General features: G+C 71.7%; 59 protein-coding genes, 1 pseudogene and 1 riboswitch (2 of these 61 running past the window's edge). Of the genes and pseudogenes, 37 read left to right on the forward strand and 23 right to left on the reverse strand.

The annotated features are described in order from the left end of the window. From ACN263_RS14230 to ACN263_RS14285, 12 genes and pseudogenes are all read left to right on the forward strand, one after another. Positions 1–131, forward strand: partial view of a CDP-alcohol phosphatidyltransferase family protein gene (locus tag ACN263_RS14230; RefSeq protein ID WP_422740283.1) — the end only. Its footprint begins 502 nt before the window's first position; only the last 131 of its 633 coding nucleotides appear in the window; its start codon lies beyond the left edge, outside the window; its stop codon occupies positions 129–131. Next, positions 128–1,063 (forward strand): DUF881 domain-containing protein, encoded by a 936-nt coding sequence (locus ACN263_RS14235; protein ID WP_422740284.1) that lies wholly within the window; start codon positions 128–130, stop codon positions 1,061–1,063. The genes ACN263_RS14230 and ACN263_RS14235 overlap by 4 nt, the downstream gene beginning before the upstream one ends. Continuing rightward, positions 1,060–1,392, forward strand: a complete 333-nt coding sequence (locus ACN263_RS14240) for a small basic family protein (RefSeq protein WP_007460356.1) — start codon at positions 1,060–1,062, stop codon at positions 1,390–1,392. Before ACN263_RS14235 ends, ACN263_RS14240 begins: the two co-directional genes overlap by 4 nt. 11 nt (positions 1,393–1,403) lie before the next feature. Further along, a pseudogene (locus tag ACN263_RS14245) lies at positions 1,404–2,409 on the forward strand (DUF881 domain-containing protein). A 58-nt stretch (positions 2,410–2,467) separates the two neighbouring features. Continuing rightward, positions 2,468–2,848, forward strand: coding sequence for a glycine cleavage system protein GcvH (gcvH, locus tag ACN263_RS14250; RefSeq protein ID WP_422740708.1), 381 nt, complete (start codon positions 2,468–2,470; stop codon positions 2,846–2,848). Positions 2,849–3,065: 217 nt separating this feature from the next. Continuing rightward, positions 3,066–3,518 carry an oxoglutarate dehydrogenase inhibitor Odhl gene (gene odhI / locus ACN263_RS14255; RefSeq protein WP_007071101.1) on the forward strand — a complete coding sequence of 151 codons (453 nt, stop codon included), beginning with the start codon at positions 3,066–3,068 and terminating at the stop codon, positions 3,516–3,518. 50 nt (positions 3,519–3,568) lie between these two features. Continuing rightward, positions 3,569–4,270, forward strand: a complete 702-nt coding sequence (locus tag ACN263_RS14260; RefSeq protein WP_422740709.1) for a MerR family transcriptional regulator — start codon at positions 3,569–3,571, stop codon at positions 4,268–4,270. Between the two features lie 182 nt (positions 4,271–4,452). Next, positions 4,453–4,917, forward strand: coding sequence for a bifunctional nuclease family protein (locus ACN263_RS14265; protein WP_007460347.1), 465 nt, complete (start codon positions 4,453–4,455; stop codon positions 4,915–4,917). 192 nt (positions 4,918–5,109) lie between these two features. Then, positions 5,110–5,706 (forward strand): MerR family transcriptional regulator, encoded by a 597-nt coding sequence (locus tag ACN263_RS14270; protein WP_422740285.1) that lies wholly within the window; start codon positions 5,110–5,112, stop codon positions 5,704–5,706. Positions 5,707–6,070: 364 nt separating this feature from the next. Next, positions 6,071–6,469: a group I truncated hemoglobin gene (locus ACN263_RS14275; protein ID WP_422740286.1), complete on the forward strand. Its 399-nt coding sequence runs from the start codon at positions 6,071–6,073 to the stop codon at positions 6,467–6,469. Between the two features lie 2 nt (positions 6,470–6,471). After that, the gene (locus ACN263_RS14280) at positions 6,472–7,638 is read left to right on the forward strand and encodes a globin domain-containing protein (protein WP_422740287.1); all 1,167 of its coding nucleotides are present in this window, start codon (positions 6,472–6,474) and stop codon (positions 7,636–7,638) included. Beyond that, the gene (locus ACN263_RS14285) at positions 7,635–8,330 is read left to right on the forward strand and encodes a DivIVA domain-containing protein (protein ID WP_422740288.1); all 696 of its coding nucleotides are present in this window, start codon (positions 7,635–7,637) and stop codon (positions 8,328–8,330) included. The genes ACN263_RS14280 and ACN263_RS14285 overlap by 4 nt, the downstream gene beginning before the upstream one ends. Before the next feature lie 51 nt (positions 8,331–8,381). Here the strand turns inward: ACN263_RS14285 and ACN263_RS14290 are convergent, their stop codons facing one another. Next, positions 8,382–9,038, reverse strand: coding sequence for an NAD(P)-binding oxidoreductase (locus ACN263_RS14290; protein ID WP_422740289.1), 657 nt, complete (start codon positions 9,036–9,038; stop codon positions 8,382–8,384). A gap of 554 nt (positions 9,039–9,592) precedes the next feature. Between ACN263_RS14290 and ACN263_RS14295 the strand changes: the two genes are divergently transcribed. Beyond that, positions 9,593–10,438, forward strand: coding sequence for an NAD-dependent protein deacetylase (locus tag ACN263_RS14295; RefSeq protein ID WP_422740290.1), 846 nt, complete (start codon positions 9,593–9,595; stop codon positions 10,436–10,438). A 63-nt stretch (positions 10,439–10,501) separates the two neighbouring features. Beyond that, positions 10,502–10,597: riboswitch (glycine riboswitch) on the forward strand. A 72-nt stretch (positions 10,598–10,669) separates the two neighbouring features. After that, on the forward strand, positions 10,670–13,492 hold the full coding sequence (gene gcvP, locus ACN263_RS14300; protein ID WP_422740291.1) for an aminomethyl-transferring glycine dehydrogenase: 2,823 nt from the start codon (positions 10,670–10,672) through the stop codon (positions 13,490–13,492). A gap of 92 nt (positions 13,493–13,584) precedes the next feature. On the opposite strand, the gene ACN263_RS14305 is transcribed toward gcvP, so the two are convergent. After that, positions 13,585–13,785 (reverse strand): DUF5999 family protein, encoded by a 201-nt coding sequence (locus ACN263_RS14305; protein WP_089000314.1) that lies wholly within the window; start codon positions 13,783–13,785, stop codon positions 13,585–13,587. A 96-nt stretch (positions 13,786–13,881) separates the two neighbouring features. On the opposite strand from ACN263_RS14305, the gene ACN263_RS14310 reads away from it, so the two are divergent. The 5 genes from ACN263_RS14310 (at position 13,882) to ACN263_RS14330 (ending at position 18,105) form a co-directional block, all read left to right on the forward strand. Continuing rightward, positions 13,882–15,102, forward strand: coding sequence for a chorismate-binding protein (locus ACN263_RS14310; protein ID WP_422740292.1), 1,221 nt, complete (start codon positions 13,882–13,884; stop codon positions 15,100–15,102). Between the two features lie 31 nt (positions 15,103–15,133). After that, positions 15,134–15,643: a peptide deformylase gene (gene def / locus ACN263_RS14315; RefSeq protein ID WP_422740293.1), complete on the forward strand. Its 510-nt coding sequence runs from the start codon at positions 15,134–15,136 to the stop codon at positions 15,641–15,643. Positions 15,644–15,905: 262 nt separating this feature from the next. Then, complete coding sequence (locus ACN263_RS14320) at positions 15,906–16,235, forward strand: ArsR/SmtB family transcription factor (RefSeq protein WP_422740294.1); 330 nt, start codon at positions 15,906–15,908, stop codon at positions 16,233–16,235. Positions 16,236–16,238: 3 nt separating this feature from the next. Continuing rightward, positions 16,239–16,514, forward strand: a complete 276-nt coding sequence (locus ACN263_RS14325) for a hypothetical protein (protein ID WP_422740295.1) — start codon at positions 16,239–16,241, stop codon at positions 16,512–16,514. Positions 16,515–16,545: 31 nt separating this feature from the next. Continuing rightward, on the forward strand, positions 16,546–18,105 hold the full coding sequence (locus ACN263_RS14330) for a serine hydrolase domain-containing protein (RefSeq protein ID WP_422740296.1): 1,560 nt from the start codon (positions 16,546–16,548) through the stop codon (positions 18,103–18,105). Here the strand turns inward: ACN263_RS14330 and ACN263_RS14335 are convergent, their stop codons facing one another. Then, positions 18,106–18,879, reverse strand: a complete 774-nt coding sequence (locus ACN263_RS14335; protein ID WP_422740297.1) for a sulfite exporter TauE/SafE family protein — start codon at positions 18,877–18,879, stop codon at positions 18,106–18,108. Positions 18,880–19,062: 183 nt separating this feature from the next. Here ACN263_RS14335 and ACN263_RS14340 point away from each other — a divergent pair, with 183 nt between their 5' ends. Then, the gene (locus tag ACN263_RS14340; RefSeq protein WP_422740298.1) at positions 19,063–19,842 is read left to right on the forward strand and encodes an endonuclease/exonuclease/phosphatase family protein; all 780 of its coding nucleotides are present in this window, start codon (positions 19,063–19,065) and stop codon (positions 19,840–19,842) included. A gap of 15 nt (positions 19,843–19,857) precedes the next feature. After that, a complete protein-coding gene (locus tag ACN263_RS14345; protein ID WP_422740299.1) occupies positions 19,858–20,661 on the forward strand; it encodes an MBL fold metallo-hydrolase in 804 nt (267 codons plus the stop codon). 4 nt (positions 20,662–20,665) lie between these two features. Here the strand turns inward: ACN263_RS14345 and ACN263_RS14350 are convergent, their stop codons facing one another. Continuing rightward, complete coding sequence (locus ACN263_RS14350) at positions 20,666–21,664, reverse strand: tyrosine-type recombinase/integrase (RefSeq protein WP_422740300.1); 999 nt, start codon at positions 21,662–21,664, stop codon at positions 20,666–20,668. 553 nt (positions 21,665–22,217) lie between these two features. Here ACN263_RS14350 and ACN263_RS14355 point away from each other — a divergent pair. Further along, positions 22,218–23,063 carry a hypothetical protein gene (locus ACN263_RS14355; RefSeq protein ID WP_422740301.1) on the forward strand — a complete coding sequence of 282 codons (846 nt, stop codon included), beginning with the start codon at positions 22,218–22,220 and terminating at the stop codon, positions 23,061–23,063. 82 nt (positions 23,064–23,145) lie between these two features. On the opposite strand, the gene ACN263_RS14360 is transcribed toward ACN263_RS14355, so the two are convergent. Beyond that, positions 23,146–23,733: a DinB family protein gene (locus ACN263_RS14360; protein ID WP_422740302.1), complete on the reverse strand. Its 588-nt coding sequence runs from the start codon at positions 23,731–23,733 to the stop codon at positions 23,146–23,148. Positions 23,734–23,738: 5 nt separating this feature from the next. Then, positions 23,739–24,542 (reverse strand): alpha/beta fold hydrolase, encoded by an 804-nt coding sequence (locus ACN263_RS14365; protein WP_422740303.1) that lies wholly within the window; start codon positions 24,540–24,542, stop codon positions 23,739–23,741. A 170-nt stretch (positions 24,543–24,712) separates the two neighbouring features. On the opposite strand from ACN263_RS14365, the gene zwf reads away from it, so the two are divergent. The 3 genes from zwf (at position 24,713) to ACN263_RS14380 (ending at position 27,746) form a co-directional block, all read left to right on the forward strand. Further along, the gene (gene zwf / locus ACN263_RS14370; protein WP_422740304.1) at positions 24,713–26,092 is read left to right on the forward strand and encodes a glucose-6-phosphate dehydrogenase; all 1,380 of its coding nucleotides are present in this window, start codon (positions 24,713–24,715) and stop codon (positions 26,090–26,092) included. Positions 26,093–26,220: 128 nt separating this feature from the next. After that, entirely contained in the window at positions 26,221–27,624 is a 1,404-nt protein-coding gene (locus ACN263_RS14375) for an OFA family MFS transporter (RefSeq protein ID WP_422740305.1), read from the forward strand. Then, positions 27,621–27,746: an MFS transporter small subunit gene (locus ACN263_RS14380; RefSeq protein WP_422740306.1), complete on the forward strand. Its 126-nt coding sequence runs from the start codon at positions 27,621–27,623 to the stop codon at positions 27,744–27,746. The genes ACN263_RS14375 and ACN263_RS14380 overlap by 4 nt, the downstream gene beginning before the upstream one ends. A 42-nt stretch (positions 27,747–27,788) precedes the next feature. Here ACN263_RS14380 and ACN263_RS14385 read toward each other — a convergent pair whose 3' ends face one another. Further along, complete coding sequence (locus tag ACN263_RS14385) at positions 27,789–28,517, reverse strand: SDR family NAD(P)-dependent oxidoreductase (RefSeq protein WP_422740307.1); 729 nt, start codon at positions 28,515–28,517, stop codon at positions 27,789–27,791. A 162-nt stretch (positions 28,518–28,679) separates the two neighbouring features. Here ACN263_RS14385 and ACN263_RS14390 point away from each other — a divergent pair, with 162 nt between their 5' ends. Then, positions 28,680–29,141 carry a peroxiredoxin gene (locus tag ACN263_RS14390; RefSeq protein WP_422740308.1) on the forward strand — a complete coding sequence of 154 codons (462 nt, stop codon included), beginning with the start codon at positions 28,680–28,682 and terminating at the stop codon, positions 29,139–29,141. A 73-nt stretch (positions 29,142–29,214) separates the two neighbouring features. Further along, the gene (locus ACN263_RS14395; protein ID WP_422740309.1) at positions 29,215–29,898 is read left to right on the forward strand and encodes a hypothetical protein; all 684 of its coding nucleotides are present in this window, start codon (positions 29,215–29,217) and stop codon (positions 29,896–29,898) included. 60 nt (positions 29,899–29,958) lie between these two features. Here the strand turns inward: ACN263_RS14395 and ACN263_RS14400 are convergent, their stop codons facing one another. Further along, a complete protein-coding gene (locus ACN263_RS14400; RefSeq protein ID WP_422740310.1) occupies positions 29,959–30,411 on the reverse strand; it encodes a MarR family winged helix-turn-helix transcriptional regulator in 453 nt (150 codons plus the stop codon). 95 nt (positions 30,412–30,506) lie between these two features. Between ACN263_RS14400 and ACN263_RS14405 the strand changes: the two genes are divergently transcribed. Then, complete coding sequence (locus ACN263_RS14405) at positions 30,507–30,938, forward strand: MarR family winged helix-turn-helix transcriptional regulator (RefSeq protein ID WP_422740311.1); 432 nt, start codon at positions 30,507–30,509, stop codon at positions 30,936–30,938. A gap of 13 nt (positions 30,939–30,951) precedes the next feature. On the opposite strand, the gene ACN263_RS14410 is transcribed toward ACN263_RS14405, so the two are convergent. The 4 genes from ACN263_RS14410 to ACN263_RS14425 all read right to left on the reverse strand — a co-directional run bounded on the left by ACN263_RS14410 (position 30,952) and on the right by ACN263_RS14425 (position 35,954). Further along, the gene (locus tag ACN263_RS14410) at positions 30,952–32,139 is read right to left on the reverse strand and encodes a hypothetical protein (protein ID WP_422740312.1); all 1,188 of its coding nucleotides are present in this window, start codon (positions 32,137–32,139) and stop codon (positions 30,952–30,954) included. Between the two features lie 41 nt (positions 32,140–32,180). After that, complete coding sequence (locus ACN263_RS14415; protein ID WP_422740313.1) at positions 32,181–33,359, reverse strand: GNAT family N-acetyltransferase; 1,179 nt, start codon at positions 33,357–33,359, stop codon at positions 32,181–32,183. Between the two features lie 169 nt (positions 33,360–33,528). After that, on the reverse strand, positions 33,529–34,527 hold the full coding sequence (gene cydB, locus ACN263_RS14420; RefSeq protein WP_422740314.1) for a cytochrome d ubiquinol oxidase subunit II: 999 nt from the start codon (positions 34,525–34,527) through the stop codon (positions 33,529–33,531). 14 nt (positions 34,528–34,541) lie between these two features. After that, positions 34,542–35,954: a cytochrome ubiquinol oxidase subunit I gene (locus tag ACN263_RS14425; protein ID WP_422740315.1), complete on the reverse strand. Its 1,413-nt coding sequence runs from the start codon at positions 35,952–35,954 to the stop codon at positions 34,542–34,544. A gap of 164 nt (positions 35,955–36,118) precedes the next feature. Here ACN263_RS14425 and ACN263_RS14430 point away from each other — a divergent pair, with 164 nt between their 5' ends. The 5 genes from ACN263_RS14430 (at position 36,119) to ACN263_RS14450 (ending at position 40,801) form a co-directional block, all read left to right on the forward strand. Then, positions 36,119–36,883 (forward strand): lysophospholipid acyltransferase family protein, encoded by a 765-nt coding sequence (locus tag ACN263_RS14430; protein ID WP_422740316.1) that lies wholly within the window; start codon positions 36,119–36,121, stop codon positions 36,881–36,883. A gap of 290 nt (positions 36,884–37,173) precedes the next feature. Continuing rightward, positions 37,174–37,734, forward strand: coding sequence for a hypothetical protein (locus ACN263_RS14435; RefSeq protein ID WP_422740317.1), 561 nt, complete (start codon positions 37,174–37,176; stop codon positions 37,732–37,734). 113 nt (positions 37,735–37,847) lie between these two features. Next, the gene (locus tag ACN263_RS14440; protein ID WP_422740318.1) at positions 37,848–38,615 is read left to right on the forward strand and encodes a glycerophosphodiester phosphodiesterase; all 768 of its coding nucleotides are present in this window, start codon (positions 37,848–37,850) and stop codon (positions 38,613–38,615) included. A 21-nt stretch (positions 38,616–38,636) separates the two neighbouring features. Further along, positions 38,637–40,028 (forward strand): MFS transporter, encoded by a 1,392-nt coding sequence (locus tag ACN263_RS14445; RefSeq protein ID WP_422740319.1) that lies wholly within the window; start codon positions 38,637–38,639, stop codon positions 40,026–40,028. A gap of 56 nt (positions 40,029–40,084) precedes the next feature. Next, on the forward strand, positions 40,085–40,801 hold the full coding sequence (locus ACN263_RS14450) for a thymidine kinase (RefSeq protein ID WP_422740320.1): 717 nt from the start codon (positions 40,085–40,087) through the stop codon (positions 40,799–40,801). Here ACN263_RS14450 and ACN263_RS14455 read toward each other — a convergent pair. From ACN263_RS14455 to ACN263_RS14465, 3 genes are read right to left on the reverse strand one after another with little or no spacing between them, the layout of a single operon-like run. After that, positions 40,768–41,970: a low temperature requirement protein A gene (locus ACN263_RS14455; RefSeq protein ID WP_422740321.1), complete on the reverse strand. Its 1,203-nt coding sequence runs from the start codon at positions 41,968–41,970 to the stop codon at positions 40,768–40,770. The two genes, ACN263_RS14450 and ACN263_RS14455, sit on opposite strands and share 34 nt — an antisense overlap. Continuing rightward, positions 41,967–43,154 carry a low temperature requirement protein A gene (locus ACN263_RS14460; RefSeq protein WP_422740322.1) on the reverse strand — a complete coding sequence of 396 codons (1,188 nt, stop codon included), beginning with the start codon at positions 43,152–43,154 and terminating at the stop codon, positions 41,967–41,969. The genes ACN263_RS14455 and ACN263_RS14460 overlap by 4 nt, the downstream gene beginning before the upstream one ends. After that, complete coding sequence (locus tag ACN263_RS14465; RefSeq protein ID WP_422740323.1) at positions 43,141–43,599, reverse strand: hypothetical protein; 459 nt, start codon at positions 43,597–43,599, stop codon at positions 43,141–43,143. The genes ACN263_RS14460 and ACN263_RS14465 overlap by 14 nt, the downstream gene beginning before the upstream one ends. Before the next feature lie 125 nt (positions 43,600–43,724). Here ACN263_RS14465 and ACN263_RS14470 point away from each other — a divergent pair, with 125 nt between their 5' ends. Together ACN263_RS14470 and ACN263_RS14475 are read left to right on the forward strand one after the other, a co-directional pair. After that, positions 43,725–45,428, forward strand: a complete 1,704-nt coding sequence (locus tag ACN263_RS14470; protein WP_422740324.1) for an acyl-CoA dehydrogenase family protein — start codon at positions 43,725–43,727, stop codon at positions 45,426–45,428. Positions 45,429–45,472: 44 nt separating this feature from the next. Continuing rightward, the gene (locus ACN263_RS14475; RefSeq protein WP_422740325.1) at positions 45,473–45,841 is read left to right on the forward strand and encodes a VOC family protein; all 369 of its coding nucleotides are present in this window, start codon (positions 45,473–45,475) and stop codon (positions 45,839–45,841) included. Positions 45,842–46,008: 167 nt separating this feature from the next. Here the strand turns inward: ACN263_RS14475 and ACN263_RS14480 are convergent, their stop codons facing one another. The 5 genes from ACN263_RS14480 to ACN263_RS14500 form a co-directional block, all read right to left on the reverse strand. After that, positions 46,009–46,854, reverse strand: coding sequence for an LLM class flavin-dependent oxidoreductase (locus tag ACN263_RS14480; protein WP_422740326.1), 846 nt, complete (start codon positions 46,852–46,854; stop codon positions 46,009–46,011). A gap of 29 nt (positions 46,855–46,883) precedes the next feature. Further along, positions 46,884–47,882: a tyrosine-type recombinase/integrase gene (locus ACN263_RS14485; RefSeq protein ID WP_422740327.1), complete on the reverse strand. Its 999-nt coding sequence runs from the start codon at positions 47,880–47,882 to the stop codon at positions 46,884–46,886. 336 nt (positions 47,883–48,218) lie between these two features. Then, on the reverse strand, positions 48,219–48,644 hold the full coding sequence (locus tag ACN263_RS14490) for an Hsp20/alpha crystallin family protein (RefSeq protein ID WP_422740710.1): 426 nt from the start codon (positions 48,642–48,644) through the stop codon (positions 48,219–48,221). A gap of 67 nt (positions 48,645–48,711) precedes the next feature. Then, positions 48,712–49,227, reverse strand: coding sequence for a GNAT family N-acetyltransferase (locus tag ACN263_RS14495; RefSeq protein ID WP_422740328.1), 516 nt, complete (start codon positions 49,225–49,227; stop codon positions 48,712–48,714). Next, positions 49,224–49,754, reverse strand: a complete 531-nt coding sequence (locus tag ACN263_RS14500) for a DUF2087 domain-containing protein (RefSeq protein WP_422740329.1) — start codon at positions 49,752–49,754, stop codon at positions 49,224–49,226. Before ACN263_RS14500 ends, ACN263_RS14495 begins: the two co-directional genes overlap by 4 nt. Positions 49,755–50,140: 386 nt before the next feature. On the opposite strand from ACN263_RS14500, the gene ACN263_RS14505 reads away from it, so the two are divergent. Then, entirely contained in the window at positions 50,141–52,312 is a 2,172-nt protein-coding gene (locus ACN263_RS14505) for a HelD family protein (protein WP_422740330.1), read from the forward strand. A gap of 21 nt (positions 52,313–52,333) precedes the next feature. Here ACN263_RS14505 and ACN263_RS14510 read toward each other — a convergent pair whose 3' ends face one another. Continuing rightward, on the reverse strand, positions 52,334–52,840 hold the full coding sequence (locus tag ACN263_RS14510) for a MarR family winged helix-turn-helix transcriptional regulator (RefSeq protein ID WP_422740331.1): 507 nt from the start codon (positions 52,838–52,840) through the stop codon (positions 52,334–52,336). A gap of 68 nt (positions 52,841–52,908) precedes the next feature. On the opposite strand from ACN263_RS14510, the gene ACN263_RS14515 reads away from it, so the two are divergent. After that, positions 52,909–54,141, forward strand: a complete 1,233-nt coding sequence (locus ACN263_RS14515; RefSeq protein WP_422740332.1) for an MFS transporter — start codon at positions 52,909–52,911, stop codon at positions 54,139–54,141. A gap of 23 nt (positions 54,142–54,164) precedes the next feature. Here ACN263_RS14515 and ACN263_RS14520 read toward each other — a convergent pair whose 3' ends face one another. Both ACN263_RS14520 and ACN263_RS14525 read right to left on the reverse strand, forming a co-directional pair. Continuing rightward, positions 54,165–54,356, reverse strand: coding sequence for a DUF397 domain-containing protein (locus ACN263_RS14520; RefSeq protein ID WP_422740333.1), 192 nt, complete (start codon positions 54,354–54,356; stop codon positions 54,165–54,167). Continuing rightward, on the reverse strand, positions 54,347–54,792 hold the 3' portion of the coding sequence (locus ACN263_RS14525) for a Scr1 family TA system antitoxin-like transcriptional regulator (RefSeq protein WP_422740334.1). It continues 325 nt past the right edge of the window; only the last 446 of its 771 coding nucleotides appear in the window; its start codon lies off the right edge, out of view; it ends in the stop codon at positions 54,347–54,349. Before ACN263_RS14525 ends, ACN263_RS14520 begins: the two co-directional genes overlap by 10 nt.

The raw sequence follows: 54,792 nt of genomic DNA on the forward strand, positions 1-54,792 counted from the left end.
CGGCGACGGCCGCGATCGGCTGGGGGTTGGCCTGGTGGGGGCTGGTGCTCTACTGGGTGGCCGGTGCGATGTACGTGGTGCAGGCGTCGCGGCTGGTGCGCGCGGCCCGGGGCCGGGGAGCGGCCGCGTGAGCGCGACGCCGCCGCCGCGGCCCCGCTCGGATCGGGTGTACGCGCCGGACTTCCTCACCGAGTTGTTCCGCAACCCGCTGGACCCGGGATACGCGGACGCGGCTGCCGCGCGCCGGCGGGGGACGTCTTCGGACGCGAACCGGAGCTGGGCGGCGCGGTCCGTCGGCCTGGTCGTGGTGGTGGTGCTGGGTTTCCTGTTCGCGGTGGCGTATCGCCAGACGATGGCGGACGAGCCGGGGCGTGCCCAGGCGCGCTCGGGGCTGGTGGCGCAGATCAAGGAGCGGGAGAGCCAGACCGACCGGTTGTCGGCGCGGGCGGACCAGCTGCGCGAGGAGGTCAGCCGGCAGCGGGACGCGGCGTTGAGCGGTTCGGCCGCGGCGCGGCTGCGGGACCTGGAGGCGAGCACCGGGCTGGGTCGGGTGCGGGGCGACGGTGTGGTGGTGCGCCTGGCGGACGCTCCGGGGAACGCGGACGCGGTGACCGGTGCGGGCGCGGGGCCGCCGCGGGTGCTCTACAGCGATCTGCAGGGTGTGGCGAACGCGTTGTGGAGCGCCGGTGCGGAGGCGATCGCGATCAACGGGCAGCGGTTGACCTCGACGTCGACGATCCGTTCGGCGGGTGAGGCGATCCTGGTGGATTTCCGGCCGGTGACGGGGCCGTACGAGGTGTCGGCGACGGGTCCGGGGTCGATGCGGCGCAAGTTCGAGGACAGTCGGAACGCGGCGCTGATGCGGGAGGTCGCGCAGAAGACCGGGTTGTCGTTCGGTGTGCGGGAGGCGGAGGACCTCACCCTGCCGGCGGCTCCGGAGCCGCAGCTACGCTACGCCAGGCCGTCGGTCAGTCCGAGCCCTTCGGGTGCGGTTGGCCGGTCTGGTAGTCCTGGGTCGTCGGGTTCGCCGGGGACCGCTAGTCCTTCCGGAGGTGGCGGATGATCGCGGTGCTGGCGTTGCTCGCCGGTGTGGTGCTCGGGGTGTGGCTTGATCCCACGGTGCCGGCGGCGTTGCAGCCGTACCTGCCGATCGCGGTGGTGGCCGCGTTGGACGCGGTGTTCGGTGGGGTGCGGGCGAAGTTGGACCGCATCTTCGACGACAAGCAGTTCGTGGTGTCGTTCATCTCGAACGTGCTGGTGGCTGGGCTGATCGTGTACCTGGGTGACCAGTTGGGTGTGGGCGGGCAGTTGTCCACGGGTGTGGTGGTCGTGCTGGGTGTGCGCATCTTCGGAAATGTGGCGGCGATCCGTCGGCACCTGTTCCGGGCGTAGGTTTGACAGCGATGAGCGACGAGCAGGCGGAGACGGGGACGGGCTGGCCGCAGCCGGCGGTGCCGGGGCGGTCTGGTGGGCCGGCGGGTGAGCCGGACCCGCGGCCGGACGCGCCGGATCCGGACGAGTTGAGTCCGTTGGCGCCGCACGAGCCGGTTCGGGAGCCGGAGCCGCTCGACGCGGAGCCCGAGGTGTCGCCGTCCGATGACGGGGCGACGGTGGATCTGCGTGCGGTGTCGCGGGCGGGGGAGCCGGCGGCGTCTTCTTCCGAGGCGGCGGATGAGCCCGAGGTGTCGCCGGCCGCGCCCGTGGCGGGTCGGTCGCGGTGGAGCGCGGCGGGCGGGATGATCGCGGTGTTGTTGGCGTTGTTGGGCTTCACGCTGGTCGTGCAGTTGAAGACGACGTCAGCGGATCCGACGTTGGGGGCGACGCGGCAGGAGGACCTGGTGCGGATCCTGTCGGATCTGGATGCCCGGGAGAGTCGCCTGCAGCAGGACATTCGGGCGTTGGAGGACAGTCAGCGGCAGTTGGCCTCGGGTGAGCAGGGTCGGCAGGCGGCGTTGGACGAGGCGACGCGTCGGGCGGACGAGCTGGGGATTCTGGCGGGTACGTTGCCGGCGGTGGGGCCGGGGTTGACGGTGCAGTTCTCCAGTGGGGTCAAGCCGATCACGGCGAACCGGGTGTTGGACGCGGTGCAGGAGTTGCGGGGCGCGGGCGCGGAGGCGATGCAGATCTCCGGTGGTGACCGGGCGACGGTGCGGGTGATCGCGTCGACGTACTTCCTGGACGGGGAGAACGGGTCGTTGGTGGTGGAGGGGCGGCGGTTGACGGGCCCGTACACGATCACGGTGATCGGTGATCCGGCGACGATGCGTACGGCGTTGAACATTCCTGGTGGGGTGGTGGCGTCGGTCCGGGGTGACGGCGGTAACGTGACGTTTGGGGAGCGTGAGGTTGCCGAGGTTTCGGCGCTGCACGCGCCGACCAAGTAGGAAACACGCCCGTCCGGTCTCCTGACCGGCGCGGCCGCGCCGGGCCCGGGTGGTCCGGGGCACGATGGATGAGGACGCGTCTGGTGATTCCCGAGGATCTGCGATACACCGCCGAGCATGAGTGGGTGGCGGGTGACGGTACCGGTTCGGTCCGGGTCGGCATCACGCACTTCGCGCAGGACGCGCTGGGTGACATCGTGTACGTGCAGTTGCCGGAGGCGGGTGCGGTCGTGGCGGCCGGTGACTCGTTGGGTGAGATCGAGTCGACCAAGAGCGTGTCGGAGATCTACGCCCCGGTCGCGGGTACGGTGTCGGCGCGGAATGAGGCGCTGGGTGACACTCCTGAGCTGATCAACACGGATCCGTACGGTGCGGGTTGGTTGGTGGAGATCACGCCGACCGATCCGACGGCGACGGACGGGTTGCTCACGGCGGGCGCGTATCAGAAGATCACCGAAGGCTGAGTGTGCTTGATCCGGCGCGCGGGATGTCTGCGCGCGTCCGGTTGCCCTGCATTTCGGCGCTGGCTAGGCTCGCCCAGTCGACCGAGAAGAACCCATTAGTTGTGCGTTGCGGAATTGCCTTCCCGGGCACGGGGAGCCAGCCGCCGGGTGTTGGAGTGCCCGGCGGCCAGACCCGCCATTACCCGACGCCGACCGAACAGATCCGTGAGGTGGTCCCATGACGCGGCCAGACGACGAGTTCCCCCCGCTCGACGTCACTTCGACGCTCAATCTCGGCTCGCTCGACGAAGTGCTGGAGGGGCCGGACACCGATGTGGTGCCGAGCCGGATGTCCGGTTCGTTGCCGCCGGGTATGGCGCTGCTGGTGGTTCGTCGCGGCCCGAATGCGGGCGCCCGGTTCCTGTTGGACCATGATGTGACGACCAGTGGCCGGCATCCGGACAGTGACATCTTCCTCGATGACGTGACGGTGTCGCGTCGGCACGCGGAGTTCCACCGTGATGGTGGGACGTTCACGGTGCGGGACGTGGGTAGCCTGAATGGCACGTACGTGAATCGTGAGCGGGTCGAGGCGGCCACGTTGAGCAATGGTGACGAGGTTCAGATCGGTAAGTTCCGGGTGGTGTTCATCGCCGGTCCGCGCCCGGAGGAGGAGGCCGGCCGGGGGTGAACGAGCCTGCGGCCTCCACGCCACCCGGGGCGGCCCGGTCCCAGCCGCTGATGAGCATCGGTGAGGTGCTGGGTCAGTTGCGGGTGGATTTCCCGGACACCACCATTTCGAAGTTGCGGTTCCTCGAGGCCGAGGGGCTGGTCGAGCCGCAGCGGACGGCGGCGGGTTACCGGAAGTACAGCTGGGACGATGTGGCGCGGTTGCGGTTCGTGTTGACCGCGCAGCGGGACAGGTACCTGCCGTTGCGGGTGATCCGTGAGCAGTTGGCCGAGTGGGATTCGTCCGGTGAGCAGCCGGAGCGGTCGCGGCCGGCGTTGGTGGCGGTGGGGCCTGATGGTGCGGTGCCGGGTCGGGAGTCGGCGGAGCCGGCCGAGTCGTCGCAGGTGCGGCTCGGCCGGGCTGAGTTGGTGGCCCGGAGTGGGATCGACGAGTCGACGCTCGGGGAGTTGGAGCGGCTCGGTGTGCTGGTGTCGGATCCGCCGGGGTGGTATGACGCGGATGCGTTGATCATCGCGTCGGCGGTGGCGGGTCTGGCGGCGTACGGGTTGGAGCCGCGGCATCTGCGGGGTTATCGGACGGCGGCCGATCGTGAGGTCGGGTTGTTCGCGCAGTTGGTGGCGCCGTTGGCGCGGCAGAGTGATCCGGCGGCGCGGGCGCGGGCGGCGGAGACGGCGCGGGAGTTGGTGGCGTTGTCGGAGCAGTTGCATGCGGCGTTGGTGCGGGTGGGTTTGCGGTCGACGTTGGGTCGGTGAGGTGCCCGGCAGGTGGCGGCGGAGCGGAAAGATCTCTTCTCGGAAGCGTGCCGTAGGCTTGCCGGGGTAACCCCTTTCTGGCGCGGGCGTGGTGCTGTAGCGCATGGGACGGCCGTGTTGCGGTCCGTGTACCGTGCAGGGAAGGGCGCGGTGCGTAGGTTGACGACGACACGGAGGCGGCGGTGCGCGAGCTGAGCGTGGTCGGAGTTCGGGTGGAGCTGCCCAGCAACCAGCCGATCGTCCTGCTCAGGGAGGTCGAGGGCGACCGCTATCTGCCGATCTGGATCGGTGCGGTCGAGGCCACGGCTATCGCTTATGAGCAGCAGGGGGTCAAGCCGGCCCGGCCGTTGACGCATGATCTTTTGCGGGATGTGCTGGCGGCGTTGCAGGCGCCGTTGCAGGCGGTGGAGATCACCGAGCTCAAGGAGAACGTGTTCTACGCCGATTTGTTGATCGGTGACGGGGTGCGGGTGTCGGCGCGGCCGAGCGATTCGATCGCGTTGGCGTTGCGGGTTGGTGCGCCGATTCGTTGTGCCGAGCAGGTCCTCAGCGAGGCGGGGATCGTTATCCCTGACGAGCAGGAGGATGAGGTGGAGAAGTTCCGCGAGTTCCTGGAGCAGGTGCGTCCGGAGGACTTCGCGGGCTGAGTGGTTCGGGTTCCCGGCTGGCGTCACGGTGGGTGACGTCGGTACGTGGTTGGTGATCTTTCTCGGTGGCTGCGCGGCGTGTCGCGTCGGTTCCTCCGCGGTAACCCCTGAGTGTGGCGTTAGGGTTGCCGTGTCGAGGGGTGCGCGTCGGAGGACACGATGCGTCGCCGCACTGACGGGGAGGTTGTCCGGATGCACGAGCCGCAGGATTCCGATCCGGGTACACGGGTGAACGAGCCGGGTGCGTCGTCGCCGGGTGTGGCGACTGACGGTGACGGCTCGGTGGGCTACCGAGGTGTGACGGCGTGCCACGCGGTGGGCATCAGTTATCGGCAGTTGGATTACTGGGCGCGGACGACGTTGGTGGTGCCGAGCGTTCGGGACGCGTCGGGTTCGGGGACGCAGCGGTTGTATTCGTTCCGCGATCTGGTGGTGTTGAAGGTCGTGAAGCGGTTGTTGGATGCGGGGGTGTCCCTGCAGAACATCCGCAAGGCGATCGAGGCGTTGCGGTCGCGTGGTGTGGAGGATCTGGCGGGGATCACGCTGATCTCTGACGGGACGACGGTGTATGAGTGCCGGTCCCCGGAGGAGGTGGTCGACCTGTTGCAGGGTGGGCAGGGCGTGTTCGGGATCGCTATCGGTGGGGCGTTCAAGGAGATTCAGGGGTCGTTGTCGCATCTGCCGGCGGAGCCGGCGGCGAGCGGCCCGGCGGAACCGGTGGTGGATTCCTCGTCGGATCCGGTGGGTGACGAGTTGGCGGCGCGGCGGGCGCGGCGGCGCGCGGGTTGAGTAGCGCTGCGCGTCGGTGGGTGCGCGGTCCGTCGGTGCGGGTGACTTTTTTGGACACGCCCGTTCGGTGACTGTGGGTCAGGGCAATCGAGGTCGGGTGACCGTTCCCCGTTCGATGAATCCATCGTGGGCACGATCTGTGGTGTGCCGGTTGCCGTGGGTGGATTCTGGGATGGGTTCTGGTGACGATCCGTGTCCACCAGTTGTCGGGAATCGGATAGGGGGGCCCTGACCGGACGTCGCGGGCACGCTATGGTCCGTCACGGTCCCCGCCGTGGTGCCCGTGGCACGCGGGTGTCGCGTCGGTGGCCCTAGCCCCTGCGCGTCACCGCGCGCGCGACCTTTCACCCCGGAAGGAACGACCGTGACGGTTACGGAAGAGACCGCTGCCGCCTCGCATTACGACCGCATCGGCGGCGCGAGTTCGGTGAAGGCGGCCGTCGAGCTGTTCTACGACAAGGTCCTCGCCGATCCCGAGTTGGCGGGCTATTTCGCCACTGTGGACATGCCGACCCAGCGTCGGCACCTGGCGTTGATGTTGACGGTGGTGTTGGGCGGCCCGAACGAGTACGCGGGTCGCGGTCTGGCCGAGGCGCACCAGCCGTTGGGCATTCCAGCCGAGCACTACGCGAAGGTGGGCGTGCACCTGGTCACGACGCTGACCGAGTTGGGTGTGCCGGCCGACGTCCTGGAGCACGTGCGCACAGTGCTGGGTCAGGTGCAGGACCAGGTGGTGTCCACCGGAGAGCGTCCGGGCGTCTGAGCGTGGACGCGGCCCGACTCAAGCAGAGCTGGTCCCTCGTCGCCGCGCACGGCGACGAGGTGCCGCTCTACTTCTATTCGACGTTGTTCCTGGCCCATCCCGAGACGCGGCAGATGTTCCCGACGAACATGGCGGGGCAGCGGGATCGTCTGGTCACCGCGTTGGGCCACATCGTGTCGCATGTGGACCAGGTGGATCGGCTGGTGGGTTTCCTCCAGGACCTGGGCGCGGATCACCGTAAGTTCGCGGTGCGCGCCGAGCACTACCCGGCGGTCGGTGAGGCGCTGTTGGCGACGTTGCAGCATTTCCTGGCCGAGCAGTGGACCGACGAGCTGGCCCAGGACTGGGCGGCCGCGTACGGGTTGATCGCGCAGGTGATGACGGAGGCCGCGCAGGCCGCGGAGGCGGTGAACCCGCCGTGGTGGGTGGCGGAGATCGTCGCCCACGAGCGGCGGGCGTTCGACGTGGCGGTGTTGACGGTGCGTCCGCAGTATCTGTTGCCGTTCACCCCGGGTCAGTCGATCGGGGTGTCGCATCCGGCGGTGCGGTCGTGGCGGTACTACTCGCCGGCGAACGCGCCGCGTGCGGACGGCACGTTGGAGTTGCATGTGCGGGCCGCGCCGGGTGGCGCGGTGTCGTCGCGGCTGGTGTACGGCTCGGCGGTGGGGGACCGCATCAACCTGGCCGCGCCGGTCGGGGAGCGGTTGTCGTTGTGGTCGGCGGGCTCCAGTGACCTGTTGGTATTGACGTCGGGCACGGGTTGGGCGCCGATGAAGGCGTTGGTGGAGCAGATCGCCGCGGAGGGTTCCCGTCGTCGGGTGGACCTGTACGTGGGTGCGCGGTCGCGCAGCGAGTTCTACGACAGCGACGCGATCGACAAGATGGCGTCGTCGTTTCCGTGGCTGACGGTGACGTACGTGGTGGGCGCGGACGCGAACCGGCCGGGTGAGTTCGTGCACGCGGTGGACCGGGCGTTGGCCGACGGTGACTGGCGTTCGCGGCACGTGTACGTGTGCGGGTCGGACGAGATGGTGTCGCACGCGGCGCAGACGTTGGCGCGGGCGGGTTTCCACGACGGTCAGGTGCATCACGAGGGTCTGGGCAAGCAGTGGTACGGCCCGGCGTGGCGTACGGCGGTCCAGCAGTCGAGTGCAGGGGGTGACCAGTGAGCGCGAGCCCGATCAGCCGGTACGACGGGATTCAGGTCTCCGGTGGTGTGCAGGTGCGGATGACCTCCGACCGGGTTCGGCGGTGGGAGTTCGGTACGGCGCCGTTCGCGCGGCGGGGCTACGACCACGCGGACGTGGATCGGTTCCGGGTGCAGGTCGCCGACGAGTTGGATCTGTTGGCGACGCAGATCGCGCATCTGCGGGCGGAGAACGAGCGGCTGACCGATCGGGTGGAGTTGCACCGCCACGGGGTGATCCCGAGCGCGGGGGCGGCGGCGAAGGTGCCGGCGGCCAAGGAGGTGAACCTGCTGTCGGCGGCGCAGCGCGAGGCCGAGCAGATCATCGCGCAGGCGCACGACTACGCGCGGCGGGTCGCGGAGTACGCCCGGGTGCAGTACGAGAGCTACATGCGGGCGGCGGCGGAGGAGGCGAAGCAGGAGGCTGAGCGGGCGGTGGCGGAGTACCGCAGTTCGGCCGGGTCGAGCTTCGACGACACGGTGGCGACCCGGGAGGCGTTGCGGATCTTCGGCGAGATGATGGTGTCGCACATGCAGGCGGCGGCGCGGCATCTCGACGACGGCAGTGAGCAGTTGGCGCGCACGATGGACCGGATCGCGCAGGAGACGCCGGGGGCACCGTTCGTGGGCGGTGCGGCGGCGCAGACGGCGTTGCCGCGTCACCACCAGCGCTGAACAGCCACCGGGGTGGGGCCCTCGACGGTGGGGCCGCACCCCGGTGGTGGGTCAGGTGGCGGCGGCGTGGACCGCGGCGGCGATCGGGGTGGGTCCGTCGACGAGTTCCAGGGTCGCGCCGGCGGTGCGGGGTTCGTCCAGGAGCGCAGCGAGGACCAGGGCGACGTCGGCGCGGCTGATGGCACCCCGGCCGGCGTGTGCGGTGAGGGTGACGTGGCCGGTGGGTTCGTCGTCGGTGAGGCGGCCGGGCCGCAGGATCGTCCAGGCCAGGTCGCGGGCGCGCAGGTCGTCTTCGGCGGCGCGTTTGGCGCGCAGGTAGGCGGCCCACACGTCGTCGGTGCCGGCGGCGGGTGGCCGGTCCACGCCCATCGAGGAGACCAGCAGGTAGCGGTGCACGCCGGCGCGGGTGGCGGCGTCGGCGAGCAGCGCGGCGGCGGCCCGGTCGACGGTGTCCTTGCGGGCGGCGCCGCTGCCGGGTCCGGCGCCGGCGGCGAAGATGACCGCGTCGGCGTCGTGCAGGTGCGCGGCGACCTCGTCGACATCGGCGTGTTCCAGGTCGCAGACGACGGCGGTGGCGCCGACGGCACGCAGGTCGTCGACCTGGTCGGGGTTGCGGATCAGGCCGACGGCGGTGTCGCCGCGCTCGGCGAGGTGCCGCTCGACGAGCAGGGCGATCTTGCCGTGGCCTCCGGCGATGACGACACGCATGTGCCCAACCTACCGGCGGCGTCGGCGTGGGTCGCGGTGTAGCTCGCCGCTGTCGGACGGGCGGCCGCGACGGTGGGCCGTGTGCCCCTGGCTTCCTTTGGAGCTGACTCGTCTACGACATCGTCAGCCGTGTCTGGCTGCGCCGCGGCCCATGGCCGACTCGCCAGCGATGTGAGGCTGTACCGCGGGAGCCACGGACCGGGGAGACCAGCAGGCCCGTCGTACCCCGACCTGGGCAGCCGCTGGCGCCTTTGCACCGCTAGCCGCCTCGCCGCCGCCCTCCTGCCCCGCCGATCTTGCACTTTCTGCGGCGACGTATTGGGCATACGACCTATATCGACAACAGAAAGTGCAAGATCGGCGCGGTGGTGTGCGGCGGCGCGGCGCACGCAGCGGGCGCGGGGCGAAGGTCGGTCGTGACCGTCTGATTCGCTGACGACATCAGCTCCACAGAATCCGCGCACCACCCTCGCCGCCGCCGCTGGCACTGTCGGGAGGCATCGCCACCCCGCGGGTGTTCGGCGTCGGGGGGTGGGCTGAGGCAGCATGAAGGGGTGACGACGAGTGTGCAGGAGCTGGCCGAGTTGGTGGCCGGTGGTCAGGTGGTCGTGCTCAGCGGGGCGGGCCTGTCCACCGAGTCGGGCATCCCGGACTATCGGGGGCCCTCCGGGGTGGCCCGGCGGCACACCCCGATGACGTACCAGGCGTTCACCCGTGACCCCGTCGCCCGGCGGCGGTACTGGGCGCGTAGCCACCTGGGGTGGCGGTTGATCGCGCGGGCGACGCCGAACGCGGGGCATCGGGCGGTGGCCCGGTTGCAGGACGCCGGCCTGGTCGACGCGGTGATCACGCAGAACGTGGACGGGTTGCACGGCGCGGCGGGCAGTGACCGGGTGGTGGAGTTGCACGGTCGCCTGGACGAGGTGACCTGCCTGGACTGTGGCAACCTGACCTCCCGCGAGGAGGTGGACCGGCGGCTGCGCGAGGCGAACCCGGACTTCGTGGCCCGGGTGGCCGCGGTCAACCCGGACGGTGATGTTGATCTCCCCGATGAGCAGGTGGCGCAGTTCCGGCCGGTGGACTGCGGGATCTGTGGGACGGGGATGCTGAAACCGGACGTGGTGTTCTTCGGCGAGACGGTGCCGCCGCAGCGGGTGGCGCGGTGTTTCGCGCTGGTGGAGCAGGCCCGGGCGGTGGTGGTGCTCGGGTCGTCGTTGACCGTCATGTCGGGCCGCCGGTTCGTGATCCGGGCCGCGAAGCAGGGCATTGCGGTGGCGATCGTCAACCAGGGGCCGACCCGGGGTGACGGGTACGCCACCGTGCGCGTCGACGCGCCGCTGGGGGAGGTGCTGCCGGCGCTCGCCGAGCGGGTCAGCGGCGCGGCGGCGGTGCCGGTGTGACAGTCGTCCCCGGGTAGGACATCTGCCGGAAACACCGGCGCTGGTAGCGTTGACCATGCCGGTACCACCCACGTGGGAGAGACCGCCCGGCAGTTCGGGCGGCGCCGAAGGGGCAAATCCTCCCCGGAACCTCTCAGGCAAAAGGACCTCGTGGGCAGGCACTGTGGAGCGCCCCGTGGGGTGTGACAGAGGGGGAGGCCGACCCGTCGACCTCGCCCGGGAGCGCCCCTGATGTCCCTAGAGCAGTTCGCCACCCGTCACATCGGCCCCGGCCCCGACGACGAGCGCCGCATGTTGGAGGTCGTCGGCCACGAATGCATCGACGAGCTGATGGATGCCGCGATCCCCGAGGTGATCCGCTGGCACGGCACCCTCGACCTGCCGGCGGCGGCCACCGAGGCCGAGGCCATCGCCGAGCTGCGGGCCCTGGCGGCCCGCAACACCGTCGCCGTGTCCATGATCGGCCTGGGGTACCACGGTACGCACACCCCGGCGGTGATCCGCCGTAACGTCCTGGAGGACCCGGCCTGGTACACGGCGTACACGCCGTACCAGCCGGAGATCAGCCAGGGGCGCCTGGAGGCGCTGCTGAACTTCCAGACCATGGTGACCGACCTGACCGGTTTGGCCACCGCGAACGCCTCGATGCTCGACGAGGGCACCGCCGCGGCGGAGGCGATGACCCTTGCGCGTCGCGCGTCCAAGAGCAAGAGCAGCGTGTACGTCGTCGACGCCGACGCCCTGCCGCAGACCATCGCGGTGATCACCAGCCGGGCGGTGCCGCTCGGCATCGACGTGCGGGTCGTCGACGTCGCGCGCGACGAGTTGCCGGCCGAGTTCTTCGGCCTGCACCTGCAGTACCCGGGGGCGTCCGGTGCGGTTCGTGACCATTCCGCCCTGGTGACGGCGGCACACGCGGCGGGTGCGCTGGTGACCGTCGCGGCGGACCTGCTGGCGTTGACGTTGCTGCGGGCGCCGGGGGAGATCGGCGCGGACATCGCCGCCGGCACCACCCAGCGGTTCGGCGTACCCATGGGCTTCGGTGGGCCGCACGCCGGTTACCTGGCGGTGCGCGCGGGTCTGGAGCGGATGCTGCCCGGGCGCCTGGTCGGGGTGTCCCGTGACGCGGACGGCAACCCGGCGTACCGGCTGGCGTTGCAGACCCGCGAGCAGCACATCCGGCGGGAGAAGGCCACCAGCAACATCTGCACCGCGCAGGTGCTGCTGGCGGTGATGGCCGGCATGTACGCCGTGTACCACGGCCCGGACGGGCTGCGGGACATCGCGGCGCGTACCCACGCCATGGCGGCGCGGCTCGCGGCCGGCCTGCGCGCCGGGGGCGTGGACGTCGCGGACGTCGCGTTCTTCGACACCGTCACCGCGACCGTGCCGGGCGGCGCGGCGCGGGTCGTCGCGGCGGCGGCGCAGCGGGGTGTGAACCTGCGCCTCGTCGACGCCGACCGGGTGGGGATGTCCTGCGACGAGACGACCACCGACGCGCACCTGCGGCAGGTGTGGGCGGCGTTCGGGGTGCCCGCGTTCGACGGTGCCGCCGACGCGGCCCTGCCCGGCGACCTGGCCCGGACGACCGACTTCCTGACCCACCCGGTGTTCCGCAGCCACCACTCGGAGACGGCGATGCTGCGCTACCTGCGGCGGCTGTCGGACTTCGACTACGCCCTGGACCGGGGCATGATCCCCCTCGGTTCGTGCACGATGAAGCTGAACGCGACCACCGAGATGGAGCCGGTCAGCTGGGCGGAGTTCGCAAACCTCCACCCGTTCGCGCCGGACGACCAGACCGTCGGGTACCGGGAGATGATCGGCCAGGTGGAGTCGTGGCTGGCCGAGGTGACCGGCTACGACGCGGTCAGCGTGCAACCGAACGCCGGGTCGCAGGGTGAGCTGGCCGGGCTGCTGGCGATCCGCTCGTACCACGCGTCGCGGGGCGAGTCGCACCGCGACGTGTGCCTGATCCCGTCGTCGGCGCACGGCACGAACGCGGCCAGCGCGGTGATGGCCGGCATGCGGGTCGTCGTGGTGGCCTGCGACGACGACGGCAACGTCGACCTCGTCGACCTCGACGCGAAGATCGACAAGCACCGGGACGCGCTCGCCGCGATCATGGTGACGTACCCGTCGACGCACGGCGTGTACGAGACGGGCATCGCGTCGCTGTGCGCGAAGGTCCACGACGCCGGCGGTCAGGTGTACGTCGACGGGGCGAACCTCAACGCGCTCGTCGGGTACGCCAAGCCCGGCAAGTTCGGCGCGGACGTGTCGCACCTGAACCTGCACAAGACGTTCTGCATCCCGCACGGCGGCGGCGGCCCCGGCGTCGGCCCGGTGGCGGTCCGCGCGCACCTGGCGCCGTTCCTGCCCGGCGACCCTCTCGGCGCGCACGTCGACGCCACGCCGGCGATCTCGGCGGCGAAGTACGGGTCGGCGGGCATCCTGCCGATCCCGTGGGCGTACCTGCGGATGATGGGCGCCGAGGGGCTGACCCGGGCCACCGGCGTGGCGGTCCTCGCGGCGAACTACGTGGCGGCGCGGCTGCGTGAGCACTACCCGGTGCTGTACACGGGCAACAAGGGCCTGGTCGCGCACGAGTGCATCCTCGACCTGCGTCCGTTGACGAAGGCGACCGGCGTGAGCGTGGACGACGTGGCGAAGCGGCTCATCGACTACGGCTTCCACGCGCCGACGATGTCGTTCCCCGTCGCGGGGACGCTGATGGTGGAGCCGACCGAGAGCGAGGACCTGGCCGAGCTGGACCGGTTCTGCGACGCGATGATCGCCATTCGTGCGGAGATCGAGCAGGTCGGCTCGGGGCAGTGGCCGGCGGGGGACAACCCCCTGGCGAACGCGCCGCACACCGCGGCGATGGTCAGCGGTGACGAGTGGCCGCACCCGTACCCGCGGTCGGTGGGCGCGTACCCGGCGGGCGTGGACCGGGCCGGGAAGTACTGGCCGCCGGTGCGGCGGATCGACGGCGCGTACGGCGACCGGAACCTGGTCTGCTCGTGCCCGTCGCCGGAGGCGTTCGAGGACTGACGTGGGGCACGCCGGGGCGGGCGGTTTCGGCCCGTCCCGGCAGCCGCTGCGCGGATGGGCAGCGCCTCGGTGTGGTGACGCTGGGTGGTCGTTCAGGCCACGAGAGCGTGGCGGGCGGGACCGCGGTGGGGTGCGATGCTGCTGCCGTCGGGGAGCAGCTCGCCGGTGTCCTCGAAGACGATGACACCATTGCAGAGCAGGCTCCAGCCCTGCTCAGGGAAGCAGGCGAGGACCCGGGCGGCTTCCCGGTCGGTGGCTTCAGCAGAGGGGCAGGTCGGTTGGTGCTGGCACATCGGGTTCTCCGGACTGTGGGGGCACTGTGTCATGGTTCACATGACCAGTGACGCACAGTACCAAGCGAAAGTGTCCAGCATCGAGCAGGTGTCGGGTTGGCGCACGGGAAATCCACTGAACGGATGAGGAAGATCGGACCATACGGCGTGGAACCGCTCCCACAGGTGCTGGTCGATGTGCCGGCCGCACCGCCCGGATGCCGCGACACCCTCGTCGAACGGGCCCGCCTGCAGTGGCGCCGCACCGACGGCGGCGACCCCGCCGCCCTCGCCCAGGAGTTCCTGGCCGGGCACGGCCTGGACCTGTCCGACCTGAGCCGACCCGCGCCCGCCCACCCGGACGGCGGCGCCTGCGGCGCGGCGCTCTACCTGTCCGCCGCCGCCGGCGCGCTGCTCGCCGGCGCCCCGGTCGGCGCGCCGGAGCCGGCGCCGGCCCTGCCCGACCTCGCCGTCGTCGTCTACCACCACGGACCCGCCCGCGTCGCCCCCACCGACCCGGCCACACCGTGGTGGCTCGGCCCGTGGACCGAGAGTTGGACACCCGCGCAGCACGCCGCCGCCGTGGAGGCCGTCCGCGCCGCCATCGGCCGCGGCGACGTCTACCAGAGCAACCTCGTCGGGCACGCCGCCGCCCCCTACACGGGTGACCCACTGCCGGCCCTGCGTCGACTTGGCGCGCTACCCGGCGCTCGCTACGGCGGCGTCCTGACCGGCGACGGCTGGGCCATCGGCTGTGCCTCCCCGGAAACCCTCGTCGAGGTGCACGACGGGCACCTCATCACCCGGCCCATCAAGGGCACCCGTCCCGCCACCGCCACCGGCCGCGTCGAACTGCTCACCAGCGCCAAGGAACGCGCCGAGCACATCATGATCGTCGACCTGGAACGCAACGACCTGGCCCGGATCGCCCGCACCGGCACCGTCACCGTCGACGATCTGTTCGCCGTGCGCCGCTGGTGCGACCTGTGGCAGGCCGAGTCCACCGTCCGCGCGCGGGCCGCCGACGGCCTCGGCCTCGCCGACCTGCTCCGCGCCACCTGCCCCGGCGGCTCCGTCACCGGGGCGCCGAAACTCGCCGCCCTCACCCACATCGCCGCCGCCGAACCCGTCGGCCGGGGCGCCAGCATGGGCGCCCTCGGCTGGGTCGCGCTCGGCCGCATCGACCTCGGGCTGACCATCCGCACCGCCGCCGCCGCCGGCCACGCCCTGCACACCTGGGCGGGCGGCGGCATCACCTGGGACAGCGACCCCACCGCCGAGGTCGCCGAGGCCGCTGCGAAGACCGCACCGGTACGCGCCGCCCTGGCCGGACACTGACACCACCACCGGCGGCGATAGGCTGACCGGCATGACCATGCGGCCCATCCGGATCATCGGCGACCCCGTCCTGCGCACCGAGTGCGCGCCGGTCACCACCTTCGACGCCGAGCTGCGCGCCCTGGTCACCGACCTGATGGACACCCTGCTCGGTGAGCCCGGCCGCGCCGGTGTCGCCGCGCCCCAGATCGGCGTCGACGCCCAGGTGTTCGTCTACGACGCCGACGGCCACCGCGGCCACCTCATCAACCCCACCCTCGAGTTGTCCGACGAGACGCAGGACGACGAGGAGGGCTGCCTGTCCATCCCCGGGCTGTACTTCCCGACCGTGCGGGCCCTGCACGCCACCGCCCACGGCGTCGACCAGCACGGCGAACCGTTGACCATCAGCGGCAGCGGATTCCTCGCCCGCGCCCTGCAACACGAGACCGACCACCTGCGCGGCACCCTCTACGTCGACACCCTGCGCGGCGACGTCCGCCGCCGGGCCCTGCGCGAGATCCGCGCCGGCCGCTTCGACTCACCCAGCCGCCGCGGCTGACCCTCCTTCGGGCCCTGCGCGAGATCCGCGCCGGCCGCTTCGACTCACCCAGCCGCCGCGGCTGACCCTCCTTTCCGAGGCGGTACGCGGACCACGCGCCCGAAGACCCCGGCCGTCGCCGGCGCTGCCAGCGGGGGAGACCACCGCACGTTCGCACGACGACGCTCCACAGCGTTGACACCCCCACGCCACCCCTGTCAGACTTCTGTGACACCACCTGTCAGAGAAACCTGACAGGGTGCTGGGCGGAGAGGGAACGACGATGAGCGACACCTTGCCCACCGGTGACGAACTCGTACCACTGCTGGCCGCGCTGGCCAGCCCACACCGGCTACGAATCCTCGCCGCCCTGGCGCAGCAGCGCACCTACGTCAGCGACCTCGCACGCCAACTGCACATGAACCGACCCCTGCTCTACATGCACCTGCAAAAGCTGGAAGCCGCCGGCCTGGTGACCGGCGAACTGGTCACCGCGCCCGACGGCAGCTCGGTGAAATACGTCCAGGCCGTGCCGTTCACCCTCGCCCTGGACCTGACCGCGATCGTGCTGGCCGCACAGAGTCTGACCGGCACCACAGACAAGGAGACGTGAGCGATGACCCCCCAACTGGCACTGGACGTGGCGCAGACCTCCACCCTCGCCGTGACGGCGATCGTCCTCGCGGCGGTCACTGTCGCCGGCCTCATCACGACCGGCATCTACCGCGCCCGCTACGCGGCAGCCCGCGAGGAGAGCTACCGCTCCCTCGCCGAACGCGGCACCGACAGCGCCCAGGCCACCGCAGCCGCGCTCAAGGGCGTCCGCGACGAACTCGGCGAGGTCCAGCAGCGACTGGCCGCGCTCGAGAAACTGCTGAGCCAGATCGGCTGACGGCAGCCGACAACGCAGGAGGGCAACCACCATGGACACCCGTACGCCACCGACGCGGACCCGCCGCCTCCTCGCCGCAGCCGCCTGCGCGCTCGCCCTGACCACGACGCCCGTACCCGCCATCGCCAGCCCCACGACCCCGGACGAGCTGAACGCCAGCGAACGCTACCTGCACACCTACCAACAGCAGACCCGGGCGCCCGGCCTGGCATACGCGGTGATACGCGGCACCCAGGTGATCCAACGCGGCGCGTGGGGCGTCGACGGCAACGGACGGCCCATGACCACCCAGACGCCGTTCCTGCTCGGCTCCACCAGCAAATCGTTCACCGCGCTCGCCGTGACCCAGCTTGCCGAGTCCGGCCAGATCAACCTGGACACCACTGTCGCCACCTACCTACCCTGGCTGCGCCTGGCCGACCCGGCCACCACCCGGACCGTCACCGTCCGGCACCTCCTGACCCACACCAGCGGCCTGCCCCAGGTCTGGAGCACCGACCTGACCGACCGCTACGACAACCAGCCCGGCGGCCTGACCCGATCGGTACGCGACCTCACGACAGTGCGGCCCATCGCCGGCGTCGGAGAGACCTACCGGTACAGCGACGCCAACTACATGATCCTCGGCGCGCTCGTCGAGAACGTCACCGGCGACACCTTCGGCCGCTACCTGCGCCGCAACGTGCTCGACCCGCTGGCCATGACACACTCCGCAGCCACCGCCGACGAAGCCCGCGCCGCCGCCCTCCCGCCCGGACACCGGTACTACCTCGGTCGGCCACAACGCTTCGCCGCACCGTTCGACACCGCCGGAGTGCCCTACGGCTTCCTCGCCGCCAGCCTCGACGACCTCACCCACTACGCCATCGCCCACCTCGACGACGGCCGCTACGCCCAGAACACGCTCCTGAGCCCACAGGGCATACGCCAGCTGCACACCGGCACCGTCGACACCGGCCACGGCACCTACGGCCTCGGCTGGCAGAACAGCACCCTCGACGGTGTCGGCGCACCCATCGTCTGGCACGCCGGCGCAACCCCCGACTACTTCACCCACATCGTGCTCGCCCCCGAGACAAACCTCGGCGTGGTCGTCATGACGAACGTCTACGGCCTGGCGATGGACGCGCCACTGAGCGCCGCAGCGTTCAACCTGGCCCGCATCCTGCACGGCGGCACCCCCGCCACCGCCACCGCCGACCCCGTCCACAACTGGACCCTGGCCGGACTCCTCGCCGTCGCCACCGCGCTGCTCAGCACCCTCGGATGGTCCCTCATCCGCGCCCGCCGGACCCGGCGGCAGGACCCCCGCACGCCGGCCCGGACGAGCACCGTCACCCTCCTCTGGCTCGCCGGCTGCGCCACCGTCGCCACAGCCGCCGCCCGGCAGTTGCCCCGCCTCTTCCAAGGCGCCGACCTGGCCAAACTATCTCTATGGGCACCCGACATCGGTCACGCCATCGCCCTCGTCATCGCCCTGTCGGCCGCCCTCGCCCTGACCCGCCTCGCCATCGGCGCCCACACGATGACGACCCGACGCCCCCGCCAGCGCAGCGCTGGCCACCCACGCCCGCTGACCCGCCAAGGGTGATCAGCCAGCGACCCACTGGTCGTAACCCAGCTTCGCCACCAACGCCAGCACCACCACCAGCAACACCACCCGCACGAACCCCGACCCGCGCCGCAACGCCATCCGCGCACCCACCACCGCGCCCGCGATGTTGCACACCGCCATCGCCGCGCCCAACCACCACCACACATGCCCGGTCAGCGCGAACACCACCAACGCGCCCAGGTTCGTCCCCGCGTTGACGACCTTCGCCATCGCCGACCCGTGCACGAAGTCCGCACCCACCAACGTCGTGAACGCCAACACCAGGAACGTGCCCGTACCCGGCCCGATCAACCCGTCGTACAGGGCGATACCCACCCCGGCCACACCGACCGCCGCCACCACCCGCACCCGCGTCCGCCGCGCCGGCACCGCCACCACCCCCAACCGGGGACGCAACAGCACGAACACCGCCACCGCCACCAGCACCACCAACACCACCGGCCGGTACGCCGACGCCGGCACCGCCCCCGCCAACGCCGCACCCACCCCCGCACTGAGCACCGCCACACCCGCCGCCGGCCCCGCCAGCCGCCAGTCCACCTTCGTGCGCCGCGCGTACGTCGCCGCCGCCGTCGCCGTACCGAAGATCGCCGCCAACTTGTTCGTGCCCAACGCGGTGGCCACCGGCACACCCGGCGCCGCCACCAACAACGCCGGCAGCAGCAGCAACCCACCACCACCGACCACGGCATCCACCCACCCGGCCATCGCCGCGGCGGCCAGCAGGGTACTCAGCGATACGACGTCCACGGGCGGCAATTCTCCCCACCCGACCCGCCGCAGCAGCCCGTGAAGTGGCACGACTCACCGCTCACCGGTCACGCCGCCGCCGTAACCACACCCCCCACGCCCCGACCGCCACGAACACCAGCATCGAACACAGCAACACCTTCACCACCCGGCAACCCTGCCACGGGGACGTAAGGTGCAGGAGTGCGCCTGGCCACCTTCAACCTGCTGCACGGACGATCCCTCACCGACGGCCTCGTCGACGCCGACCGACTCGCCGCCGCCGTACACGCCCTCGACGCCGACGTCCTCGCCCTGCAGGAAGTCGACCGCGACCAACACCGCAGCGGCAACCTCGACCTCACCGCCATCGCCGCCCGCGCCCTCGACGCCCCCCACCACCGCTTCGCCGCCGCCGTCGTCGGCACCCCCGGCGAACGGTTCCGCCCCCTGCGCCACGACGACGACGGCCACGGCGAACCCTGCTACGGCATCGGCCTCATCAGCCGCCACCCCGTACGCAGCTGGCACATCACCCGACTCAAACCCGCCCCCGTACGCTCACCCGTCTACATCCCCGGCCCCGGCGGCGGCCTCATCCTCCTCGACGACGAACCCCGCGTCGTCCTCGCCGCCATCCTGGACACCCCGCACGGCCCCCTCACCGTCGCCGCGACCCACCTGTCCTTCGTACCCGGCTGGAACGCCCGCCAACTCCGCCAGACCGTGCGTGCCCTGCGCGGCCTACCGGGCCCCCGCGTCCTGCTCGGCGACCTCAACCTCCCCGCCGGCCCGGCCCGCCTCGTGTCCCGCTGGCGGCCACTCGGCCGACGCCCCACCTACCCCGCCGGACAACCCCGCGTCCAACTCGACCACATCCTCGCCGACCGACACGCCCTCGACGCGCTCCCACCCGTACGCGCCGTCACCACCCCGGCGTCCACCATCTCCGACCACCGACCCCTGCTCGTCGACCTCGGCTGACCGGCACGGACCACCGTGAGCACACCACCACCGGCAACCCGGATCACCCACATCGGCGGACCCACCACCCTCATCGAAGTCGGCGGCTGGCGCATCCTCACCGACCCCACCTTCGACCCACCCGGACGCCGCTACACCTTCGGCTGGGGCACCGCGTCACGCAAGACCACCGGCCCCGCCATCGCCGCCACCGACCTCGGCCCCATCGACGCCGTCCTGCTCAGCCACGACCACCACGGCGACAACCTCGACGACACCGGCCGCGCCCTGCTCACCACCGCCGGCACCGTCCTCACCACCACCGCCGGCGCACGCCGCCTCGGCCACCACACCCACGGCCTACGCCCCTGGCAGACCACCCGTCTGGTACGCCCCGGCCGCCCCACCATCGACGTCACCGCCACCCCCTGCCGACACGGCCCACCACTGAGCCGCCCCCTCGTCGGCGACGTCATCGGCTTCGCACTGCGCTGGCCCGGCCAACACCACGGCGCACTGTGGATCACCGGAGACACCGTGCTGACCCGCCGCGTACGCCAGGTACCCACCCGCATCCGCGTCGGCACCGTCCTGCTGCACCTCGGCGGCGTCCGGTTCCCCACCACCGGCCCACTGCGCTACTCCATGACCGCCCGACATGCGGTACGCCTGTGCGCCACACTGCGCCCGCACACCACGATCCCCGTGCACTACGAAGGCTGGCAGCACTTCCAGGAACCCCGCCACGTCATCGAACGGACGTTCACCACCGCACCGCCCGCCGTGCGCGACAGCCTCCGCTGGCTCCCACCGGGGGAGCCCACCACGATCGCCGTCTGACCGCTCATTCCCGGTCCGCCACCAGAGCAGCCAACACCCGATGGGTACGACTCGCGCGGATCGCCTCGCGCTGCTGCCCGGCCGTCACCTCGATGTACGTCTGCGACGACGCCAACGACGCGTGCCCCAACAACCGCATGATCTCCGCCGCGCCCGCCCCGTCCTCCGCCAACCGGGTCGCGAACGTGTGCCGCAACGCGTGCAACCGCGCCCCCTTCGGCACCCGGTCACCGATACCCGCCCGCCGATAACACGACTCGACCAGATACTGCAGACCACCCCGGCGCAACGGCTCACCCCGCCGATCCACCAGCAACGCCGAGTCCGGGCGTACCGACCGCGACCCGAAGCGCCGCGCCCGACTGGCCAGGTAGTCCGCCAGCACCCGGTCCAGATCCGCCTCGATCGGCACCACCCGGGGCCGCCCGCCCTTACCCGCCACCTCCACCCGCCGCTCACCCGGACGCCCACCCAGCGACCCCACCCGCAACGCCAGCAGCTCCGACAGGCGCAGCCCGGCGCAGAGCGCCACCGCCAGCACCGCCACGTCCCGCTCCGGCCACGGATCCCGCTGCCGCCCGTCGTCACGCGCCACCGACGCCAGCAGCACCTCGGGCGTGTCCGCGCCGCGCAGCGGCTTCGGCTCGGGCAGGACGGCCCGGGGCCGGTCGACCGCCGGCATCGGGTTGCCCGCCACCACACCGTCGGTCACCAGGAACGTGAAGAAGCTGTTCCAGGTGGACCAGGCGCGGTGCACCGACGCGGGTGCCCGGGGAGCGGCGAACCGGGCGAACGCCGCCCGCAGCACCCGGGGGGACAGGTCGGTGATCGTCAGCTCCTCGAGGGGGAGGGGAGTGGCGGCACCGTCGGCCACCAGGGCAGCGACCGCGTACAGATCCCGTCGGTAGGCCGCCAGAGTGTGAGGAGAGGGCTTGCGAGTGGCCCGGGCCGTCAGGAACTCCTCGATCAGCACCTTGAGCGATTCGTCCTGTTTGTCATGCATAAGCCATATTATGCATGATTCTCGCGTTGCCCGACAGGGAGGGGAGAGGGGGAGCGCGGACGACACCGGACTCGCCAACCCGGGCACCGGGCGACCTACAGGCCGGCGGGCCTGCTGTCGCGCGCAGCAACCTGGGCGACGGCGTTGACGTTCGAGGCGAGGCGAGGGCGACGGCGCTGACGTTCGAGGGTGGAGCCGCAGCAATGCTGCGCGGGACGCCCGAGGCGTGCCATCCGCCCGAAGCGGCGTGACCCGACGCTCTCGATCCGCGAGATACGCCCATGATCGTGCTCGATCCTGGATCGAGTGGTCTCGGCGCGCGGTGGAGGCCACTACTTCACGGTTAGTGCACGATCTCGACGGTGTGCACTCGCTCCCGACGGGTGCGCGCCACCGGCGCGCGGCCAGGTCGGGGGTGGGCCTCTCACCGTCTACTTTACATAATGTGCATTATCGAATGTGGAGCGGCACCCGGGGATGGACCCGGTGGGCTAGCGTGTCGTCGATCTACTGGGGAGATTCCCCGCAGCCTTGTAGGGAAAGAAGCAACTACGTGTCTTTGTGGAAGAAGACCGCGGTCGTCGCGGTCTCGGCGCTCACCGCACTCGCCGCCTCCGCCTGCGCAGTGGCGACCGGCTCGTCGGGTTCGTCCGACGCACCGAAGCAGACCAGCGTCCTTGAACTGCTCGCCAGCGACCTCAAGGGGTCGCTGCAGAAGACGATGGACACCACCGACAAGAGCGACTCGGTGACCCTGACGATGACGGGCACCGCCGGTGGCGAGAAGATCTCGATGCAGGGTGTCCTGGACCTGGGTGACCCGGTCAAGGCCGAGATGACGATGGCGGACCCGAAGGACGGCCCGACCGTCGTCCGGCTGATCGGGACGGCGTTCTACGTCGAGGTCCCGGCGAAGGACCGCGCCAACATGGGCGGTAAGCGCTGGCTGAAGATGGACATGGGCAGCATCGGTCAGCAGGCCGGGATGGACTTCAGCAAGCAGTTCGAGGACATCGACCCGACCAAGCAGGTCAAGACGCTGCTCGCGTCCGAGGGCGTGACGGTCGTCGGTGAGGAGACGGTCAACGGGGCGAAGACGGTCCACTACACCGTCACCACTCCGGTGGCCACGCAGTTGGCGCAGGTCGACGCCAAGCTGCGGGCCGGTGTCGAGAAGCAGTTCGCCGCAGCGGGCGTCAAGGAGGTCAAAATCGACCTGTGGGTCGACGAGCAGTACCGGCCGCGTCGGGCGGGCACGAACATGGGCGCGATGGGCGACGTGCTGGTCGACTACACCGACTACGGCAAGCCGGTCAGCATCGAGACGCCGTCGGCGGCGGAGACCACCGACTTCGCCGAGATGTTGCAGGACCTGAAGGGCCTGGGCGCCGGGAACTGATCGGCGCGGTGTGGCTGCCCGGCCGACGCGGAGACGTGTCGGCCGGGCAGCGTCGTTCTCGCCGCCCGCTCCCCCAGCTCGGTCAGTCGAACTGGTCGGCCAGTTTGCGCAGCTTGTCGACGTACGCCGGCCAGTCGTGGTCGGGGATGGCGGTGCCGTCCTGCCGCCACCCGATTGCTCCGTCGTGCTGCTCGCGCATGATGTCCAACTGACCGGCGTGCCGGGCGACGTCGCCGGTGACGTGCATGATGACCCGGGCCAGTGTCACGTCCTGCCGGCCGGGCTGCCACCAGGGCACCTGCCCCGGCGCGTCGAGCGGTAGCTGGTTGATCGTCTCGTCCGCGAAGGCGCCGACGCGGCGGTACAGGTCGATGAGGCCGTCCTTGGTCTCGGTCTCGGTCGCGTACCAGTCCGCCTGGGGGTCGTCGTCGAAGGCGGTGAGCGGGACCAGTTCCGCCGGGGTCGGGAACTCGCGGCCGAAGGTGGGCCCGAAGTAGGCGGCCTCGACGTTGAGGCAGTGTTTGACGACTCCCAGCATGTTGTTGCCGGTGGTGGTGCGGGGCGTTCGGGCGGCGCGTTCGCCGATGCCGTCGAGTTTCCAGATCAGGTCGTCGCGGCTCCTTTGGAGGTAGTAGTGCATCGCGGCCTTGGTGTCGCCCAGGTCAGCCATGGCGGTCATTGTGGCGTACGGGTCTGACTCTGTCCGGTTCGGTGGAGCCAGGCCCGGGTGTGGGCGCGGAGCAGGGCGGGTTGTTCGAAGGGCAGGTAGTGCCCGGCCTCGTCGAGGGTGGTGTAGGTGCCTCGGGGGTAGCGGCGCATGGCGTGGAACTGGTCGGCGTAGCCGACGATGCCGTCCTGGCGGCCGGTGAGTACGGTGACCGGCCCGTCGAAGGGGGTGTCGGCGGTCTCGTCGGGGAGCGTGTATCCGGGTCCTGTTCGCAGTTCCTGCTGGAAGGTGTGGTCGCCGGGGCCGCCGGTGTTGAGGGCGTGTACGACGGTGGCGACGACGGTCGGGGTGCGGTGGCCCAGCGCGGTGTCGAGGTGTGGGCGCAGGTCGGTGGGGGCGGCGTCGAGCCAGCCGGTGGGTCCGGGGGGCGGACGGTGCTCGGGCAGGGTGCGGCTGGCCGGTGCGATGGTGATGCCGGGGCAGACGAGGAGTAGGCCGCGGACGAGGTCGGGGCGTTGGCGGGCGATGCCGGCGGCGAGGTAGGCGCCGTAGGAGGCGCCGGCCAGCAGGGCCGGGGCGTCGATGTGCTGGTCGAGCCAGGCGCAGATGGTGGTCAGCAGCGCCTGGGAGGTGGGCGCGCAGGTGGGTGGGGTGTCGCCGTGGCCGGGCAGGTCCAGGTATGTCTCGCGCAGGCCGGTGTCGGCGAGGGCGGGGTGGAAGGCGGCGGCGGTGGCGGCGCGGGTGGTGCCGAACATTGGCAGGCACACGATGTCGGGGCCGGCTTGCGGTGAGCGGTCGGCTGCCAGGGGCATGCTGGTCCCTCTCGGGGCGTGGGGGTGTTACCGCGTCATCTTCCGTCGTGGCGGATGGGCGGGCGGGGGTGTCGCCGACCTCACTGTGGGCCGCTTGCTGGGAATTCCGCTGGCGGGACGCGCCGTTGTCCGTTCGGAAGATCAGGTTCCCATGATCGGATGGAAGTGCCATGCGCGTGCGCTCAGACGCGGTTGTGCTGTTCGGCGTGACAGGTGATCTTGTCTCGAAGAAGCTGTTTCCGGCGTTGTACGAGTTGACCCGGCGGGGACGTCTCGACGTTCCGGTGATCGGGGTGGCCCGCTCCCCCTGGGATGATCAGCAGTTGGTGACGACCGCCCGTAAGTCGGTGGCGGAGGCGACCGACGAGGTGGACGACGGGACGTTCGACGCGTTGGCGGCGAATCTGTCGATGATCTCCGGGGATTACGCGGATCCGGCGACGTACGAGCGGCTGGCGGAGCGGCTGCGCGACGCGCAGCGGCCGATTTTCTACCTGGCGATAGAGCCGATGGTGTTCGGTGCGGTGGTGCGGGGCCTGGCGGCGGTCGGGTTGGCCGATCGTGGTCGGGTGATCGTGGAGAAGCCGTTCGGGCGTGACCTGGCGTCGTCGCAGGAGCTGGATCGGACGTTGGGGGCGGCGTTCGACGCGAGTCGGGTGTTCCGGATCGACCACTACCTCGGCAAGGAGGCGGTGGAGGGTTTGTACGCGTTCCGGTTCGCGAACCGGTTGTTCGAGCCGTTGTGGAACCGTGAGCACATCGACAATGTGCAGGTGACGCTCGCCGAGGGTTTCGGTACGCAGGGTCGGGCCGGTTTCTACGACACGGTGGGTGCGACGCGGGACGTGTTGCAGAACCACATTTTGCAGGTCGTGGCGTTGATCGCGATGGACGCGCCGGTGAGTGACGACGTGGACGCGTTCCGCGAGGCGGAGGCGGCGGTGCTGCGGCAGGTCGTGCCGTTGGCGCCGGAGTCGACGGTGCGGGGGCAGTACGCGGGGTACCGGGACGAGCCGGGTGTCGCGCCGGGTTCGAACACGGAGACGTTCGTGGCGACGCGGTTGACGGTGGATTCGCCCCGCTGGGCGGGTGTGCCGTTCTATCTGCGGACGGGTAAGTCGTTGCCGGGGACGGCAACGGAGGTGGTGGTGGAGTTCAAGCGGCCGCAGCGGTCGTTGATTCCGGCCGAGGGTGGCGCGGTGGCGCCGGCGAACCTGTTGCGGTTCCGGTTGGGTCGTGGGGACGGCATCACGATGTCGATCCAGGCGAAGAGTCCGGGCGCGGAGGTGGCGAGTCGGCCGGTGGACCTGTCGGTGGACTTCGGTGCGGCTCTGGGTCGGCGTCAGGAGGCGTACGAGCGGTTGCTCGACGACGCGATGGACGGGCAGCATCTGCGGTTCGCGCGGGCGGAGACGATTCGGCAGGAGTGGCGGATCGTGGAGCCGATCCTGGATCTGGCGGCGCCGGTGCTGTCGTACGACAAGGGCAGTTGGGGTCCGGCGGACGCGGATGCCCTCGCCGGTGGCTGGCACGCGCCGGACCTGGGGTAGTCCCGGCGTGGGCTGAGTGACCGCTCAGCTCACGGGAGGGACCGTCCGGCGACGGTGAGGTTTGCTCCTCGGGGGCGGGGTGGGCACGTTGGGGCCACGTTTCGTCCGCCTCGGAGAGGAAGCAGCGCATGCTGTCCGCACTCGATCGTCGGCACACCGTCGCGCCGCCCGGCTACAGCCGGTGGCTCATTCCCCCGGCGGCGTTGGCCATCCACCTGTGTATCGGTCAGGTCTACGCCACGAGCGTCTACAAGAATTCGTTGATCGCCCACTTCGACACCGGTCAGACCGCGATCGGGGTGATCTTCAGTATCGCGATCGTGATGCTGGGGTTGTCGGCCGCGGTGGCCGGGACGTGGGTGGAGGCGAACGGGCCGCGAAAGGCGATGTTCGTGTCGGCCTGTTTCTGGGCGGCGGGTTTCCTCGTCGGGTCGCTGGGCATCGCCACGAAGCAGTTGTGGCTGCTGTACCTGGGGTACGGGCTGCTGGGCGGCATCGGCCTGGGTATCGGCTACATCTCCCCCGTGTCCACGCTGATCAAGTGGTTCCCGGACCGGCCGGGGCTGGCGACCGGTTTGGCGATCATGGGGTTCGGTGGTGGGGCGATGGTGGCCTCTCCCCTGTCGCGGCAGTTGCTGTCGTTCTACGACCCGGGTTACGACCCGTCGAACGCGGGTTCGACGGCGTCGGGCAACGCGCTGGTGTGGTTGTTCGTGACGCTGGGCCTGGGCTACTTCGTGATCATGATGTTTGGGGTGGCGAACGTGCGGGTGCCGGCCGAGGGGTGGCGGCCGGCGGGCTTCGACCCGGCGTCGGTGGCGGCGAAGCCGTTGGTCACCACGGCGAACGTGTCGGCGGCGAACGCGGTGAAGACCCGGTCGTTCTGGCTGTTGTGGGTGGTGTTGTTCTGCAACGTGACGGCCGGTATCGGGATCCTGGAGCAGGCCAGCCCGATGATCCAGGACTTCTTCCGGGACAACGGGACGTCGGCGGTGTCGGTGGCGGCGGCCGGTGGGTTCGTGGGTCTGCTGTCGCTGTTCAACATGGCGGGTCGGTTCGTGTGGTCGTCGACGTCGGACGTCATCGGTCGTAAGCCGATCTACCTGGTGTATCTCGGTGTGGGCATGGCGATGTACGCGCTGTTGGCCCTGTTCGGGCACACGGCGACGGCGTTGTTCGTGTTGTTCGCGTGCGTGATCCTGTCGTTCTACGGCGGTGGGTTCGCGACCGTGCCGGCGTACCTGCGGGACCTGTTCGGCACGTACCAGGTGGGGGCGATCCACGGCCGGTTGTTGACGGCCTGGTCGGCGGCGGGTGTCGCGGGTCCGCTGATCGTGAACGGGTTCCTCGACGCGCAGGGCAAGCCGGGCACGTTGACGGCGGCGGCGTACCGGCCGGCGCTGTTCACGATGGTGGGTGTGCTCGCGGTGGGCTTCGTGGCGAATCTGCTGGTACGGCCGGTGCCGCAGCGCTACCACGAGCCGGCGGACGTGGACGAGCCGAAGACCGAGCTGAGGAGCGGGACGCGATGAGTGACGACGGCCGGTACGGGCAGCAGGCCCGGTTGTGGATTTCCTGGCTGGTGGTGGCGGTGTTGTTGGGCTACGGGGTCGTGCAGACGGTGATCACGGCGGCGAAGCTGTTCACGCACTGAGAGCGTGGGGCCGGGGCGCGACGCGCGTCCCGGCCCAGCCGTTCACAGGGCGCCGGAGACCCGCAGCACCGCGCCGGCGGCGTAGGAGGCCTCCGGGCTGAGCAGCCAGGCGATGGCGGCGGCGATCTCGTCGGGTTCGCCGGCGCGGCCCAACGGGACTCGGTGGGCGGCGCTGTCGGGGCGGTCGGGCACGCCGGAGTCGGCGTGGATGTCGGTGCGCACGAGGCCGGGGGCGACGCCGTTGACGCGGATGCCGCGCGGGGCGAGTTCCTTGGCCAGGCCGACGGTGAGCGTGTCGGTGGCGGCCTTGACGGCGGCGTAGTGCACGTACTCCCCCGGGCTGCCGAGGGTCGCGGCGGCGGAGGAGACGTTGACGATGGCCCCGCCGTCGGTGAGGCGGCGGGCGGCCTGCTGGGCGCAGAGGACGTACCCGATGAGGTTGACGTCGACGACGCGGCGCAGGTCGTCCACGCGCAGGTCGGTGAACGGGCCGATGAGGCTGGTGACGCCGGCGTTGTTGACCAGGCCGGTGAGGGGGCCGAGTTGCGCGGCGGCGTCGAACAGGGCGGTGACCTGGTCGGGGTCGGTGGTGTCGGCGCGTACGGCGATGGCCTGGACGCCGGCGCCGTGCAGGTCGGCCAGGACGCTCGCGGCGGCGGCGCCGTCGCGGCGATAGCACAGGGCGATGTGGTGGCCGGCTTTGGCGAGGCGGCGGGCGGTGGCCGCACCGATGCCGCGGCCACCGCCGGTGATGACGGTGACGGGTGTCATGGCGCCTCCACTGGGTGTCGGTGGGGTTGCGCCGACGCTACCGTGACCGGCGCGGGCGGGTCGCCGTAAGGAGGGTCACACGCGGCGCTGGTGGCGCACGGGGCGTTGCGGGTGTGATCGCTTACGCTTCCCGCGCGGTCGGTCGGACAACGGAGGTGCGCGGTGGCGGGTGTGGGTGTCGGCGATGTGGTGGACGATTTCGAGTTGCCGGACGAGACGGGCACACCGCGTCGGCTGTCGGAGTTCCTGGCGTCGGGGCCGGTGGTGCTGTTCTTCTATCCCGGCGCGATGACGCGAGGGTGCACGGCGGAGAGCTGTCACTTCCGGGACCTGGCGGCCGAGTTCACGGCGTTGGGGGCGTCGCGGGTGGGGATCAGCCGCGACGAGGTGGCCAAGCAGGCGGAGTTCTCGCAGCTGCACGGCTTCGACTACCCGCTGCTGTCCGACGTGGACGGGACGGTCGCGCGGGCGTTCGGGGTGCGGCGGCGGGTGCCGTTGGATGCGCTGAGCACGAAGCGGATGACGTTCGTGATCGGCACGGACCGGCGCGTCATCGAGGTGATTCACAGCGAGGTCAGCATGACCGACCACGCGGATCGGGCGTTGCGGGCTCTCGGCGGCTGAACCCCGTGCGGCGGGTGTCGCAGCCGACTGGTATCAAGACAGCAATCAAACAGGTGTACGGAAGAGGGTTGTGATGGATGCCGGCCAGGGTTTGTCCACTGACGAGGTGCAGAGCATCCGGGAGGCGTTGGCGGCCGGCCGCAAGCCGAGGGTGGTGTTCACCGCGGCGGCGGGGCAGATCGCCGGTCAGGTCGGCCAGGTGGTCGACCTGACCGATCCGGACGTGTCCGACGAGTTCGTCGTGGTGCGCTTCGGCCGTGACGAGTTGCCCTTCTCCCCCGCCGATCTGGCGGTCGCGCCCAAGGGCGCGGGCCGGCGGGTGGCCGCCGAGCCGAAGGCGGAGCCGGAGGCGACGCCCGTGCCGGCCGCGCCGGAGTTCGTGTTGGACACGCCGCGGGTGCCCGCGCAGCGACCGGAGGAGCCGAAGGTGGAGCAGGTCGAGAAGCCGTCGGCGCGGCGGGCGGTCAAGGCCGCGAAGCCCAAGGGGCCCGCGGGTCTGACGGTGACGCTGGCGTACGCCGACGGCGAGTGGACGGTCGCCGCGCAGCAGGGCAGCAAGGCCCTCGCGAAGCCGTACGTGGTGAAGCCGGCCGAGGCGTTGAAGATGGTGGCGCTGGTGGACGTGCCGGGTGTGCAGGAGGCGGTGGAGCAGATCCTGGGCGCCGAGCGGGCCGAGGCGGAGCAGCAGGCGGAGAAGCTGCGCGCGGAGCTGGCCGAGATCGAGGCCCGGTTGGCGGAGCTGCGCGAGGCCGGCTGAGCGACGCCGACGCGCTGTGGCGCGGTCCGCCGCTCGTCGGGGCGGGCCGCGCCGGCGGGGTCAGGAGCCGCCGTGGTGCTCGAGCAGTCGGGTGAGCAGGCGGGTCAGCTGGTCGCGTTCGGCGCTCGTCAGGGGTGCGAGCAGGTCGTCCTGCACGCGGGCGACGGTGTCGGCCATCCGGTGGACTTCGTCGGCGCCGGCCTCGGTGAGGCTGATGACGTTGCGGCGGCGGTCGGCCGGGTCGGGGGCGCGTACCACGAGTCCCCGACCGACCAGGTCGTTGACGGCGGCCACGACGTCGCTGCGGTCGATGCCGCAGCGACGTCCCAGGTCGGCCTGGCTCGCGGGTCCGCTCTCGGTCAGCGCGGCGAGCAGCCGGTAGTGGTAGCCGCGCAGGTCGTGCGCGGCGAAGCCGGCGCTGATGAGCCGGCCGGCGTGGGCGGCGGCCTGGTTGAGCAGCCAGCTGGGGGTGGTCCGCAGCCCGGCGGGTGACTGCGGGGCGGTGGCGTCCATGGCGGCAGCCTAACAGCAATCGTTGGCGTGACCCACAAAGCGTGCTACGTTGGCCCTACCAACGTTGGTCAAGCCAACGTTTCGAAGGAGGCATCGTGTCCACTCTCAACGGCCAGGTCATCGGCCAGGCCCACTTCGCCACCCGCGCCCTGCTCGACCGCGCCGTCGCGCCCCTGGGCGTCGACTTCGGCCAGGTCCTCGCGCTCAACGCCCTCACCGCCGGCCCGGTCGCCCGCACGCCTCTCGTACGGCGCCTGGCCAACGCCCGCAAGGTCGACGAGTCGGCCGTGCACGAGGTGATCGACCGCCTCGTCGACGTCGGCCTGGCGCGGCTCGACGACACCACCGAGACGCAGGTACGGCTCACCGACGCCGGCCACGCCACGCAGGCCCGCATCGCCGAGGCCGTCGGTGGGATCACCGCCCGGCTGTACGGGGACATCCCGCCCGCCGAGGCCGACGTCGCCGCCCGCGTCCTCGCGCTCGTCACCGAGCGGGCCAACGACGAGCTGGCGGGGGTCGCCTGACCCGGGACAGGGCTCAGCCGAGCTGGTTCATGGCCGCCCGGATCCTCAGCCAGGACGGGTCGGTAGCGGAGGTGTCGGTGACCGCCGCCAGATCGCCGGACTCCCAGACCCGCGTGCCGTCGGTGAGGTCGAGCTGATCCATGTCGACCACCGACGCCTCGGTGGTGCTGGCGAGGAACGCGGTCACCGGGGCCCCGGCTGCCTCGCCCGGGTCGGCCGTGCCCACCGACAGCAGCAGAAGCGTGCCGTCGGCGCCGGCGACGACAAGCTCACCGGTGGCGGTGGCCGCCACCGCGGTCACCGCCACCCCGGGCAGCACCTCGTGCTCGACCATCCGACCCTCGTCGATGTCCAGCTCGATGATCACGCCGTCGGGCGTCCCGATCCAGAGGACCCGCGGCGACGCACCGAACGCGACGTTGTGCCGAGACCAGGCGTTCATCTCGTCCAACCACTCCTGCGGGTACGGATACCCGGGGCTCGGCTCCCCCAGCGTCATGCCCAGGACCCGCCGGAGCGAGGGGAACTCGAACACCTCCAGCGAGTTGTCGTACGCGTTGCCCCGTACCGCGAAGTGCCGGCCGTCCGCGCTGAAGATCGGCGTCTCGTACCCGTCGCAGTCCAGGACCAGCGCCCGGCGCAACGGCCGCAGCACCGGCCCGGTGTCCGCCGCGAAGAGCACCAGCGTGGCGCCCTGGTCGCTCTCCAGGGTGCAGACGAGACCGCCCGCCGGATGCGCCACCACCCCGGTGTCCCACCGGGGACCGCGCACTGTCGTTCCGGATGCGAGGTCGAGCGCGACCGAGTGCTCCCAGCCGTCCGGCCCCTCGGCGGGCGACAACCAGAGCGTCCGACCGTCCGGGCTGAATGCCACCTCCCGCTGGTACTCGGTGCGCGTCACGCCGTCGACCGGCGAGGTGCCCGAGGGTGTCCAGGCCACGACGCTCTCGGCGTCCGCCACCGCCAACAGCGGGTCGTCGGGATGCCAGGCGGCCGACGGCGTCCGCTCATCGTCCGTGTCCTGGGCGTAGCCGGCCGAGCCCACGCCGAGGGCGCCGCGCTCGCGCAGGTGCCCGTCGCCGTACTCCCAGATCCGGATCGCGGGACGGTCGGCGTCCCACGCCGCCACCAACGCAAGGCGCGGATGCGCCAGCAACCGCTGCGCCGTCACTCCAGAATGGACACGAGCCAGGATCTCCACCGGAACACCGTACCGGCGCCGCCCGTCCCTCAAAGGGGCCGTCAGAAGTAGTCGAGCAGTTGTGCCGGGCCGCCGGCGCCCAACAGGTCCAGAGCGTCCGGCGCGACGCCGGCGGTGTGCAGCAGACCGGCCTGGGCCACCGCACGGGCACCGGCCGCCCCGGCGTAGAGCAGCGCGAACCCTCGCACGTCCAGCCGCAGGTCCGCCTCGGCGTCGATCCGGGTCAGCTCGGCGTCGCCGTCGGCGACGGTCAACCGCCAGGTGCCGGTGTTCCACTCGGCGAGCGGGTCGGTGAGGTGGAAGTCGACGACACCTCGGACGTGCGCGGGCCACCCCCGGACCCGGACCGCCCGTACGACGTCGACCGGGCGGTGCATCCACAGGTCCCGCTCGTGGTCGCGGGCGGCCTCCAGCGGCAGGACGGTGCTGACGGCGTCACCGTCGAGCGGGCACAGTCGCAGGGTCGGCGCGACGCTGGCCCAGCTGCCGAGGACCCCGACGAGGTCCCGGGCCGCGTCGGCGGTGGTGGCCAGGGCCTCGTCGACGGTGAGGACCGAGTCGGCCCCGTACCCGCGACCCCGCTCCCAGGTGGCGTAGCCGACCAGGTCGCCGTCGTCCTCGACGAGGGTGATGCCGTCACCGGGCAGCTTCGCGTCGGCGGTGAAGAAGTCGAACAGCGCGCCCCGGCGCGTCAACATGCCGTTGCGGTGGCGGGCGACCCGCTCGTACAGGTCGGCGACGGCGGGCAGGTCGGCGGGCGTGCCGGCGCGGACGGTCAGGTGCGACGCGGGTCGGTGCCGGGGCAGCGCGGCGGTGGCCAGGTTGACGGTACGCAGCACACCGGCGGCCTCCCACCCGCAGGCGCGGTAGGGGGCGGCGACGGTCGGGTACAGGGCGCTGACCGCCGCGCCACGGTCGCGGGCGCTGGCCAGCAGGGCGGTGAGCAGGGCGCGGGCCACGCCCCGGCCCCGGGCCTCGGGTGCGACCGCCACCCCGGCGATGTCGGCCGCCGGGACGGCCCGGCCGGACCACCACTGGTCGTGGTGCAGGTCGACGGCCTTGCCGACGAGCCGACCCGTGTCGTCGAACGCGCCCCAGCGCGTCATGCCCGGCACCTCGACGGTGGTGCTGGGGGCACGCTCCTGGGTGGAGCCGAACGCCAACCGGCCCAGCTCCCAGGCGGCGTCGAGGTCGTCGACGGTGAGTTCACGTACGCGCATCGGCACACCGTAGCGGCCCCTTGCCCCACCGCCCAGCCGATATACCCGCCGCACGAACCCCGCCGATCATGGAGTTGTGGTGGGTGACAAAGCGGCCTCGACGGCCCAGTTCGGGCACCACAGGTCCATGATCGGCAGCGCTGGGGGCCACGCCGGCCCCCGATGACGGTCAGTGTTGCGGGATGTTGGCCACGCCGATGCGCTTGCGGAAGACCCAGTACGTCCACGCCTGGTAGGCCAGCACGACCGGGGTGAAGATCACCGCCACCCAGGTCATGATCTTCAGCGTGTACGGGGTGGAGGCCGCGTTGGTGGCGGTGAGCGTGCCCGCCGCGTCGAGAGTCGACGGCAGCACGTTCGGGAACAGCGCCGCGAACAGGGTCGCCACGGCCAGGCCGATCGCCACGGCGGTACCGGTGAACGCCCAGCCCTCCCGGCGTACCCGGGCGGCGGCCAGGCCACCGAGCAGCGCGAGGGCCGCGCCGACGGCGAGCACGACGGCGACCGCGCTGGAACGGATGCTCAACGTCCAGCTCAGGAAGCCCACCGCGAGCACGGCGGCCCCGACGCCCAGGCGCACCGCGAGGGCGCCGGCGCGTTCGCGGATGTCGCCGGTGGTCTTCAGGGCCAGGAACACCGCGCCGTGGGTGAGGAACAGCGCGAGCGTGGTCGCGCCACCGAGCAGGGCGTACGGGTTGAGCAGATCGAGCAGACCACCGACGTACTCGTGGTCGGCGTCCAGCGGCACACCGCGCAGGATGTTGGCGAAGGCGACGCCCCACAGGATCGCCGGCAGCAGCGAGCCGAAGAAGATCGCGGCGTCCCAGCGGCGCTTCCACGACGCCTCGGGGCGCTTGTGCCGGTACTCGAAGGCCACCCCGCGGGCGATCAGGGCCAGCAGGATGAGCAGCAGCGGCAGGTAGAAGCCGGAGAACAGGGTGGCGTACCACTCGGGGAACGCGGCGAACATCGCCCCGCCGGCGGTGATCAACCACACCTCGTTGCCGTCCCAGACCGGCCCGATGGTGTTGATCAGGACGCGGCGTTCCCGGTCGTTCCGGCCCAGCACCGGCAGCAGCATGCCGACGCCGAAGTCGAAGCCCTCCAGGATGAAATAGCCGGTGAACAGCACGGCGACGAGGAGAAACCAGATGGTGGTCAGGTCCACGATGGGCTCCGGGTTCAGTAGGCGAAGGCGAGCGGGCGCTCGGCGTCGTCGGTGTCGTCGGTGGCGGGCTGTTCGCTGACGTCGGGTACGCCGGCCCTGGCGTAGCGCAGCAGCAACTTGACCTCGATCACGGCGAGGGTGGCGTAGATCAGCGTGAACGCGGTGAACGAGGTCAGCACCTCGGTCAGCGAGACGCTGCGGGAGACGCCGTTGCGGGTGAGCATCTCGCCGAAGACGATCCAGGGCTGGCGGCCCATCTCGGTGAAGATCCAGCCGAACGAGTTGGCCAGCAGCGGCAGCACCGGCATGGCCAGGCCGGCGCGCAGCAGCCACCTGCTGCGCGGCGTACGGCCCTTGCGCTGGCTCCACAGCACCAGCAGGGCGATCGCGGCGGCCGCCAGCCCGAAGCCGACCATGAAGCGGAAGCTCCAGTAGGTGACCGGGATGATCGGGGTGTAGCTGCCCGCGCCGTACTGGGAGGCGTACTGGGCCTGCAGGTCGTTGATGCCGTGCACGGTGCCGTTCGGGTCGCCGGTGCCCAGGTATGACAGCAGGTACGGGATCTTCAGGGCGAACACCTCGCGGCTGCCGTCGAGGCTGCCGATGGTGAGCACGGAGAACGAGGCGGGGCTCTCGGTGGTGTAGAGACCCTCGGCGGCGGCCATCTTCATCGGCTGCACGTCCGTCATGATCTTGCCTTGGATGTCGCCGGTGAACAGCACGGCCGCCGAGGCGACCAGGACCACCCAGGAGCCGAACTTCGTGGCGAAGCGGTACGCGCCGGTATCGACGGAGTCCCGGTTGCGGATCACGTGCCACAGGCCGACGGCCACGATCAGCGACCCGGCGACCAGGAACGAGCCGGCCAGGGTGTGCGGGAAGGTGATCAGGGCGACCTTGTTGGTCAGCACGGCCGGGAAGTCGGTCAGTTCGGCGCGTCCGCTGTCCGGGTTGATCCGGTAGCCGACCGGGTTCTGCATGAACGAGTTCGCGGCGAGGATGAAGTACGCGGACAGGTTCGTGCCGATGGCGGCGGCCCAGATGCTGGCCAGGTGCGCGCGCTTGGGCAGCCGGTCCCAGCCGAAGATCCACAGGCCGATGAAGGTGGATTCGAGGAAGAACGCGACGAGCGCCTCGATGGCCAGGGGCGCGCCGAAGATGTCGCCCACGAAGCGGGAGTAGTCGCTCCAGTTCATGCCGAACTGGAACTCCTGCACGATGCCGGTGACCACGCCCATGGCGAAGTTGATCAGGAACAGCTTGCCGTAGAACTTGGTCAGCTTGAGGTAGCGCTCGTTGCCCGTGCGGTGCCACATCGTCTGCAGGATCGCCACCAGCACGGACAGGCCGATGGTCAGCGGCACGAACAGGAAGTGGTAGACGGTCGTGACACCGAACTGCCACCGGGCGACGTCCAACGCGTCCACCTGGACCCCCAACTATGCGTACTACGAGACGTAGTAAATACTACTGCTCGTCGTAGAGAAAGGGGCAGGGCCGGGCGGCCCGAACCGGCCCGGGACCAATGACCCTGATCACTCGGGCCGCTCGCCCTCGCGGCCCCGTCGCCTCGTGCGAGGATGGCGCGCTGATGGACACGACGACCTGGCAGCCACCACTGCTCTGGCGGGCCGCCCTCCTGCTGGCCCGCGCCCTGGTGGGTCTGCTCGCCCGCCTCGAGGTCACCGGCGACGTCCCCGCGCACCTGCGCCGGGGACCGCTCGTGCTGGCCGCCAACCACATCAGCCCGTTCGACCCCCTGGTCATGATCGCCGCCTGCCGGGAGCGGGGCATCGCCCCACGGATCATGGCGACCGCCGGACTGTTCCGCGCCCCCGTACTGGGGGCCGCCATGCGTCACGTCGGGCACATCCGGGTCGACCGGGGCACCAGCGGCGTCCATCAGGCCCTCGACGACGCGGCCGGGGCCGTCGCGGCGGGCTCGGTGATCCTCATCTACCCCGAGGGGCGCATCGGCCTGGACCCCGGCATGTGGCCCGAGCGCGGCAAGACCGGCGTCGCCCGGCTCGCGCTGGCCTGCGGCGCTCCCGTCGTCCCGGTCGCCCAGTGGGGCGCGCACGAGGTGCTGCCGTACCGGGCGCCCAAGGGCATGCTGCGCGGCATCGCCCGCGCGCTGTGGCGTCGGCCGGTGATCCGGGTCCACTTCGGCGCACCCGTCGACCTCGGCGAGTCCAGCGCCAGCACGCCCGGCGCGGCCCGCCGGGCCACCGACCGCATCGTCGACGCCCTCACCGACACCCTCGCCCCCCTACGCCCCGACGAACCCGACGCACCCCGACACGTCGACCCCGGCCGCCCCACCGACACCTCCCGCACCCACCGCCGCACCCCCTAACCCCACCCCCACCCCAGCCCGCCCCGCCCCCCGCCCCCCGCCCCCCGCCCCCGCGATCTTGCACTTTCTGTCGCGACATACCCGGTCAAAGCAGGCCATAACGACGACACAAAGCGCAAGATCGGCGTGACCCTGCGGCCGCGCGGCCGCGCGGCCGCGCGCCACTCCGGGGGTGGGTCGCGCGGGCTCCCCCGGGCAGGGGAGGCGGTTGGCTCGGGGTGGGGATCAGCGCGGTCGGGACTGCGACGAGGCTGGACTCGTCAACATCACCGACACCGGGGGGTTCTCCCATGGTCAGGTACGCGCGGGTCGGAGCGGCAGCGGCGGCGGCGGTCGCGGTGGGGTCGTCGACGGCGTGGGCGCAGCCCACCGCACCCAGCGGCACGTCGCCGCCGAGCACGCCCGCCATGGTCGCCGGGGCGGGGCACTTCGCGTACGACGAGCCGAACATGGTGGGGCACCGGATCTGGTTCGGCGTCGCGGCGGTCACCACCGTCGACGGGTCGACGCGTGGCGAGTTCCGTTACCGGCACGCGCTGCCGGACGGCACCGAGGTCGCGCGGGGACGGGCCGACGTGACCTGCCTGCGGGTCGTCGGGAACGTCGCGGTGTTCACGGCGATCGTCCCCGACGGCGTCGACCCGGTCCGCAACCACGGCTACTACGTCAAGATCATCGACGGTGGGCGGCAGCCCGACGTGATCGTCGACGCCCAGGCGTCGAACGGGACCGAGCCGCCACCCACCAGCTGCATCGACCCCGAGACGGAACTGCCCCCGGAGGCGCCCGCACGCCCCCGCTACCCGATCCTCGCCGGCGGGTACGTGGTACGCGGCGGTCCCCACCCGTAAACCCCCTGGCGCTCCCGTCCCACGGGGGTGACGGGGGCGCCAGGGCCCCGCGGGCGGACGAATGTCGCCGCCAGGCCACCTGCCCTCCACCGGGCGCGGGCATACTGCGTCGCGTGCTCAACCGATGCGCCTACCTCGACGCCCCCGCGCCGCTGGCGTTCGCCCACCGCGGCGGGGCCGCCGAGGGCGACGAGAACACCACCACGGCGTTCGCCCGGGCCATCGGGCTCGGTTACCGGTACGTGGAGACCGACGTGCACGCCACCGCCGACGGCGTTCCGGTGATCTTCCACGACCCGACGCTCGCCCGGGTCACCGGTGAGGCGGGGCGCATCGCCGACCTGAGCTGGGCCGACCTCGCCTCGGTACGCGTCGGCGGCGCTGCCGTCGTACCCCGGCTCGACGAGGTGCTGCACGCCTGGCCGCAGGTCCGCTTCAACATCGACGTGAAGGCCGACGGCGGCGTCGCGCCGACCGTCGCCACCCTGACCCGGGTGGGCGCCGCCGACCGGGTGCTGCTCGCCTCGTTCAGCGACGCCCGACTGGCCCGACTGCGGGCGCTCACCGGGGGACGCGTCGCCACCAGCCTCGGCATGCGGGCGGTGGCGCGGCTGCGACTGGCCTCCCTGCACGGTCGGCCGCTGCGACTGCCCCCCTCGGTGGTCGCCGCGCAGGTGCCGCCCCGGTACGGGCGGGTGCCGGTGGTGGACCGCCGGTTCGTCGACTACTGCCACCGGCTCGGCCTTCAGGTGCACGTCTGGACGATCGACGAACCGGACCAGATGCACGACTTACTGGATCGTGGCGTGGATGGCATCATGACCGATCACGTCGGCGTGCTGCGCGACGTCTACCGCAGCCGCGGCCACTGGACCGCCTGAACAGCACCGAAGGAACCCCCGATGGCCGAGACCGTGACCCCCACGGTGACCGACACCCCGCCCCTGGCGAGCACCCCCCGCGAACGCCGCGGCTGGTACCTCTACGACTGGGCGAACTCCGCCTTCCAGTCCACGGTGATCACCGTGTTCCTCGGCCCGTTCCTGACCACCGTCGCCGAGACGGCCGCCGGCTGCGAGCTGGGCGCGGACAGCTGCGACGGGTACGTGCACCCGCTGGGCATCCGGGTGGCGGCCGGGTCGTACTACCCGTACCTGATCTCGTTGTCGGTGTTCCTGACCGTGTTCGTGCTCCCGGTCATCGGGGCGATCGCCGACCGGTCGCCGCACAAGAAGCGCCTGCTCGGCGGGGCCGCGTTCACCGGCGCCGGGGCGACCATCGCGATGGCCTTCGTCACCGGCGACCGGTACCTGCTCGGCGGCGCGTTGTTCCTGATCGCGAACATCTCCTTCGGCGCCGCGATCGTGGTCTACAACTCGTTCCTGCCGCAGCTCGGCGGCCCGGACGAGCGCGACGGCATCTCCAGCCGCGGCTGGGCGCTGGGCTACCTCGGTGGCGGCCTGCTGCTGGCGTTGAACCTGGCCGCGGTCTCGCTGCTGAGCGAGGACGACAACCCGCAGCGCACCCTGGACCTGGCCCGCTGGTCGATCGTGTCCGCCGGCGTGTGGTGGGCGGTGTTCACCCTCGTGCCGCTGCGCTGGCTGCGCGACCGTCCCGTGACGGCGGCCCTGGCCGCGCGGGGCAACGTGCTCACCGACGGGTTCCGGCAGCTCGGGCACACCCTGCGGGAGGTCAGGGCGTACCCGCTGACGTTGTTCTTCCTGCTCGCGTTCCTGGTCTTCAACGACGGCATCCAGACCGTCATCACCATGGCCAGCCAGTACGGCACCGAGGAGTTGCGGCTGGAGCAGAGCACCCTGATCGTCACGATCCTGCTGGTGCAGTTCCTCGCCTTCGGCGGCGCGTTGCTCCTCGGCGCGCTGGCCCGGCGCATCGGCGCGCGCAAGACGGTGCTGATCAGCCTGGTGCTCTGGACCGGTGTGATCCTGGGCGTGTTCTGGCTGCCCGCCGAGGCACCGGTGCCGTTCATGGCGCTCGGCGCCTGCATCGGCCTGGTCCTGGGTGGCAGTCAGGCCCTGAGCCGGTCCCTGTTCAGCCAGCTCATCCCCGCCGGTAAGGAGGGCGAGTACTACGGTTTCTACGAGATCAGCGACAAGGGCACGAGCTGGCTCGGCCCGCTCGCGTTCGGCATCGTGTTCCAACTCACCGCCTCCTACCGGGTGGGCCTGATCTCACTGGTGGGCTTCTTCGTGGTCGGGTTCGTGCTGCTGTTGGCGGTGCCGATGCGCCGGGCCATCATCGCCGCCGGCAACACGCCGCCCCGGGTGCTCTGAGCACCTGCGACGCACCTGACCGATCCGGGACGGTCGATCGGCTAGGCTGCCCGACCGTGACCGACGACGCCGCTGCCACCCCCGTCTGCCTGGCCCACCCGTTCCCCGGCGAACCGCACTCTCCCGCCGGCTGCGCGGCCGCGCGCGGGCTCGACGGGCGGCCGGTGCACGCCGCGGCCCTGAAGTTCTTCTGGGGGCCGATGGACTGCGGGAAGTCCACGATGGCGTTGCAGATGAACTACAACCACGCCCGCCAGGGCCGCCGCGGGCTCGTCACCACCCGCATCGACCGGTCGCTGGGCCCGCAGGTCACCACCCGCATCGGCCTGGCCCACGAGGCCATCGAGGTCACCGACGACCTGGACCTGCGGGCGCTCGTGCGCGGCCGCTGGGCCGACGGGGTACGCGTCGACTACCTAATCTGCGACGAGGCGTGCTTCTACACGGTCGAGCACGTCGAGCAGATGGCCGAACTGGTGGACAGCTACGACGTGGACGTGTTCGCGTTCGGCCTCGCCACCGACTTCCGGTCCTGCCTGTTCCCCGCCGCGCAGCGCCTGTTCGAGCTGGCCGACGAGGTGGCCCGCATCCAGGTCGAGGTGCTGTGCTGGTGCGGCCGGGAAGGGCTGCTCAACGCCCGGGTCGTCGACGGGCGGGTGGTCCGCGAGGGCGCGCAGGTCGTCATCGGCGACACCGTCGAGACCGCCGAGGTGCGCTACCAGGTGCTCTGCCGCCGGCACTACCGCAGCGGCGACCTCGGCCCCCGCGACTGAGACACCCGCCGGTCCGACACCAGGTCGGCCACGATCACCGCGGCCGTGACCAGCAACGCCGCCCCGGCGGTGACCGCGACCGGCGCGCCCAGCGCGACCGCACCGGGGATCAGCGCGAGCAGCAGCAGCGTCGCGGTGACCCGGCCCGCCACTCCGGCGAAGCCCAGCGCCAACTGGTAGGCGGCGTGCCCGGCCAGGAACACCGCCGGGCCGCCCAGAACGACGAGCGCGTCCGCCCACCCGACCGCGTGCCCGGGGGCGTGCAGCAGCCGCTCGTCGCCGACCGCGGTGACCACGATGCCGCCCACCATCACCGGGTGCAGGTAGTTGAACACCAGCCGGGACAGTCGGCCGGCCCGCTCACCCGCCTCGGCCAGGGCCCGCATGACCGTGTCCGCCCGGTCGAAGTACACCCACCACAGGGCCACCGACCCGGCGAAGGCGAGCAGGAACGCGAAGATGCCCGCCCGGTCCAGGCGCTGCGTCAACGTCCCTCCGGTGACGAGAATCGACTCTCCCAGCGCGATGAGGACGAACGCCTGGCACCGTTCGGCGAGGTGCCCACCCTCCACCTCCCAGCGCTCGGGGGTGCTGCGGCCCAACCCCGGCACCGGGAACCCGGTCGCCAACCCGAGCGCGTCGACGGCGATCACACCGATCCAGATCACCTCCCGGGCCGGAGTGTCCACCAGGGCGCCGACGAGGGCCAACAGTCCGGTGGCGATGATCCAGACGAGGCACTGGCGGAAACTGTCACCGACCCAGCGCCGACCACGGATCGCCCACATGGCGAAGACCGTCCGACCGATCTGCACCGCCGCGTACGCGCCGGCGAAGAGCAGGCCGTCGCCGCCGAACGCGGTCGGCAACGCCGCCGCGAGCAGCAGACTGCCCAGCGTCACCACCAACAGCGTGGCGCGTACCGGGGCCCGGTCCGGGCGCAGCCAGTTGCCCATCCACACGGTGTAGATCCAGACCAGCCAGACCATGCCCAGCAACACGGCGGTACGCCCCACGCCCGGCCAGTCGAGGTTCCCGCTGAGGTAGTGGGACAACTGGGTGATCGTGAAGACGTAGACCAGGTCGAAGAAGAGTTCGGTGGACGTGGTCCGCTCCACGCCCCGACGGGGACGCAGCAACTGCGGGTGGGCGGGCACGGGTTCGGTCACGACGTGCCCCGCCGGAACCGGTCCGTGACGATCACCGCGACGGTCGCCGCCGTCGCCAGCGCCGCGCAGGTCACCACCGTGGCGCCCAGCCACACGCAGACCGGGATCAACGCCAGCAGCACCACCACCGCGACGACCCGGCTGGTCGGCAACCCACGCCACAGCACCGCCTTGTAGGCGGCGTGCCCGGCGAGGAACAGCGCCGGACCGCCCAGGGTGAACAGGGCGGTGACCGTGGTGGCCGCCGCGCCCGGAGCGTGCAGCAGCCGTTCGTCGCCCGCCGAGGTCACCACGATGCCGGCGACCATCACCGGGTGCAGGTAGTTGAACGCGAGCCGGCTCAACGCTCCGGTACGCGTGCCCGCGCCGGCGACGACCTGGGCGGCAGCCGGGGCCGACCGCGCGAAGTACACCCACCACAGCGCCACCGAGCCGGCGAACGCCACACCGAACGCGCCGAGGCGTACCCGATCCACGTGTGACGTGAGGGTGCTGCCGGTGACCAGGATCGACTCGCCGAGCGCGATGAGGATGAACGCCCCGCAACGCTCCGCGAGGTGCCCGCCCTCCACCATCCACCGCTCGGGGCGGCTGCGTCCGCGCCCCGGCAGTCGGTAGCCGATCGACAGGCCCACCACCTCGAACACGATCACCGCCGCCCACACCACCTCCCGGGCCGGGCTGTCGACGAGGCCGCCGACGACCACGAGCACCGACGTGGTGGCGATCCAGGGCAGCGACTTCTGGAACCCGTCGACCAGCCACGGGTTGCCCTGCGCCGCCCACAACGCGAACACGGTCCGCCCCACCTGCACGCTGACGTAGACCACCGCGAAGAGCAGACCCATCCCGGTGAACGCCTGCGGGATGGTCGCCGACAACAGCAGGCTGCCCAGCGTCACCCCGATCAGCATCGCCCGTACCGGGCCCTGGTCCGGTTGCAGCCAGTTGGTCACCCAGGTGGTGTAGACCCAGACGAACCAGACCAGCGCCAGCAGCAGGGCGGTACGGGCGGCGCCCCGCCAGTCCGGGTGTGCGATCAGGTAGTGCGACACCTGGGTGATCGTGAAGATGAAGACCAGGTCGAAGAACAACTCGGTCGAGGTGGTCGGCTCGACGCCCTGACGTCTACGCAGCAGCCGGGGGTGCGCCAGGTCGACGGCCGGCGGCTCAGAAGGGGTCACCGCACACCCGCCAGTCGCCGCCCTCGCGGACCACCGGCAGGCGGCGTTCCTCGCTGATGCCGCCGTCGCGGGTCAACCGCACCGTCACCGTGCCGCGCGGACGCCCACCCTTGGTGGCCACCGACACGTCGGTGATCTCGTAGTCGGTCACCATGGGCGGGGTCCGCACCCAGCTGGTGAACCCGATCGCGCTCCACCGGGTACGGGCGTCCGCGCACAGCCGGTCGTACGCCCGGTCGCTGTCACCGAGGGCCACCTCGCTGAGGAACCCGTCGGCGGTGTCCCGGATCGGGCCGGCGGCCTGTCGTACGGTCTGCAGGTTCCACGCGCCCAGCCCGGCCACCCCGACGCAGCACAGGGCCATGCCGAACCCGGCGAGGGCCAGCCCGGCACGCATCGGGCGGCGCCGCCGGGCCGGTCGGTTCCACGACTGGCCGGCACCCACGACTACCGACCGTAGAGAACGCCGTCGCGGTGAGGCACGGCAAGCCGGAAACTGGGCCTTCTTTCGGCGCAGCGACGCATCGTCTACCGTCGGCGCACACCCCCGTAGCGCCAGGGAGCCGATCGATGAGCCGCTTCGTGCAGCCGGTACCACCCCCCGCCGACCCGTACGCCGGTGACGCCCTGCTGCGGTCCTGGCTGGAGCGTCATCTCGGCGCGGCGGGACACGCCGCCGCGAAGGGCCGCCTGGCCGACCTGGCCGCCGACGTCACCGGGCCGCTGCGCGCGGCGCACGCCGACGCCGAGGCGCAGCCGCCGACGCTGGTCCGCTACGACCCGTGGGGCGCCCGCGTCGACCGCATCCAGGTGTCCGCCGGGTGGGAGGCGCAGCGGGCCGCCGCGGCCCGGCACGCCGTGGTGGCGCTGCCCTACCTGCCCGACGCCCGGAGCGCCTGGGGTGCCGCCGCGCGGGTCGTCCAGCACGCGCTGCTGCACGTGTTCGGGCCCGAGTCGGCCACGTTCTCCTGCCCGGTGGCGATGGCCGACGGCGCGGCGGCCCTGCTCAGCCTGCCCGACGTCGACGCCGGTGTCCGTGACGCGTGGCTGCCCCGGCTGCTCTCCACCGATCCGGACACGGCGATCACCAGCGGGCAGTGGATGACCGAGTCGCAGGGCGGCTCGGACCTGGGCCGGTCCAGCACCATCGGCCGGCCGGCCGCGGACGGTTCGTGGCGGCTGACCGGGGAGAAGTGGTTCTGCTCCGCCGCCGACGCGGCAATGGCGGTGGCGCTGGCCCGCCCGGAGGGCGCCGGGCGGGGCAGCCGGGTGCTCGCGCCGTTCCTGGTCCCCCGCTACGCGGTCGACTCGCCCCTGTCCACCGGCGCGGCGGCGGACTCGCCCGCCCCGGGCGTCGTCGTGCACCGGCTCAAGGACAAGCTCGGCACCCGGGCGCTGCCGACCGCGGAGATCGGGCTGCGCGACGCGTACGCGGTGCCGCTGGGCGACCCGGCGGTGCCCGGCCTGGTGCGGGCGATGACCCTGGTCGTGGTGACCCGGGTGCACAACGCCGCCGCCGCGGCCGGCGGGATGCGCCGTGGGCTCGCCTACGCCCGCGCGTTCGCCGACGCCCGGCACGTCGCGGGCGGCCCGCTGTCGTCCTCGCCGCTGCACCGGGCCACGCTGGGCATCCTCGCGGTCGACGCGGCGGGCGCGTTCGCCCTCGCGGGGCACGCGTTCGCGCTGCTCGGTCGGGTGGAGGTCGGCGCCGACCCGGAGGCCGTCGCCGAGCTGCGCATCGTCGCGCCGCTGGCCAAGCTCGCCACCGGCCGGCTCGCCGTCAGCTCCGCCAGCGAGTACGTGGAGAGCTTCGGCGGCGCCGGCTACGTGGAGGACACCGGGGTGCCCCGGCTGCTGCGCGACGCGCAGGTGCTGCCGATCTGGGAGGGCACCACCAACGTGCTGTCGCTGGACGTGCTGCGCGCGTTGACCCGGGAGGACGCCGGGACGCCGCTGCTGCGTCGGCTGACCGCCGCCGCCGACCTGGCCCGGCCGCTGTCGCCCGCGCTGGCCGACACCCTGGCCACCGTCACCGGCCAGCTCCGCGACACCATCGTCGCGGTGACCGCCGACCCGGGCGCGGCCGGCGTCGTCGCGGGCGCCCGCGCCCTGGCGCTGCGGCTGGCGTACGCGCTGACCGCCGCGCTGCTGGTGGAGCACGCCGCCTGGGGTGACGAGCAGGCAGAGCTGGCGGCCCGGCTGTGGGCGCGGCGGTGGCTGCGGCACGAGGACATCGCCGAGGACGCCCACCACCACCTGGACCTGCTCTGCTGAGGAGGTCGACGGAATTTGTCGGGGGTGCCGGGCAGACTGCCACCATGACGACGACCGCTGACCTCGCCATGGTCAATTTGGACAGCTCCGACCCGGCCGCGCAGGCGGCCTTCTACCACCGGGTGCTGGGCTGGGAGATCACCCACAGCCAGGCCGAGTACGCAATGATCAACGGCGGTGGCATGTCCATCGGGTTCGGCCTGGTCGAGGGCTACACGCCGCCGGCCTGGCCGGATGCGTCCGGGCAGAAGCGCTACCACCTCGACCTCTACGTCGACGACCTGGCCCAGGCCGAGAAGGAGTTCGTGGCCGCGGGGGCGTCGAAGCCGGAGTTCCAGCCCGGCGAGACGTGGGTGGTGCTCCTCGACCCGATCGGCCAGCCGTTCTGCCTCTGCCGTCGCCCACAGGGCTGAGCGCCCGGCGAGCCGGCCGCTACAGGGCTGAGGGCGCGGCGAGTCGGCGGGCTGATGCGCGGCGGGCTGATGCGCGGCGCGCTGATGCGCGGCGCGCCGCAGGTCACCGCCGGTGTGGTCAGCCCGGTGGCGGAACCCGATCCACCGCCGGGAAGACGCGTGGGCGGTCAGCGCAGCGGGCCGCGGGTCACCGCGTCGCGCATCGCCGCCGGGTCGCCGACCGGGACGTACTCCAGCCACCAGGTCGCCCCGGCGGCGGCCAGCTCGCGGTGGTAGGCCCGTTCGGCGCGCTCGTCCGGCCGGCGCCGCCGGCCGCCGATCGCCACGTCGAACGGCTGACCGTCGGCCCGCGTCGCCGGGAGCGCCGCGGCCAGCTCGTGGACCTCGTCGGGGGTGAAGTCGGCCCAGCCGTCGGTGTCGGTCAGCTTGTACGGCACGATGCCGTCGGCGCGGGCCGCACGCCGTCGCACCGCTCCGGCCTGGGTGCTGCCGCCGACCCAGACCGGCACCCGGGGTGACTGCACGGGCGGTGGACGCAGTGCCACCTTCTCAGCCCGGTAGTGGACACCCTGATGATCGACCCGTTCCCCGCTGAGCAGGCCGGTCAGCAGGTCGAGGCCCTCGTCGAGCATCGCGGCGCGGACGGCCACCTCGGTCGGCTCACCGAACGCGGCCAGACCCCGGTCGCCCGGGTCGCCGACGCCCACCGCGACGGTGGCCCGGCCGGCGCTGAGCTGGTCGAGGGTGAGCACCTCGCGGGCCAGCTTCGCCGGGCGGCGTCGGGGCAGCGCGGTGACGGTGGTGCCCAACCGGATCCGCTCGGTACGCCCGGCGATCGCCGTGAGCACCAACCACGGGTCGTAGGTGGACGGGTCGTCGCCGTGGTAGTGGATGAGGTAGTCCTCCAGGAACACCCCGTCCCATCCGGCGCGCTCGGCCAGCTCACCCAGCTCGACGAGGGTGGCGACGGCGAGATGGTCGCCGCCACAGGGGATCTCCAGACCGTGTCTCATCCGGCGACCGTAGGGCGGGGGTACGACGGTCAGCCGCGCCGGCGCGACCGCGCGGCCCACACCGCGTACGCCGGGTCGCGGTCGAGGTTGTGCCGGTCCCGGTCGTAGCGGCGGGTGGTGCGCGGGTCGGCGTGGCCCATGGCGTCCTGCACGTCTTCGAGGGGGACGCCCTCGGAGCGGGCGGTGGTGGCGAACGCGTGTCGCAGCGAGTGCGGGGACAGTCGTGCCCAGGCCGGAATGCCGGCGGCCCGGGCGAGGCGGCGCACCATCCGGAAGACGGAGTGCCGGTCGAGTCGTGCGCCGCTGGCGGTGACCAGCAGTGGTCCGGTCAGTTGGGTCACCGGCACGCCGGCGGCGGCGGCCCGTTGGGCCAGGTACGCATCGACGGCGTACGCGGTGCCCGGGGTGAGGGCTCGTCGGCGCTGCTTGCCGCCCTTGCCGACGAACCGCACGCTGCGGTGTCCGCGTTCGGCGCCGAGGTCGGTCAGGTCCAGCGAGACCAGTTCGCCGACCCGCAGGCCCAGGTCGGCCAGGAGCGCGATCGCGGCCCGGCTGCGCGCCGCCGTCGGGCCGGTCTCGGCGTCGGCGGCGGTGAGCAGGGCGTCCACCTCCTCGGGGGTGAGCCCGATGGTGGCGGAGTGGTCCCGGTCGACGCGGGGGCGGTCCGCGCCGGAGACCGGGTTGGCGGGTACGCCGCCGAGCTTGACGAGGAAGTCGTACCAGCTCGACAGGGCAGACAACCGGCGTGCCACGGTCGCCGGGGTCAACGGCCGGCCGCTGCGGGCCACGAGTGTGGACTCCAGCGTGCGGGCGTACTCGTTGACGTGCAGGAACGTGGCCCGCAGCGGGTCCAGGTCGTGCCCGGCGCACCAGCCGAGGAAGGCGGCGACGTCGCGCCGGTACGCGTCACGGGTGTGCTCGGAGAGCCGACGGTTGCGCAGCCACGCCTCGGTGACGTCCATCGGCGCGCTCGGCAGGGCCGGTCGGGCGGTGGGGCGGGCGAGCACGGGCGCGTCGGAGGACACCATGTGAAAAAGGTTCTCAGCAGCGGATGGGATTGCCACGCAGGCGCGCCGACGGCCGGCACCCTCGCTGCGGGTGCCGGCCGTCGAGGCAGTGCGTCAGCCGTCGATCTTGCACTTTCTGCGGCGACATAAGGGACATGAAGGCCCATCACAACAACCCAAAGCGCAAGATCGCCGCCCCCGCCCCCGTCCCTCCCCCCGCGCCGTCCGGGTCGCATCGATCATGAAGTTATTGCCACCTGGCTCGGCGTGTCGTGGCAATAACTTCATGATCGCCGGGGCGGGGCGGGGCGGGGCGGGGCCGGGTGGGGCGGGCCGGGGTGGGGTGGGGGCAGGGGGTCAGGCGTTGATCTGGCGTCGGCCGTTGCCGTTGGCGGTGATGGTGACCCGGCGGGGCTTGGCCCGCTCGGCGACCGGGATGCGCAGCGTCAGCACCCCGTGCTCGTAGCCGGCTTCCAGCTTGTCGGTGTCGAGGGTGTCGCCGAGGAACAGCCGTCGGGTGAAGGTGCCCATCGGACGTACGGCGGCGACCAGTTCGACGCCGTCCCCGGACGGTCGGCGGCGCTCGGCGCGGACGGTCAGGACGTTGCGCTCGACGGTGCAGTCGATGGTGTCGGGGTCGACGCCGGGCAGGTCGAACGCGGCGTAGAAGAAGTCTCCGTCGCGGTAGGCGTCGAGCTGCATGGTCGCCGGACGGGCCGCCGTACCGAAGAACTGCTCGGCGAGCCGGTCCACCTCGCGGAACGGGTCGGTACGCATCAACATGGTCATGCCTCCTCGGTTCTCCTGGCCGAAGGTGATGGTTGAGTCCAGGTGACTCAACTTCCTCTTCTTATTTAACGCGTCCCGAGCCGGCCGTCAACTCCTTCTCGAACCAGTGCTCCGCGTACGGGCCGTGCGAGTACGCCGGGATCTCCAGGTAGCCGTGCCGGGCGTACAACGCGCGGGCTTCGACCAGGTCGGAACGGGTGTCCAGGCGGATCCGGTCCGCTCCGGCCGCCAGGGCCTGCGCCTCGACGGCGGCCAGCAGCGTGGCCCCGCCGCCGGTGCCGCGCTGCGCGGGTCGGACGTACACCCGGGTCAGCTCGGCGAAACCGGGCCGCCAGCGCAGCCCCGCGCAACCGGCCAGGTCCGCGCCGCGGTGCGCGATCAGGAGCAACCCGGTGGGGTACGCCAGGTCGTCGCTGGGCATCTCGGCCAACGCGGCGTCGACCTCGCCGGGTCGGGCCGGGCGACCGTAGTAGCGCACCACCATCTCCGCCATGTACTCGCGCAGCAGCACCACCGCGTCCGGATGGTCGGGACGGACGGCGTCGGTCACCCACTGCGGCCGGACGGCCGTGGTCACGCGTGGTCCTCTGCGGTCCGCTGGTAGATGCCCTGCTCACGGGTGAGCAACCGCTCGTCGATCAGGTAGCGACGCAGGGTGGCGTGGTCCGACGCGCCGCCGGCACACCACGGCTTGAGTGCGTCGTCGACGGCCCGCTCCGGATAACGGGTGCCCAGCTCGAACGACCGTTGCGCGATGTGTGCCAGCAGCGTTCGCCGCCGGCCGCGCTGCGCCGGCATGCCCACCAGCACGTCCCCGCGCAGGAACGTGCGCAGCACCGGGTCCTCGGCCGGGTTGGGGTCGTCGGCCGGGCGGCTGTCGCGGGCCGCCGTCCGCAGCGACGCCTCGTCGACCGCGAGCGCGCCGTCCGCGCCGGTGACCAGGCCCGCGTCGGTGAGCCGGCGCAGCCCGGTGAGCACGACCCGCGCGGCCAAGCCGGAGCGCTGCACGACCTCGGGCACGGTTCTCGCCCCCAACGCGACCGCCGCGAAGATCCGTCGCCGTCCGTCGTCGGCCAGGGCCCCGGCCAGAGCGTGCGCAGCCATGCCGGTCACCCTCCCATCGGGGTACGCGTGCCGCCAGGCAATTTTCCGGGGTACGCCCCACCGCGCCGCCGGCTGCCCGGCGATGTGGCACCGATCCGCCGGGCTGCGGCGAAGGGCATTGACCACCGGGCGGCGGTGGAGCGCCGCTGCAACTGGGCGAAGTTCGTCGTGCCGTCCGGCGGATCACCGATGAACTACTCGCCATCGCGGATAGGCGAATCAGGATTGGGTGGGGCCACAAGCGACTCCGAACTGCAAGGCATTGAGATCACCATCTCCGCCGACAGGATTCCTGGCCGACGAGGAGAAACCAACTCTATGCTTGCCGCCGGAATACACCGTGGTCCATCCGGGCCGAGGAAGAGCACCAATGCAAGGATTTGCGAATGGGCCGGAATTCTGCTCTGCACAACGGCACTGCTGGCGTCAGCAAAGTAACACCAGACGGTGAACCGCCAACCTCTACCGCAAAAAGCATCGCTCGCCGATCCGCGGTTGCCGAGGAGCAGGAGTTTCTCGACTTGGCCAGGGCCCGGCGCGACAGGCTTGCCGACCACCTACAGGCTGAGCTCTCGTCAGCGACCCTGGACGCGTTGGAACGGGCGCGGCGGCGCATGCTCCGCCAGCAGTACGAGGAGCTACGGCGAGCCCGGGAAGGGCTGATCTTCGGCCGCCTCGACGGCCTTGATGGCACCGTTCGACACATAGGCCGTGTCGGTCTCCGCGACGAGGGCGAGGACAGTGAGCCGCTGCTGGTGGACTGGCGCGCTCCCGCAGCTCGGCCGTTCTACACCGCGACGGCTGTCGACCCGCAAGGTCAGGCGCGGCGCCGCCACATACGCACGACGGAATCGACCGTGGTCGGAGTGGACGACGAGCCACTGGACGGGACCATAACAGCGGAACTCGTCGGTGAAGGCGCTCTATTGGCCGCCCTGGACCAGCGGCGCACCGGTCACATGTCGACGGCGATCTCCACGCTGCAACGCGAACAGGACGACATCATCCGGGCCGAGGCGACCGGCCCGCTGATCGTTCAGGGCGGTCCCGGCACCGGCAAGACCGTGGTCGCCCTGCACCGCGTCGCCTACCTGCTGTTCGCCCACCCGAAGATGGCCGAGCAGGCGGTCCTGGTCCTCGGCCCCTCGCCGCGGTTCCTCCAGTACATCGCCCAGGTGCTGCCGGCGCTCGGTGAGACCGCCGTCGTCTCGGCGACCTGCGACACTCTGCTGCCCGAGATCCGCGTGGGCCGCGACGAGAGCCGGCTTCTCGCCGAGATAAAGGGCCGCGCCCTCTGGCAACCCGCGCTGGAGAACTACGTCGCGTCGCTGCTTCCCCGGCCCCGTGAGCTGAAGCTGCGCTGGGAGGGCGAGTTCTACGTCATCTCAGCCGAAACAGTGACACAGGCTCTTACCTCGGCGGTGCACGGACGCCCGTACCACCGCGCCCGCACGGCGTTCGCCGAGCAGCTGCACCACATCCTTGCCGAAGCCGTGGTCGAGCAGCGTGAGGCTCTGATGCACGAGATGGAGGAGGGCTTCGAGGACATCCTCGCCCGCGTTGACCGGGCGATGCAGCATGACCGCCATGTCGGCAGGAGGTCCACCGGCAGTGACGTCGACGGACTGTTCTCCGAGGAGGAGGTAGAGGATCTCCGTCATCGGGTCGCGGAGAACGCCACCATCGCCCGGTTCATCGAGGCGTGGTGGCCCACCCTCGACGCCGAAACCCTCCTGTCCGATCTCCTGACCGACCGCGCCCTGCTCGCCCGGTTTGCCCCGCAGTTGTCCACGGAGGAGATCGCCGCCGTCTCGGCCGAGCCCGCACTGTGGGCATCGAGCGACATCCCCCTGCTCGACGCCCTCGCCGACCTGCTGGGCGATGCCGAAGCCCCGCAGCCACAGGGCGAGTTCGTCGCCGACCACGCTCGCCGGCAGCGCGACTGGGTGTACGGCCACGTCGTCATCGACGAGGCGCAAGAGCTGTCCGAGATGCAGTGGCACATGGTCCTACGGCGCTGTCCCAGTCGCTCCATCACCGCCGTCGGCGACATCGACCAGGCAGAGGCAGCACACCGGCACACCAGTTGGGCACAAGCGGTGCAGGCTGTTTTCAGAGACCGCTGGGCCGCTGCGGAGCTGACCATCTGTTACCGGACCCCGCGTGAGGTCATGGACCTCACCGAACCCGTCTTGAAGGAAGCTGGCAGCCAGAACGCGCCACCACGGGCGGTACGCTCCTCCGGCATCGCCCCCTGGGTCCGCACGACCACGCCCGCCGAGCTTGCCGGCGCCGCCGCCCAAGCCGTGCGAGAGCTGCGGCAACGGTGGCATGGCGGTACGGTCGGCGTCATCGCCCCCGCCGAGCGCATCGCCGAACTCCTCGCCGTGCTGAGCGATGTGCCGGTGCTCACCGCGACCCAGTCCAAGGGACTGGAATGGGACGCGACGCTACTCATCGACCCCCAGGGCATCGCCGCTGGACCACGCGGCTGGAACGGCCTCTACGTCGCGCTCACCCGATGCACCCAGGAACTCGGACAGGTGGTGCTCACGTAGCAATCGCCACAGACTCCTCGCCTACGGCGCTTCGGCGGGTTGCTCGGCGACGAGCAGCACCCGGCGCAGCAGGTCGGTGAGCACCCGTCGCTCGTCCGGGGTCAGCGCGCCGAAGAGTCGGTGCTCCTCGTCGCCCTGGATCTGCATGGCCGCGCGCCACGCGTCCATGCCGGCGTCGGTGAGTTCCACGTCCACCCGACGACGGTCGACGGTGGACGGGATGCGGCGCACGAAGCCCCGTGCCAGCAGGGTGTCGACGCGGGCGGTGATCGAGGCGGGTGCCACCGACAGGTCCGCGGCCAGGTCGGAGGGGGCCGCGCGACCGCGTCGACCGGCCAGGGCGTGCAGGGTCTCGTACTCGTGCCGGGGCAGGTCGAAGTCGGCGAGGACCCGTTCCTTGACCGCGCGCAGGTGCCGGGTCAGCCGGATCATCCGGGTCACCGCGCCCTCGATGTCGCTGTCGAGGTCGGGCACCACGGGGAGCCAGCGCTGGATGTGCTGGTCGACGGCATCTTCGGTAGCGCTCACGACACCAGCTTAGCTCAACGCCGAAATATTCATTGCCGAAAGGTTCGGCGTCGAAGTATGTTCACGGCATGGCTCACCCTCTGCGCACCCGCTCCTTCCGGCTGCTGTTTCTCGGCCGTACCGTCTCGGCGGTCGGGGATGCGGTGGTGCCCGCCGCGTTGGCCCTGGCCGTGCTGCGGGCCACCGGTTCCAGCGGGGCGTTGGCGGCCGTCCTGGCTGCCGCGATGGTGCCCCGGCTGCTGCTGCTGCCGATCGGCGGTGTCGTCGCCGACCGTTTCGCCGCACGCCGGGTCGCCCTGCTCAGCGATGTGGTCCGCTGCGTGACCCAACTCGCCGTCGGCGTGGAGTTGCTCGGCGGCGACCCGTCGCTGACCACCGTCGTGGTGGCGTCCGCGCTCGGTGGCACCGCGTCGGCGTTCGCCATCCCGACCGCGTCACCCCTGGTGGCCGGCACCGTCGCGGCCGCCGACCGGCAACGGGCGAACGCCCTGATGGGAGTCACCGCCAACGCCAGCCGACTGCTCGGCCCGGCCCTGGCCGGGGCGCTGATCTGGGCCGCCGGCCCCGGTTGGGCGTTCGTGATCGACGGCGCGTCGTTCGCGCTCAGCGCCGTCCTGCTCGCCCTGGTCCGGGTGGCGCACGTGCCGGTGCCCCGCCGGTCGGTCCTGGCCGACCTGCGGCACGGCTTCGGCGAGGTACGCGCCCGCGACTGGTTCTGGACCAGCCTGCTCGGGCACGGCGTGTGGAACGGCGCCGCCGCCGTGCTGATGACCCTCGGGCCGGCCGTCGCCATCGACCGCCTCGGCGGCGAGGCGACCTGGGTGCTGCTGTTGCAGGCCGGCGCGATCGGCATGCTGACCGGCTCGCTGCTGGCCGGGCGGGTCCGGCTACGCCGGCCGGTGCTGCTGGCCAACGTCGGGCTGGCCAGCTACGCCGTACCGCTGTTCCTGCTCGCCGTCGCCGCGCCCGCCCCGGCCGTGATCGCCACGTACGCCGTGGCGCTGACCGCCCTCGGCTATCTCAACCCGGTCTGGGAGACCGTCGTGCAGCACCACTTCCCACCGGAGGTGCTGGCCCGGGTCACCTCGTACGACTGGCTGGTGTCACTGGCCGCCATGCCGCTGGGTTACGCGCTCGCGCCGCTGGCCGCCGACGCGTTCGGCGCACCCGTACCCCTGGCGGTCGCCGGCCTGCTGGTTCTCGCCTCCTGCGGCGGCACCTCGCTCGTGCCCGGCGTACGCCGGCTCACCTGGCCGACCGCCCGCGAGCCGCAAGCGGCCGAACCGGCCGGCGTGCGCTGACCGGACCGCGCCGACGTGGACGGTCAGCCGGCGGCGCGGGCCATCGCCACGAAACCGCGCCAGGCGTCCGGGCCGAAGGCCAGCGTCGCGCCGTCACGGTCCTTCGAGTCGCGCACCAGCACCACGCCCGGAAGGTTGTCGGCGACCTCGACGCAGTCGCCGCCGTTGCCACCGCTTCTCGTGCTCGTGCGCCACCGCGCCCCGGTCATGTCCATGATCCCGCCGCTTCTCTGAGAAGGTCCAGGGAACGTCCCCGGGGCAGCGCCTCGCCGCGAATCCGCTCCCACCGCCGCTCCAGGCTAACAACCTCCGACGGCGCATCGAGGATCTGCGCCTGCGCGGCACTGTCGACGTGCCCGATGCGCGAGCCGTCCCGCAGGTCGGCGATGGTGAACGGGCCGTCGAGCCCGGGATAGCTGGGCGCGTCCGCCGGAACGATCTGAAGCTGGATCGTGTCCGTCTCGACGTAGCCGAGCAGGCGGGTGAGCTGCGCGGCCATCAACGCCCGGTCGTCGCCGACGCGGCGGCGCAGCACCCCCTCGTCGAGCAGGGCGATGAGCAGCGGTCCGTCGCCGTCCCGGTCGAGAATCGACTGTCGGTTCATCCGCGCCTCGGTGAACTCGTCCACCGCGTCCGCCGTGAGGACACCGC

The sequence above is a fragment of the Micromonospora sp. WMMD729 genome (genome assembly GCF_049315225.1).
In the GTDB taxonomy this organism is placed as follows: domain Bacteria; phylum Actinomycetota; class Actinomycetes; order Mycobacteriales; family Micromonosporaceae; genus Micromonospora.

What these genes read in the sequence shown, in the direction of transcription:
- ACN263_RS14240 (WP_007460356.1), top strand. Translation starts at nt 1,060, where the DNA reads ATGATCGCGGTGCTGGCGTTGCTCGCCGGTGTGGTGCTCGGGGTGTGG.
- odhI (WP_007071101.1), top strand. Translation starts at nt 3,066, where the DNA reads ATGACGCGGCCAGACGACGAGTTCCCCCCGCTCGACGTCACTTCGACG.
- ACN263_RS14260 (WP_422740709.1), top strand. Translation starts at nt 3,569, where the DNA reads ATGAGCATCGGTGAGGTGCTGGGTCAGTTGCGGGTGGATTTCCCGGAC.
- ACN263_RS14270 (WP_422740285.1), top strand. Translation starts at nt 5,110, where the DNA reads ATGCACGAGCCGCAGGATTCCGATCCGGGTACACGGGTGAACGAGCCG.
- ACN263_RS14290 (WP_422740289.1), bottom strand. Translation starts at nt 9,038, where the DNA reads ATGCGTGTCGTCATCGCCGGAGGCCACGGCAAGATCGCCCTGCTCGTC.
- gcvP (WP_422740291.1), top strand. Translation starts at nt 10,670, where the DNA reads ATGTCCCTAGAGCAGTTCGCCACCCGTCACATCGGCCCCGGCCCCGAC.
- ACN263_RS14305 (WP_089000314.1), bottom strand. Translation starts at nt 13,785, where the DNA reads ATGTGCCAGCACCAACCGACCTGCCCCTCTGCTGAAGCCACCGACCGG.
- def (WP_422740293.1), top strand. Translation starts at nt 15,134, where the DNA reads ATGACCATGCGGCCCATCCGGATCATCGGCGACCCCGTCCTGCGCACC.
- ACN263_RS14320 (WP_422740294.1), top strand. Translation starts at nt 15,906, where the DNA reads ATGAGCGACACCTTGCCCACCGGTGACGAACTCGTACCACTGCTGGCC.
- ACN263_RS14325 (WP_422740295.1), top strand. Translation starts at nt 16,239, where the DNA reads ATGACCCCCCAACTGGCACTGGACGTGGCGCAGACCTCCACCCTCGCC.
- ACN263_RS14330 (WP_422740296.1), top strand. Translation starts at nt 16,546, where the DNA reads ATGGACACCCGTACGCCACCGACGCGGACCCGCCGCCTCCTCGCCGCA.
- ACN263_RS14350 (WP_422740300.1), bottom strand. Translation starts at nt 21,664, where the DNA reads ATGCATGACAAACAGGACGAATCGCTCAAGGTGCTGATCGAGGAGTTC.
- ACN263_RS14360 (WP_422740302.1), bottom strand. Translation starts at nt 23,733, where the DNA reads ATGGCTGACCTGGGCGACACCAAGGCCGCGATGCACTACTACCTCCAA.
- ACN263_RS14365 (WP_422740303.1), bottom strand. Translation starts at nt 24,542, where the DNA reads ATGCCCCTGGCAGCCGACCGCTCACCGCAAGCCGGCCCCGACATCGTG.
- zwf (WP_422740304.1), top strand. Translation starts at nt 24,713, where the DNA reads ATGCGCGTGCGCTCAGACGCGGTTGTGCTGTTCGGCGTGACAGGTGAT.
- ACN263_RS14375 (WP_422740305.1), top strand. Translation starts at nt 26,221, where the DNA reads ATGCTGTCCGCACTCGATCGTCGGCACACCGTCGCGCCGCCCGGCTAC.
- ACN263_RS14380 (WP_422740306.1), top strand. Translation starts at nt 27,621, where the DNA reads ATGAGTGACGACGGCCGGTACGGGCAGCAGGCCCGGTTGTGGATTTCC.
- ACN263_RS14385 (WP_422740307.1), bottom strand. Translation starts at nt 28,517, where the DNA reads ATGACACCCGTCACCGTCATCACCGGCGGTGGCCGCGGCATCGGTGCG.
- ACN263_RS14395 (WP_422740309.1), top strand. Translation starts at nt 29,215, where the DNA reads ATGGATGCCGGCCAGGGTTTGTCCACTGACGAGGTGCAGAGCATCCGG.
- ACN263_RS14400 (WP_422740310.1), bottom strand. Translation starts at nt 30,411, where the DNA reads ATGGACGCCACCGCCCCGCAGTCACCCGCCGGGCTGCGGACCACCCCC.
- ACN263_RS14415 (WP_422740313.1), bottom strand. Translation starts at nt 33,359, where the DNA reads ATGCGCGTACGTGAACTCACCGTCGACGACCTCGACGCCGCCTGGGAG.
- ACN263_RS14430 (WP_422740316.1), top strand. Translation starts at nt 36,119, where the DNA reads ATGGACACGACGACCTGGCAGCCACCACTGCTCTGGCGGGCCGCCCTC.
- ACN263_RS14435 (WP_422740317.1), top strand. Translation starts at nt 37,174, where the DNA reads ATGGTCAGGTACGCGCGGGTCGGAGCGGCAGCGGCGGCGGCGGTCGCG.
- ACN263_RS14445 (WP_422740319.1), top strand. Translation starts at nt 38,637, where the DNA reads ATGGCCGAGACCGTGACCCCCACGGTGACCGACACCCCGCCCCTGGCG.
- ACN263_RS14470 (WP_422740324.1), top strand. Translation starts at nt 43,725, where the DNA reads ATGAGCCGCTTCGTGCAGCCGGTACCACCCCCCGCCGACCCGTACGCC.
- ACN263_RS14475 (WP_422740325.1), top strand. Translation starts at nt 45,473, where the DNA reads ATGACGACGACCGCTGACCTCGCCATGGTCAATTTGGACAGCTCCGAC.
- ACN263_RS14480 (WP_422740326.1), bottom strand. Translation starts at nt 46,854, where the DNA reads ATGAGACACGGTCTGGAGATCCCCTGTGGCGGCGACCATCTCGCCGTC.
- ACN263_RS14485 (WP_422740327.1), bottom strand. Translation starts at nt 47,882, where the DNA reads ATGGTGTCCTCCGACGCGCCCGTGCTCGCCCGCCCCACCGCCCGACCG.
- ACN263_RS14490 (WP_422740710.1), bottom strand. Translation starts at nt 48,644, where the DNA reads ATGTTGATGCGTACCGACCCGTTCCGCGAGGTGGACCGGCTCGCCGAG.
- ACN263_RS14500 (WP_422740329.1), bottom strand. Translation starts at nt 49,754, where the DNA reads ATGGCTGCGCACGCTCTGGCCGGGGCCCTGGCCGACGACGGACGGCGA.
- ACN263_RS14505 (WP_422740330.1), top strand. Translation starts at nt 50,141, where the DNA reads ATGGGCCGGAATTCTGCTCTGCACAACGGCACTGCTGGCGTCAGCAAA.
- ACN263_RS14515 (WP_422740332.1), top strand. Translation starts at nt 52,909, where the DNA reads ATGGCTCACCCTCTGCGCACCCGCTCCTTCCGGCTGCTGTTTCTCGGC.
- ACN263_RS14520 (WP_422740333.1), bottom strand. Translation starts at nt 54,356, where the DNA reads ATGGACATGACCGGGGCGCGGTGGCGCACGAGCACGAGAAGCGGTGGC.